The 57,671-nt window shown below is 52.1% G+C and carries 51 protein-coding genes and 1 riboswitch (2 of these 52 running past the window's edge); of the genes, 33 read left to right on the top strand and 18 right to left on the bottom strand.

Going from position 1 to position 57,671, the window contains the following annotated elements:
* The 7 genes from CRO57_RS21855 to CRO57_RS21820 all read left to right on the top strand — a co-directional run.
* A protein-coding gene (locus CRO57_RS21855) for a biotin transporter BioY (protein WP_097155647.1) crosses the window boundary here: on the top strand, window positions 1-365 show its 3' portion. Its footprint begins 226 nt before the window's first position; only the last 365 of its 591 coding nucleotides appear in the window; its start codon lies beyond the left edge, outside the window; it ends in the stop codon at window positions 363-365.
* Between the two features lie 136 nt (window positions 366-501).
* A riboswitch (cobalamin riboswitch) is annotated at window positions 502-765 on the top strand.
* 346 nt (window positions 766-1,111) lie between these two features.
* Window positions 1,112-2,686 (top strand): ABC transporter substrate-binding protein, encoded by a 1,575-nt coding sequence (locus CRO57_RS21845; protein WP_210200970.1) that lies wholly within the window; start codon window positions 1,112-1,114, stop codon window positions 2,684-2,686.
* Window positions 2,673-3,473 (top strand): ATP-binding cassette domain-containing protein, encoded by an 801-nt coding sequence (locus CRO57_RS21840; RefSeq protein ID WP_210200969.1) that lies wholly within the window; start codon window positions 2,673-2,675, stop codon window positions 3,471-3,473. The genes CRO57_RS21845 and CRO57_RS21840 overlap by 14 nt, the downstream gene beginning before the upstream one ends.
* Window positions 3,467-4,276, top strand: a complete 810-nt coding sequence (locus CRO57_RS21835; RefSeq protein WP_097155645.1) for an ABC transporter ATP-binding protein — start codon at window positions 3,467-3,469, stop codon at window positions 4,274-4,276. Before CRO57_RS21840 ends, CRO57_RS21835 begins: the two co-directional genes overlap by 7 nt.
* Window positions 4,273-5,247 carry an ABC transporter permease gene (locus CRO57_RS21830; protein WP_097155644.1) on the top strand — a complete coding sequence of 325 codons (975 nt, stop codon included), beginning with the start codon at window positions 4,273-4,275 and terminating at the stop codon, window positions 5,245-5,247. The genes CRO57_RS21835 and CRO57_RS21830 overlap by 4 nt, the downstream gene beginning before the upstream one ends.
* Entirely contained in the window at window positions 5,244-6,104 is an 861-nt protein-coding gene (locus CRO57_RS21825; protein WP_097155643.1) for an ABC transporter permease, read from the top strand. Before CRO57_RS21830 ends, CRO57_RS21825 begins: the two co-directional genes overlap by 4 nt.
* Before the next feature lie 92 nt (window positions 6,105-6,196).
* Entirely contained in the window at window positions 6,197-7,186 is a 990-nt protein-coding gene (locus tag CRO57_RS21820; RefSeq protein ID WP_210200968.1) for a DMT family transporter, read from the top strand.
* 13 nt (window positions 7,187-7,199) lie between these two features.
* Here CRO57_RS21820 and CRO57_RS21815 read toward each other — a convergent pair whose 3' ends face one another.
* A complete protein-coding gene (locus CRO57_RS21815) occupies window positions 7,200-7,820 on the bottom strand; it encodes a TetR/AcrR family transcriptional regulator (RefSeq protein ID WP_097155641.1) in 621 nt (206 codons plus the stop codon).
* 170 nt (window positions 7,821-7,990) lie between these two features.
* On the opposite strand from CRO57_RS21815, the gene CRO57_RS21810 reads away from it, so the two are divergent.
* On the top strand, window positions 7,991-8,752 hold the full coding sequence (locus tag CRO57_RS21810) for a siderophore-interacting protein (protein WP_097155640.1): 762 nt from the start codon (window positions 7,991-7,993) through the stop codon (window positions 8,750-8,752).
* Window positions 8,753-8,758: 6 nt separating this feature from the next.
* A complete protein-coding gene (locus CRO57_RS21805) occupies window positions 8,759-9,748 on the top strand; it encodes an NAD-dependent epimerase/dehydratase family protein (protein WP_097155639.1) in 990 nt (329 codons plus the stop codon).
* A gap of 47 nt (window positions 9,749-9,795) precedes the next feature.
* On the opposite strand, the gene CRO57_RS21800 is transcribed toward CRO57_RS21805, so the two are convergent.
* Window positions 9,796-10,713, bottom strand: a complete 918-nt coding sequence (locus CRO57_RS21800; protein WP_097155638.1) for a LysR substrate-binding domain-containing protein — start codon at window positions 10,711-10,713, stop codon at window positions 9,796-9,798.
* Window positions 10,714-10,856: 143 nt separating this feature from the next.
* On the opposite strand from CRO57_RS21800, the gene CRO57_RS21795 reads away from it, so the two are divergent.
* The 6 genes from CRO57_RS21795 to CRO57_RS21770 all read left to right on the top strand — a co-directional run bounded on the left by CRO57_RS21795 (window position 10,857) and on the right by CRO57_RS21770 (window position 17,713).
* The gene (locus CRO57_RS21795) at window positions 10,857-11,933 is read left to right on the top strand and encodes an arginase family protein (RefSeq protein ID WP_170956211.1); all 1,077 of its coding nucleotides are present in this window, start codon (window positions 10,857-10,859) and stop codon (window positions 11,931-11,933) included.
* A 36-nt stretch (window positions 11,934-11,969) separates the two neighbouring features.
* The gene (locus CRO57_RS21790) at window positions 11,970-13,718 is read left to right on the top strand and encodes an amidohydrolase (RefSeq protein ID WP_097155636.1); all 1,749 of its coding nucleotides are present in this window, start codon (window positions 11,970-11,972) and stop codon (window positions 13,716-13,718) included.
* Entirely contained in the window at window positions 13,715-14,638 is a 924-nt protein-coding gene (locus tag CRO57_RS21785; protein WP_097155635.1) for a CobW family GTP-binding protein, read from the top strand. The genes CRO57_RS21790 and CRO57_RS21785 overlap by 4 nt, the downstream gene beginning before the upstream one ends.
* Before the next feature lie 125 nt (window positions 14,639-14,763).
* The gene (dctP, locus tag CRO57_RS21780) at window positions 14,764-15,780 is read left to right on the top strand and encodes a TRAP transporter substrate-binding protein DctP (RefSeq protein ID WP_097155634.1); all 1,017 of its coding nucleotides are present in this window, start codon (window positions 14,764-14,766) and stop codon (window positions 15,778-15,780) included.
* Complete coding sequence (locus tag CRO57_RS21775) at window positions 15,781-16,407, top strand: TRAP transporter small permease subunit (protein ID WP_097155633.1); 627 nt, start codon at window positions 15,781-15,783, stop codon at window positions 16,405-16,407.
* A complete protein-coding gene (locus tag CRO57_RS21770) occupies window positions 16,400-17,713 on the top strand; it encodes a TRAP transporter large permease (RefSeq protein WP_097155632.1) in 1,314 nt (437 codons plus the stop codon). Before CRO57_RS21775 ends, CRO57_RS21770 begins: the two co-directional genes overlap by 8 nt.
* A 200-nt stretch (window positions 17,714-17,913) precedes the next feature.
* Here CRO57_RS21770 and CRO57_RS21765 read toward each other — a convergent pair whose 3' ends face one another.
* Together CRO57_RS21765 and CRO57_RS21760 are read right to left on the bottom strand one after the other, a co-directional pair.
* Window positions 17,914-21,663 (bottom strand): peptidoglycan-binding protein, encoded by a 3,750-nt coding sequence (locus tag CRO57_RS21765; protein WP_097155631.1) that lies wholly within the window; start codon window positions 21,661-21,663, stop codon window positions 17,914-17,916.
* A 401-nt stretch (window positions 21,664-22,064) separates the two neighbouring features.
* Window positions 22,065-22,982 (bottom strand): LysR family transcriptional regulator, encoded by a 918-nt coding sequence (locus CRO57_RS21760; protein WP_097155630.1) that lies wholly within the window; start codon window positions 22,980-22,982, stop codon window positions 22,065-22,067.
* 274 nt (window positions 22,983-23,256) lie between these two features.
* Here CRO57_RS21760 and CRO57_RS21755 point away from each other — a divergent pair, with 274 nt between their 5' ends.
* The 8 genes from CRO57_RS21755 (at window position 23,257) to CRO57_RS21720 (ending at window position 31,340) form a co-directional block, all read left to right on the top strand.
* Window positions 23,257-24,033, top strand: a complete 777-nt coding sequence (locus CRO57_RS21755) for a 5-oxoprolinase subunit PxpA (protein WP_097155713.1) — start codon at window positions 23,257-23,259, stop codon at window positions 24,031-24,033.
* 21 nt (window positions 24,034-24,054) lie between these two features.
* Window positions 24,055-24,291: an acetyl-CoA carboxylase gene (locus CRO57_RS21750; protein ID WP_097155629.1), complete on the top strand. Its 237-nt coding sequence runs from the start codon at window positions 24,055-24,057 to the stop codon at window positions 24,289-24,291.
* Window positions 24,292-25,662, top strand: coding sequence for an acetyl-CoA carboxylase biotin carboxylase subunit (locus CRO57_RS21745; protein WP_097155628.1), 1,371 nt, complete (start codon window positions 24,292-24,294; stop codon window positions 25,660-25,662).
* A 10-nt stretch (window positions 25,663-25,672) separates the two neighbouring features.
* Window positions 25,673-26,548, top strand: a complete 876-nt coding sequence (locus CRO57_RS21740; protein ID WP_097155627.1) for a 5-oxoprolinase subunit B family protein — start codon at window positions 25,673-25,675, stop codon at window positions 26,546-26,548.
* Window positions 26,538-27,509, top strand: a complete 972-nt coding sequence (locus CRO57_RS21735; RefSeq protein WP_097155626.1) for a 5-oxoprolinase subunit C family protein — start codon at window positions 26,538-26,540, stop codon at window positions 27,507-27,509. The genes CRO57_RS21740 and CRO57_RS21735 overlap by 11 nt, the downstream gene beginning before the upstream one ends.
* 166 nt (window positions 27,510-27,675) lie before the next feature.
* Entirely contained in the window at window positions 27,676-28,752 is a 1,077-nt protein-coding gene (torT, locus tag CRO57_RS21730; protein WP_097155625.1) for a TMAO reductase system periplasmic protein TorT, read from the top strand.
* A 72-nt stretch (window positions 28,753-28,824) separates the two neighbouring features.
* A complete protein-coding gene (locus CRO57_RS21725) occupies window positions 28,825-30,333 on the top strand; it encodes a sugar ABC transporter ATP-binding protein (protein WP_097155624.1) in 1,509 nt (502 codons plus the stop codon).
* Window positions 30,330-31,340, top strand: a complete 1,011-nt coding sequence (locus CRO57_RS21720) for an ABC transporter permease (protein ID WP_097155623.1) — start codon at window positions 30,330-30,332, stop codon at window positions 31,338-31,340. Before CRO57_RS21725 ends, CRO57_RS21720 begins: the two co-directional genes overlap by 4 nt.
* A gap of 155 nt (window positions 31,341-31,495) precedes the next feature.
* Here CRO57_RS21720 and CRO57_RS21715 read toward each other — a convergent pair whose 3' ends face one another.
* Window positions 31,496-34,288, bottom strand: coding sequence for a bifunctional aconitate hydratase 2/2-methylisocitrate dehydratase (locus CRO57_RS21715; RefSeq protein WP_097155622.1), 2,793 nt, complete (start codon window positions 34,286-34,288; stop codon window positions 31,496-31,498).
* Window positions 34,289-34,740: 452 nt separating this feature from the next.
* On the opposite strand from CRO57_RS21715, the gene CRO57_RS21710 reads away from it, so the two are divergent.
* The gene (locus tag CRO57_RS21710; RefSeq protein ID WP_170956209.1) at window positions 34,741-35,223 is read left to right on the top strand and encodes a GNAT family N-acetyltransferase; all 483 of its coding nucleotides are present in this window, start codon (window positions 34,741-34,743) and stop codon (window positions 35,221-35,223) included.
* 146 nt (window positions 35,224-35,369) lie between these two features.
* On the opposite strand, the gene CRO57_RS21705 is transcribed toward CRO57_RS21710, so the two are convergent.
* The 4 genes from CRO57_RS21705 to CRO57_RS21690 all read right to left on the bottom strand — a co-directional run bounded on the left by CRO57_RS21705 (window position 35,370) and on the right by CRO57_RS21690 (window position 40,175).
* Window positions 35,370-36,842, bottom strand: a complete 1,473-nt coding sequence (locus CRO57_RS21705) for a DEAD/DEAH box helicase (RefSeq protein WP_097155620.1) — start codon at window positions 36,840-36,842, stop codon at window positions 35,370-35,372.
* A gap of 312 nt (window positions 36,843-37,154) precedes the next feature.
* The gene (locus CRO57_RS21700; RefSeq protein WP_097155619.1) at window positions 37,155-37,364 is read right to left on the bottom strand and encodes a hypothetical protein; all 210 of its coding nucleotides are present in this window, start codon (window positions 37,362-37,364) and stop codon (window positions 37,155-37,157) included.
* A gap of 56 nt (window positions 37,365-37,420) precedes the next feature.
* Window positions 37,421-37,630 (bottom strand): cold-shock protein, encoded by a 210-nt coding sequence (locus CRO57_RS21695; RefSeq protein ID WP_097155618.1) that lies wholly within the window; start codon window positions 37,628-37,630, stop codon window positions 37,421-37,423.
* Window positions 37,631-37,982: 352 nt separating this feature from the next.
* On the bottom strand, window positions 37,983-40,175 hold the full coding sequence (locus CRO57_RS21690) for a methyl-accepting chemotaxis protein (protein ID WP_170956208.1): 2,193 nt from the start codon (window positions 40,173-40,175) through the stop codon (window positions 37,983-37,985).
* 273 nt (window positions 40,176-40,448) lie between these two features.
* Between CRO57_RS21690 and CRO57_RS21685 the strand changes: the two genes are divergently transcribed.
* Window positions 40,449-41,042 (top strand): transcription elongation protein SprT, encoded by a 594-nt coding sequence (locus CRO57_RS21685; protein ID WP_141401312.1) that lies wholly within the window; start codon window positions 40,449-40,451, stop codon window positions 41,040-41,042.
* 15 nt (window positions 41,043-41,057) lie between these two features.
* On the opposite strand, the gene CRO57_RS21680 is transcribed toward CRO57_RS21685, so the two are convergent.
* The 4 genes from CRO57_RS21680 to CRO57_RS21665 form a co-directional block, all read right to left on the bottom strand.
* Window positions 41,058-41,456, bottom strand: coding sequence for a response regulator (locus tag CRO57_RS21680; RefSeq protein ID WP_097155615.1), 399 nt, complete (start codon window positions 41,454-41,456; stop codon window positions 41,058-41,060).
* 42 nt (window positions 41,457-41,498) lie between these two features.
* Window positions 41,499-43,688: an ATP-binding protein gene (locus CRO57_RS21675; protein ID WP_097155614.1), complete on the bottom strand. Its 2,190-nt coding sequence runs from the start codon at window positions 43,686-43,688 to the stop codon at window positions 41,499-41,501.
* Between the two features lie 23 nt (window positions 43,689-43,711).
* Window positions 43,712-45,673: a putative bifunctional diguanylate cyclase/phosphodiesterase gene (locus CRO57_RS21670; protein WP_170956207.1), complete on the bottom strand. Its 1,962-nt coding sequence runs from the start codon at window positions 45,671-45,673 to the stop codon at window positions 43,712-43,714.
* A gap of 409 nt (window positions 45,674-46,082) precedes the next feature.
* Window positions 46,083-46,460: a VOC family protein gene (locus CRO57_RS21665; RefSeq protein WP_097155612.1), complete on the bottom strand. Its 378-nt coding sequence runs from the start codon at window positions 46,458-46,460 to the stop codon at window positions 46,083-46,085.
* A 40-nt stretch (window positions 46,461-46,500) separates the two neighbouring features.
* Here CRO57_RS21665 and CRO57_RS21660 point away from each other — a divergent pair, with 40 nt between their 5' ends.
* The gene (locus CRO57_RS21660; RefSeq protein WP_097155611.1) at window positions 46,501-47,037 is read left to right on the top strand and encodes a winged helix-turn-helix transcriptional regulator; all 537 of its coding nucleotides are present in this window, start codon (window positions 46,501-46,503) and stop codon (window positions 47,035-47,037) included.
* Window positions 47,038-47,230: 193 nt separating this feature from the next.
* Here the strand turns inward: CRO57_RS21660 and CRO57_RS21655 are convergent, their stop codons facing one another.
* Window positions 47,231-48,070, bottom strand: a complete 840-nt coding sequence (locus CRO57_RS21655; RefSeq protein WP_097155610.1) for a PhzF family phenazine biosynthesis protein — start codon at window positions 48,068-48,070, stop codon at window positions 47,231-47,233.
* Window positions 48,071-48,256: 186 nt separating this feature from the next.
* Here CRO57_RS21655 and CRO57_RS21650 point away from each other — a divergent pair, with 186 nt between their 5' ends.
* On the top strand, window positions 48,257-48,706 hold the full coding sequence (locus CRO57_RS21650) for an Lrp/AsnC family transcriptional regulator (RefSeq protein ID WP_097155609.1): 450 nt from the start codon (window positions 48,257-48,259) through the stop codon (window positions 48,704-48,706).
* Window positions 48,707-48,718: 12 nt separating this feature from the next.
* Here CRO57_RS21650 and CRO57_RS21645 read toward each other — a convergent pair whose 3' ends face one another.
* Window positions 48,719-50,695 carry a metallophosphoesterase family protein gene (locus CRO57_RS21645; RefSeq protein WP_097155712.1) on the bottom strand — a complete coding sequence of 659 codons (1,977 nt, stop codon included), beginning with the start codon at window positions 50,693-50,695 and terminating at the stop codon, window positions 48,719-48,721.
* Window positions 50,696-50,955: 260 nt separating this feature from the next.
* Between CRO57_RS21645 and CRO57_RS21640 the strand changes: the two genes are divergently transcribed.
* A complete protein-coding gene (locus tag CRO57_RS21640) occupies window positions 50,956-51,513 on the top strand; it encodes a hypothetical protein (RefSeq protein ID WP_141401311.1) in 558 nt (185 codons plus the stop codon).
* 59 nt (window positions 51,514-51,572) lie between these two features.
* Here the strand turns inward: CRO57_RS21640 and CRO57_RS21635 are convergent, their stop codons facing one another.
* The gene (locus CRO57_RS21635) at window positions 51,573-52,637 is read right to left on the bottom strand and encodes a COG3904 family protein (RefSeq protein ID WP_141401310.1); all 1,065 of its coding nucleotides are present in this window, start codon (window positions 52,635-52,637) and stop codon (window positions 51,573-51,575) included.
* Window positions 52,638-53,068: 431 nt separating this feature from the next.
* On the opposite strand from CRO57_RS21635, the gene CRO57_RS21630 reads away from it, so the two are divergent.
* Window positions 53,069-53,689: a glutathione S-transferase family protein gene (locus CRO57_RS21630; protein WP_097155711.1), complete on the top strand. Its 621-nt coding sequence runs from the start codon at window positions 53,069-53,071 to the stop codon at window positions 53,687-53,689.
* A gap of 189 nt (window positions 53,690-53,878) precedes the next feature.
* The gene (locus CRO57_RS21625) at window positions 53,879-54,733 is read left to right on the top strand and encodes a succinylglutamate desuccinylase/aspartoacylase family protein (RefSeq protein WP_170956206.1); all 855 of its coding nucleotides are present in this window, start codon (window positions 53,879-53,881) and stop codon (window positions 54,731-54,733) included.
* A gap of 214 nt (window positions 54,734-54,947) precedes the next feature.
* Here CRO57_RS21625 and CRO57_RS21620 read toward each other — a convergent pair whose 3' ends face one another.
* Window positions 54,948-55,403: a YHS domain-containing (seleno)protein gene (locus CRO57_RS21620; RefSeq protein WP_097155605.1), complete on the bottom strand. Its 456-nt coding sequence runs from the start codon at window positions 55,401-55,403 to the stop codon at window positions 54,948-54,950.
* Window positions 55,404-55,646: 243 nt separating this feature from the next.
* On the opposite strand from CRO57_RS21620, the gene CRO57_RS21615 reads away from it, so the two are divergent.
* The 3 genes from CRO57_RS21615 (at window position 55,647) to CRO57_RS21605 (ending at window position 57,300) form a co-directional block, all read left to right on the top strand.
* Window positions 55,647-56,258 carry a glutathione S-transferase family protein gene (locus CRO57_RS21615; RefSeq protein WP_097155604.1) on the top strand — a complete coding sequence of 204 codons (612 nt, stop codon included), beginning with the start codon at window positions 55,647-55,649 and terminating at the stop codon, window positions 56,256-56,258.
* A gap of 12 nt (window positions 56,259-56,270) precedes the next feature.
* On the top strand, window positions 56,271-56,825 hold the full coding sequence (locus CRO57_RS21610; RefSeq protein ID WP_097155603.1) for a HEAT repeat domain-containing protein: 555 nt from the start codon (window positions 56,271-56,273) through the stop codon (window positions 56,823-56,825).
* Between the two features lie 196 nt (window positions 56,826-57,021).
* Complete coding sequence (locus CRO57_RS21605) at window positions 57,022-57,300, top strand: hypothetical protein (RefSeq protein WP_210200967.1); 279 nt, start codon at window positions 57,022-57,024, stop codon at window positions 57,298-57,300.
* 58 nt (window positions 57,301-57,358) lie between these two features.
* Here CRO57_RS21605 and CRO57_RS21600 read toward each other — a convergent pair whose 3' ends face one another.
* Window positions 57,359-57,671, bottom strand: partial view of an IclR family transcriptional regulator gene (locus tag CRO57_RS21600; RefSeq protein ID WP_097155602.1) — the 3' portion only. Its footprint extends 371 nt past the window's final position; only the last 313 of its 684 coding nucleotides appear in the window; its start codon lies off the right edge, out of view — the gene reads right to left on this strand; its stop codon occupies window positions 57,359-57,361.

The following is a 57,671-nucleotide window of genomic DNA, read 5'->3' as shown; positions in this document are numbered from 1 at the left end:
TTGCCTGGCTCATGGAAGGCGCAGCCGGGTTGCCTGTCTTGGCTGGAGGTGCGGGGAGTCTTGCCCATTTCGCCGGACCAACTGCAGGATATCTTTTTGCATTTCCTATCTGCGGAATGCTTGTTGGCTGGCTTGTTCAGCGTGGCTGGAATGGTCGGAATGTGATTTTGGCCTTCATTGCCATGCTTATCGGTACGGTGCTGTGTCTGACTTTGGGTGCGTTTTGGCTTTCGCTTTCCATTGGTGTTGAAAAGGCCATGGCTGTTGGTGTCACACCTTTCCTTGTGGGCGGTGTGCTGAAGTCTGCGCTGGGCGCAGCAACTTTGCGTGCGATACCCCATAAGTCAGAGAGAAAATCTGACTGATTGCAAATATCCAAATCTAGATCTGAAATGAACAAGCTCTGCATGCTTGCGGTGGAACAAGCGGGCGTGCGGAGCCTTCGGTTTTGTGGCAATCTGACCATAAGCGAAAATGACCATTGATTTCCCGTGATGATGGAGCCATCATCGCCTTGATGGTTGCTGAACGTCTATCGGACAATCAGCATGAAAAGGGAACACGGTGCGGTGTAGCCATTAGGCGCCAATTCCGTGACTGCCCCCGCAACTGTAAGCGGCAAGAACGCACACTCAAAATGTGTTTGGTCTACACATTTTGAGTGTGCGTTCAGGTATCCTCCAAGGACCACTGAGCTTCTAGCTTGGGAAGGTGAGGATGCATTAATCCGCAAGTCAGGAGACCTGCCATCGAGGGCCCAGATACTATCGGACGGGGTTGTCCGTAGAAGGAGCAATTTGATGGTTTATCCCCTTTTGCAAACAAAGGGATGCGAGCGTGTCGCTTGTGGTTTTGTTTGCCTTCTCAAAAGATCTTTTCCCGGCTTCATGGCTGTCGATCTGAGGTTTAAATCTCTGATTTAACAGAGGTTGTTCTTCCGTCATGTCTTGCCTTTGGCTGTGCGTGGCTGCATCAGATCCTGTATGCCTTTCCTTGTTTGCTGGCATTGAACCGGGAAAAGGAAAAGAAGTACTGGCTCCTCATATTTGTTATGTTATAACGTAACGTTTCTAATTTTCGTCTTCTTCCAACCAATTTACGGAGTAATGCGTTGAAACACATCGTTTCCGGCCGCTCGCTTCTTGCGCTTGCCACTTGTGGTTTCCTCTCACTCACTGCCTCTTCCACTTTGCTGACGGATGCTGCCCAAGCGGGCGAGAAAATCCTGCGCATTGGCTACCCCTTTGGCCCTACCAGTTCGGTTCCAGATCCACGTGCGCGCCAGAACGGTTGGCTGAGCAACCGGGCTGGTGTGTCTGAAACCCTGATTGGCCTGTCTTATGACATGCAGCAATATCCACGTCTGGCGCAGTCTTATGAAAATGTTTCGCCTACCGAATGGAAAGTGGTGCTGCGTGACAATGTGAAATTCCATGACGGTAGCGTCATGACTGCCAAGGATGTGAAGGCATCCTTCGACAAGCTCAATGAAAAGGATCATTCCGCTCATAACGCGCGTCTTTGGAAGTTGCTTGGCATCAAGGAAATCAAGGTTATCGATGACAAGACCGTGCATTTCGTGACCGAGAAGCCAAATGCTGCTTTCCTTTGGTCCCTGACAGAGCCATCTGCGGCGGTTTTGAAAGAAGGCACCAAGGACATGCCAATCATTGGTACGGGTCCTTTTGTCTTTGTCTCAGCCGAGGCCAACAAGCAATATGTGACCCGTGCCTTTGCTGACTATTGGGGTGGCAAGCCGAAGCTGGATGGCATCAAGCTGGACAAGATCAGCGACGCTTCCGTCGCTGCGCTAGCCTTGAAAGCGGGTGATATCGATCTGGTGACCAACTATTCCGAGCCGGAATTTGCCGAGCTGACGAAAAAGGATGAGGGTCAGAGATTCTCCGGCGAGACCCTGCGCCTCTTCTTCTTCATGCCACGGGTTGCCGACGGTGTGTTATCAAACAAGGCTCTACGTCAGGCCATTTCTCTTGGTTTGGATCGTAACGTGATTGCCGAAGCTGCCCTTGCTGGCGTCGGTGGCAGTGCCTCCAATTCCATTTTCCCGGCCAATATGAAGTCTTGGGTTAATGGCGATGTCAAACTGCCTTATGATGTTGCGAAAGCGAAAAAGCTTCTGGATGACGCTGGCATCAAGGACAGTGATGGTAATGGCATTCGTGAGCTGGATGGCAAGGATATCACCATCAAGATGCGCACCTACGAAGGCCGCGCAGCCTTGCGTCCAACCCTGGAAATCAGCCAGCATATGCTGTCACAGTTGGGCCTCAACGTTGAAATCGCCATCGGCGAATTCGGTGCCAATAATGATGCACTGAAAGCTGGCGAGATCCAGATGAACCTTCAGGCTTGGGGTACCGCGCCTCAGGGCCATCCAGATTATTTCCCAAGCACTCTGGTTCAGACCGGTGCTGGCTATAACTATTCCGGCTATTCCAACGCCAAGATGGATGAATTGCTGGCAAAGGCTCGGGCCGAGTTCGATCCGGTGAAAGCCAAGCCTTATTATGATGAGGCTCAGGCCATCATCAATGATGATCTGCCGATCATTCCACTGTTCCACAAAACCCAGGTTTCTGTCGGCAACGGCAAGGTGAAAGGTTATCGCATTCATCCAGCCGAGACCTATCTCGCATCTCCGGAGCTGGATCTTGTCAAAGACTAACTCAAGTCTTCTGAGCGTAAGCAATCTGTCCGCCAATATTGGCGGACAGATTGTCCTATCAGACATCTCGCTGGATGTGCAGCATGGCGAATGTGTTGCCATCGTCGGGGGATCAGGGGCAGGGAAGTCATGCCTTCTTCGTTGCATCATGGGGCTTTATAAGCCAGCCAAACCAACGAGCGGGCAGATGATCTTTGCTGATCAAATGATCCAACTTGTCAATGATCGCTCGGTTCGTTCGGCTGATCGGGGCTTTGCCTTCGTGCCGCAAAATCCGCAAGCCGGTCTTGATCCACTCAAGCGTCTGACCGTGCAATGGAAGCAGGCGGTGCGTTGTGCCAATCGTGGCGATATGAGCAAGGAAGAACAGTCTGAACTTCTCGGCTCCCTTGGCCTGCCAGACTTTGGTAAATGCTATCCCCATGAATGGAGCCAGGGCATGCAACAGCGTTTGCTGATTGCCTTTGCCTTGCTGGCCCGACCGAAATTGCTGATCCTGGATGAGCCAACCTCGGCTCTGGATCCGTTGATCGCAGCGCAGACCATAACCCGTGTCATGGCCCATGCCAAAGAGCATGACATAGCCACGCTGATCGTGACCCATGATCTGGCCTTGGCAGCTCGCTTTGCCAATCGCCTGGCGATCCTGAGTGCTGGAAAGATTGAAGAATTCGGCTCGACTGCAAAGCTAATGGAAGCGCCAAGCTCGGACTATGGCAAGCTGCTGGTTTCCAATCGTTATTGGTCGCATGAGGGCCAATCTCTGGAGGGGGCAGAAGTATGCTGACAGTAAAATCTCTCTGCGTCGACGCCCATGAGACGCGGTTGCTGGATGATATCAATTTCAACCTTGGCTCTGGTGAGTGCCTTTGCATCATTGGTGAAAGTGGTTCCGGCAAAACCACCTTGCTGAAAAGCCTGCAAGGCATGATGCCGATGGCCGAGGGCAGCATTCATCATGGTCTGTCTGATGATGGCGTGGAGCATATCTATCAGCCGGGGCAGAACTATCTTGGCCTGCCGGGAGTAAGCTGGGTGATGCAAAACCCGACTGCAGCACTGAACCCGCATCAAAGGGTGGGCGATGCCATTCTGGAAGGGCTTTATAGCGCCAGATTGAGTAAGTCCGAGCAGCAGACAAGATTGCGCTCTGCCTTGCAGGAGGTGGAATTATCGGAAGAGCTGATCACGCGCAAGCCACCGCAATTGTCTTTGGGGCAGGCGCAACGGGTCTGTATTGCGCGTGCTCTGATTTCCCGTCCCAACATGATCATTTTCGATGAGCCATTAAGCGCTCTTGATGCAGTAGTGCAAAAGCAGATCGCCCGGGTGATTGACGATATCCGTCAGGCCCATGGCCTCAGCTATTTGTTCGTGACCCATGATCTGGGTTTTGCCCGTGCTTATGCCGATCAAATTCTTCTCTTGCGTAACGGCAAGATGGAAGCCTGTCAAAGAGCCGATGACTTCTTCGCCAATCCCGCGTCGGCTTATGGCGCAGAGTTGATCGATGCAGCTGCCATTCTTGGTGCGTTAGAGCAGCCTGCTGAGTTGTCCGAAGAAATACCAAGATTAGAGGCAGGCCAATGACACAGAGTTTCAAACATATTTCGCTGATCCTGCTCAACCGCTTGGCAAGCTTGCTGGCGGTGATGTTTGGTGTCAGCTTCCTGACCTTTCTGCTCTATTATTTCTCACCGGGTGATAAGGCCCTTGCCATCGGGCAAGCGCGCTATGGTGGAGAGGGGGATATCCAGCCTGAAATTGCGGCCATGATCCGCGAGGAATTTGGCCTCGACAAACCGCTCCTCAGCCAGTTCCTGCATTGGCTTGGGCCCTTGCTGCAAGGGGATTTTGGCAAATCTTTTGTCTCGCAGGAAGAGGTTTGGGTGATCTTTGTTCCCAATGTTCTCGAGACTTTGTCTTTGGCATTGACGGCCCTGATCATCGGGCTTTGCCTTGCTTTTGTGTTGGCGACGCTCAGTGTCTGGAAGCCGGGCAGCCTGATTGATCGCTTTGCTGTTGCCTTTGCCTCTATTGGCGCTGCCATGCCGTCTTTCTGGCTAGGGCTTTTGCTCATTTTATTCTTCTCCGCCACTCTGCAATGGCTGCCCGCTTATGGCAGCGAAGGGCTGGAGCATCTGATCTTGCCTGCGACAACGCTTGGGCTTTGGGTGACCACATCGCAAACCCGATTGTTTCGCTCTTTCCTTTTGGAGGCTAAAGCTGCGCCACATTTGGAAGCCTTGCGCCTACGGGGCGTGTCCGAGTCCGAGTTATTTTGGAAGCATATCTTGCGCCACGCCATGATCCCGGCTGTCACAATGATCGGGGTGGATCTGGCGGGTCTTTTGGAAGGGGCTGTTATTGTGGAGGTGATCTTCTCGCGCAATGGCATCGGTGCGCTCTTCGTGCATTCCGTGCTGAGCCGTGATTATCCGTTGATCATGTTCCTCGTGCTGTTTTCTGCCTTCAGCTATGTCCTCATCAACACTCTGGTTGAAATTGTTCAGGACTGGCTCGTGCCCATCAAACGCGTGAACAGGGGAGCTGAGTCATGATATCCAGTAATTCTGATGCTCTGACCACTGGTGCTGATGTCTCTGTTCCGCAGAGTGATCTGTCTCGTTTCTTGAAGCGTCTTGGTATTGCGATTGTTGTCGTGGGGCTGGCTTTTGCTGCAGCCTTCTTGCTCACGCCTTATCAGCCGAATGAAGCCAACTTTCTGATGCGCTTGAAGCCGCCTTCTGCAACGCATTGGTTTGGCACGGATAACCTCGGGCGGGATGTTGCGACGCGTATTCTTTATGGGGCTGGTTGGTCACTTGGCCTTGCTTTTCTCATTTCCGGCCTTGGCGCTGTGGTGGGGGTACTGGTCGGACTGTCAGCGGGTTCCGCACCGCGATGGTTCGACCAGTTCTTGATGCGTATCACGGATTCGTTCTTTGCTTTCCCGGAGCTGATTGCCGCTATTGCCATTGCCGGGATCCTTGGTCCAAGCACCAGCAATATGGTGATTGCCCTGGTCATGGTCAGTTGGATGCGTTATGCGCGTTTGACCCGGTCTCTGACACTGGAGTTGAGCAAGAAGGATTTCATCACCCAGGCGCATCTCAATCATCTGCCCTTCCGTCTGATCTTGTGGCGGCATTATCTGCCCAATCTTAAGCTCGGACTTTTGGTTCTCTGGACGAACATGTGGGCACGCACAATCTTGTCCATATCCGGTCTGAGTTTCCTTGGCTTTGGCGTTCAGCCGCCGGAAGCCGAATGGGGTGCTATGCTGCTGGACGGCAAAGCTTATATGCAAACTGCTCCGCATTTGATGATCTTTCCGGGGCTTGCCGTGCTCATTGCCGTTCTGTCTCTTAATCTCATTGGTGATCAGTTGCGTGATCATGTCGAAAAAACATCCTAGGTGTCTTCATGCCCGATTTAAAAGTCTCTAACCTAGCCTTTTAGGCTGCATCACCAGCCCTCTCCCCCTCCCAAACCGCCCACGAGGGTACCATGACGGGTGGTTTGGGAGGAGGAGAGGGCCGGCTCTGGACTTCTAATCAGGCAATAACCTTTCTCAAACTGAAACCTGTTCCTATGTCTTCTGATTTTACCGGCATTGCTCTTCGAATTGGTGCCACGCTCTTCTTCACCATCATGGTGCTGTTCATCAAATTTGTTACTGATGATATTCCCACCGGCCAGATTGTTTTCTATCGCAGTGCTTTTGCGCTGATCCCGCTGGTTCTGTTTCTCTATTGGACCAAGGATTTCCCCTCGGGGCTGAAAACCAAACGGCCTTTGGGTCATGTTGCGCGCTGTCTGATGGGTTGCATGGCGATGTTCGCCTCATTTGCTTCGCTTAAATATCTGCCTATAGCTCATGCCACGGTAATCGGCTATATCGCGCCCATTTTGGCGGTGATCCTGGCTCGGTTGATCCTGAAGGAAGAAGTAACCGGCGCGCGTTGGCTGGGCATCTTCTTTGGTTTTGCTGGTATGCTGGTGCTGATCTTGCCAAAGATATCTGGCGTTGCTGCTGATCGGGACTATTTCATTGGGGCATCCTTGGGTGTTTTGATGGCGGTTCTGACGTCGGGCGCCAAGATCCAGATCCGCAGCCTTGCAAAAACCGAGAATGCCGGGGCCATTGCATTTTACTTTGCGCTGACTTGTGCCGTTGCCGGTTTGGCGACCTTGCCCTTTGGCTGGGTGACGCCCAATGCCGAGCAATTATTCTGGCTGATTGGCTGTGGCTTTGCCGGTGGCTTCGCCCATATCATGATGACGCTCAGCTATCAGTATAGCGAAGTCTCCAAACTGGCGACGTTTGAATATCTCTCGCTAGTCTTTGCGGTTCTGTCCGATCTGATCTTCTTTGCCATCATCCCGGATGCCAATTTCTATCTCTCCAGTGCTCTCATTATCATGGCCACTCTCATCGTTGCCTTCAGTGATCGTGTGGGACGGCTTTTCCGGCCACGCGGGTCTTCAAGCACCTGATTTTGATATCCGTTCAAGGCGTGCTGTTTTCGATATATCCGAAGACAGCACGTTGCATGCGCCGTGATAGTTCTTCGAAATTGCTCTCACCAGATTGAGGGATGCTGAGCGAAAGCGCATGACAGATTGCGATGATGTCGTTGGCGACTATATTGGCATTTTCAATGCCGTGCCTTTGCAAAAGGGCGATGACGATCTCCAGCATCTTTTGCTTCATCTCTTGAATGTCGTCATCCATTGGCAAATCATCTTCCGCCCGTTCCAGAAGTGTGATCACGTCAGCATATTTGACGTGATGCTGCAGGGTGGCCTCAATCAAGGCACGGGTTTCGCTGCGAAAATCCCCCAGATCCTTCCGTTCCGTGGAAGCAATCATGTCTGCGAGCATTTCTTCACGGATCTGTCGGATCAGAGTTGCAAGGATCGCATCCTTTGACGGGAAATATTGATAGAGCGATCCAACGGATACGCCTGCTTTTTCCGCAATGGCATTGGTGTTGAAGTTGCCCATGCCATGCTTTTTCAAGATGATCATGGCTGCTTCGAGAATGGTAGCAACCATCAGATTGCTGCGCGGCTGTCTTGGAATTTTGCGAGGCTTGGTAACGCGCTTTCTGGTCCGGACCTTTGTCATGTCGCTCTCCAAGGTCAAAATATGAGTATCTGATCAGGGGCTTCGGCTAGCCATCTTCAAGGCATTGAAATCACGAACTTTCTCGGAATGAGAAAGTGCGAATGAATGCGAGTATGATATGCAAGCTTTTACTCGTATAACTTACCTAACATATTGTTAGGAAATATAAAATGCAACAATCTATGCAGAGTTCGGCGCGCTCGAAATCCCGACTGGTGTCTCTTCGCCCGGTCGTGAATATGCTGGAGCGTGTGATTACCGAGGAAGCTCGGATTTTGAATGCCAGCATCAAAGCAGAGAAATTTGTCTCACTTTCTTTGGTATCTGATGCCTTCACCGCTCCCAGCTGGGAGCCTGGTGATAAGGTGGATTTTCAGATCGATGCGCTTTCATACCGCTCCTACACGCCGGTTCGCATGGATGTTCAAAAGGGGCAAATGGATTTGCTGATCTATTTGCATGGGGACAGTCCCGCAACCAGATGCGTTTCAAGACTGAAAAGGGGCGAGATGGTTCGGATCTATGGACCTCGGCGGTCTACCCGGTTAGGCGCACTCCCGTCCTGCTTGAGCATTTTTGGAGATGAAACATCGCTTGCCTTGATGGCTGCAAGAAAGGCGCAGAACCTTGATTTTTGCGGTGCTGAATGTCTGGTTGAGACGGACGATGTGCCATCGAGCACTCAGATGCTCGACATGCTGGGGCTGAAGGATGCCAAGCTGTTCCAACGCAGCAAAGATAGCGAGCATTTGAAGGAGATGGCCCTTCAAGCGCATCGCTGGCTGTCAGAGAAGACTGAGAGACAAATTTTGCTGACAGGGCGGGCGCATTCCATCCAGTTTTTGCGAAAGGCGCTCATTGCGTCGGGGATCGATAAGAGCCGGATAGAGAGCCATGCCTTTTGGGCAGATGGCAAAACAGCACTGGGATAGAGCGATATGAGCAAGCGTGTTTTTGTCACCGGTGCGAGCGGGTTGCTTGGCCGTGCCCTGATGGATTGCCTCTTGGAAAATGGGCATGAGGTTGTAGCCATGGTGCGGCGGCCAGACAGTCTTGATTGTTATCCCAATCGGGAATGGGTGGATTGTGTGATTGGCGATATGGAGACTGTTTCCAGCTTTGCGGATCGTCTCAAGTCCTGTGATGTCGTCATGCATCTGGCGGCTTTTCATCGCGAATATCTGGAAGGACAGGGCGATGCCTCCAAGCTTGAGAGCGTGAATGTTTCCGGAACCATGGAGCTGATAAAGGCGGCGGATGCTGCAGGGATTGAACGTTTTGTCTTTGTGAGCTCTGCCGGTGTGATGCGGCGAATGGGCAAACCGGTGAATGAGAATGCGGCATTCGATCTTGATACGCAAAATGCCTATTTTGCCAGCAAGGTGAAGGCTGAGAAGGCGATTGACGCCTATCTTGCAAGCCATAAAAGCATGCCAATCCTTATCGCACGGCCGACCATGATGCTGGGGCCGCAAGATCCCGGTCCGACAGTTGCCGGGCAATTCATCCGCAACTTCATGTATGAGAAAAATGCTGTCGTTCTGCCGGGTTATGCCGTCATCATCGATTCACGCGATGTTGCTAAGGCTCTGGTGGCGATGATTGAGAGAGGAAGCACGGGCGAGCGCTTCATATTGGGTGGGCCGCGTTATTCCTTTTTGGAATTGAATGAGAGGCTTGAGAAAATCTGCGGAGTTTCAATGCCATCTCCGCGCCCACCCTATTTGATTGCCTGGCTTGTCATGGCGATACGCGGTTTGCTTGGAATGGAAGTACCGCTCCGGCATACAGAAATCCGCTATATGCAAAGGCTGATCGCCCCGGACAATACCAAGATGATCATGAAGTTGGACGTCACACCACGGCCCATTCAGGAGACACTGACAGATACAGTGGATTGGTTCCGATCAAAGTCAGTGTCCTCTTAGTTGTTTCCGTCCCGACATGTGTGCTCTCCGCTTCCTGGGGCGGAGGGCTAGCTCGTGCCGTATTCATCAAAATGATGGATCAGCCAGTCCATGGCAATGCGGGTGATCTTGCGCTCCATGCGCTCTTTTTCGACGACGAGATAATAGGAATTCTGAGCCTGGACTTCGGTGTCGAACAGGCGCACCAGTTTGCCTTCCTCCAGTGCCTGTTTGGCAAGGAGCGAGTCGCTGATGGCGACGCCGTTGCCGGCAATAGCGGCAGAGACCACATGGGTCATATCCGAGAATGTTGTGCCGCGCTCCACCTCAATGATTTCTCTTGTGCGAGAGGCCATCCAGACCACCCAATCACTTGAATTGACGTGATGCAGAAGCGGGAATTTTTCCAGATCTTCCGGCTTTTGCACATTGCCCAGCCGCTCGATCAGTTTGGGGCTGCAAACAGGGAAGGTGCGTGGGGTGGAGAGATGGCGCACCGTCAGGCTGGGCCAGGAGCCATCGCCGTAAAGAATTGAAATATCGGCATGTTTTACCACCGTTTCCAGCTGTGCCAGATTGCTCGTGACATCCACAGTGACATTGGGATAGAGCTCGGTGAACTCGCGCAATTCCGGCACCAGCCAATAATTACCAAAGCCTGAGGGGCAATTGATGCGTAGCTTGCCGTTGGGTTCCTCATCCATGGGGTGGGAGGCCGCTTCGATCAGCTCCAAAGCTTTGCGGACCTGATTCAGATAGCGGTTGCCAGCCGAGGTTAGTTCCGTGCGACGTCCGGCCCGGCGGACCAGCTTGATATTGAGCATCTCTTCCAGATTTCGCAGCTGATGGGACACCGCACTAGGGGTGACATTCATCGCGTCCGATGCCGCCTGCATGTTGCCCAGTTTCGAGATCGCGTCGAGCGTGCGCAGAGCGGTGATGGAAGGATAGCGGTTCCATGTCGTGTCCGATGCATTGCGTCCCATTCTAAACCTCCTGTCACCGTCAATTTTATATAACTTGAATTTTTTTTGTCAAATAAACGTAATTTCTTTCATTTGACTGAAGTTATATTCTTCATCTTTATAAAAGGCAACGTGAAGACCTCCTAACAAGAATGGGAAATCCGATGCCTCCTATGCCGCAAGATCGATTGGAAAAATACAAAGCCCTGGCCGATCGAGATCTGTTTGATCTCAAGGATCCGGACTTCGGACCCTTTCTTCGTCGTGCGAATGAAGAAGGCGTTGAGATGGTTTCCAATAACTTCAATACGCTTGGCATGTTCCGCGCGCCTCATAGCAAGGATCTGAGCGCATTGGATGTTGCCATGATCGGCTTGCCGCTGGATCTGGGTGTTCCCAATCCTCGCCCCGGCACTCGCAAAGGGCCGGAAGCCGTGCGTTACTGGTCGCTGGATCGCAACATGGCCAATCACTTCACCCGTACATGCCCGTTTGATCTGTGTCGCATTGCCGATTGGGGTGATCTGGAATTTCATACAAATCCATACAGCCTTGATGCCTGTCTGGATGATATTACCGAGCTTTATACGCAGCTGGTGAGCGCAAATGTCTCCCCGCTATCCATTGGCGGGGAGCATACCTGCACCTATGGCGTGCTGCGGGCCCTCAGTAAAAATGGCGAAGAGCCTTTGGCGCTGATCCATATCGATGCCCATGCCGACACCGCCACCAATTTCCAGGGTGTTCGGGTGTCCGACGCTACCCTGTTTCAAGTTGCAACCGTTGAAGGCTTCATTGATCCGGAGAAAACCATCCAGATTGGTCTGCGTGGCCGCGGCATTCCCCGTGCTGAATTTGGCGAACAAGCAGGCATGCGGGTGATGCTGGCTGAAGAGCTGCAGTCCAAGGGCGTAGAATACGCACTGGAAGAGGCGCGCCGCGTGGTGGGATCTGACCGGGTTTATCTGTCCATTGATACCGATGCCTTTGATTGCTCCATCATGCCTGGCACCACTTTGCCGGAGCCCTTCGGCCTGACCGGTGAGCAGATGCGCGACATCATTCGTGGCCTCTATGATGTGGATGTGGTTGGTGCTGATCTGGTGGAACTGAGCCCGCCTTACGATCCGACCGGCATGTCCGCCTGTCTCGCGGCTGGTACCGCATTTGAGATGCTTTGCTTGCTGGCAGAAGCGCGCGCGCGCCGACAGGGCGAAAAGCGCCCGACCCATTGGTCCTGATCCCTCATTGGTATTGAGATAAGAGAAGAAGAGACAATGCAGAAGTCTGCCAATTATCGGTCCACCAATTCTCCCGCAGAGATGGAGACGGCTGAGATGGTCTTCCTCAATGGTCGGATCTATACCGTCGATGAGGACCAGCCCTGGGCTGAGGCTGTTGCGATCAAGCATGGGACATTTCTGGCGGTTGGCTCCAATGATGAGATTGAGGCGCTGATTGGCCACAATACCTATGTCAAAGATCTGGATGGTGCCTTTGTGATGCCTGGCCTCTATGACATGCACACCCATCCCGATCTGGCGCTTGGCCCGAAATATTCCGACTATCTGGATGTTGGCTTGGAGACACCGGATCCGGATCAGGTCAAGGATGCAATCCTGCGTTATGCGGAAGAGCATCCGGGTGATGGCTGGATCTTTGGCAAGCATTTCGTACATTACAATTTCCGCAAGGAAGGTGTTGAGACCAGCAAGGATTGGCTGGACAACTTCATCCCGGATCGCCCCGTTGCGATCATGGATCGCATGTGGGGTAGCTGCATGGCCAATTCCAAGGCTCTGGAGCTGGCCGGTGTCAATGCAGAGACGCCAGATCCCAATAATGGCTATATCGTTCGCGAAGGTTTGACTGGCGAGCCAACCGGCATTTTGGTGGATGGGGCTTATGCTCTGATCATGGCAGCGATGCCACCGCCACCGCAATCTGCGCTTATCCGGGCCTATGGCGAGGGTGCTCGGTTCCAGTCCAGCCGTGGTGTGGTCGCCACCAAATATCTGCATGTTTGCGAAAACCGTCTCAACGCTCTTCGCACCATTGATGTCAGCGGCCAGCTGCCGTTGCGGGTGGAAGCGGCGATCTCCTGGCAGGATGATATCTTCCCCGTGCGCCGCCGTTGGGAATTGCTCTCAGGTGAGCGGCATTTCTATCGCTCCAAGCGTTTGAATGCCAATGCGGTGAAGTTCCATTTTGATGGAACGGCCGAGGCGCGGACGTCTTATTTCCTCTCATCTTGGTCAGGTAATGAGGATTGGCGCGGATCGCTCAATCTCACACCGGAACACATCTATGACATGGTCGCCGAGATGGACCGCAAGCGCATTCGCGTTGTGGCCCATTGTACCGGTGATGGAGCGTCGGACATCTTTCTGGATGCCGTGGAAGAATGCCGCCGCCGCAACGGTCCGGGTGGCATGCGCCATCAATGTGCCCATAGCACCATCTTGCATGAGGACAATCTGGCCCGCTTCAAGGAGCTGGATGTGATTGCGGAATTCTCTCCCGTTGGCTGGTATCCGTCTGACTTTACCATTGGTGCGCGCTCGGCTTATGGCGAGAAGCTTTACAAGGCTTACAATGTACGCGGCGCGTTGGACCATGGGGCTGTCGCCGTCATGGGAACCGATTGGCCGGTCAGCTCCATCGATCCATGGATCGGTTTTGAAGCACTGGTCACCCGTCAAAATCCATGGGGTGAGATGGAAGGCCAATTGGGCGAGCCCGTCACGATTGAAGAAGCCATCCGCATGCTCACCATCAATGGTGCCTATTCCATGGGCATGGAAGAGACCGCGGGTTCCGTCAGCACTGGTAAAGCCGCTGACATGATCGTGCTGGATCAGAACCTTCTGGAGATTGACCCCAAAGGCAGGCTGCACAAGACCGAAGTGCAGTTGACCATGCTGGACGGCGCTGTGGTGCATGATCCCAACGGTTGGACCAAGGACAGTATCCATGCCTGTCAGATCACCTCTGATGTTCCTGACTTTTACCCGAAGGTGATATGATGGATCAGCGCATTCCAGTGACGATCATTTCGGGCTTTTTGGGGGCGGGCAAGACCACGCTCATCAATCAGCTGCTGCGCACCGATCAGGCGCGCAATCTGACCATTCTGGTCAATGATTTTGGTGCGGTGAATATCGACACCGATCTGATCATCAAGCGTGAGCGCGAAGTGATGGAGCTTTCCAATGGCTGCGTTTGCTGCTCGATCCAGAGCGACATGGTGGCCCAACTTCATGACATTTTCAGCTCGGACAATCCGCCAGAATATCTGCTGATCGAGACCAGTGGCGTTGCCCAGCCGGGGCGCATTGCCTCTGTTTTTGGCTATCCGCAATTGCAGCGCCATGCGCGTCTCGATGGCGTCATCACCTTGCTGGATGTCTCGCAGGTGGATGAGCTGTCCGAAGATGCTCATGCGCTGGTACGCAGCCAGATCGAGGCGGCCAATCTGATTGTCGCCACCAAGATTGATCTGGTGGCGGAAGAGCAGCGCAAGGAGATCTATAGACGTTGGCTGTTTGAAGATTTACCGGTCATTGAAGCCAGAAATGGTGATATCCCGGCAGAGCTGTTGCTGGATACACGCCGCTATGAGGAAGTTACGGGCTGGGATGAGCCAGCGCTTCCCAGCAGATTTGTCTCGGCCCATTGGTCGAGCGAGACCCCCATTTCCTACAAGCGTTTGCAGATGTGCCTGAAGCGCATGTCCGGGGCGCTGTATCGCGCCAAGGGGATTGTCTGCTGCGAGGAATTTCCGCAGGAGCGGATCATTTTTCACAAGGTTGGCAGCCGGGTGGATTTTGCCAAATCCGGCAAATGGGAGGATGCGCCACGCACAGACATTGTGGGCATCGGATACCGACAGAAGATCTCGGCAGACGAGATCAGGCGAGAGCTGGATATCGCACAAATTGCCTGAGGCGAACCGCGAACTGGGACAGCCAGCAGAGCTGCAATTTGATAGGATGGTATGGTGAGAGAGGTTCACCCTCCATCCGATGGGCACAAGCCAAGAAAGAGACAAGTTCAAACCAGGAGGAAGAGATGAACTTCAAGACGATCACACGCCGGGCACTGCTTGGCGCACTTGCGGGTGCGACTGCGCTAACTGCTTTTACGAGCCTAGCATCAGCCGACAAAATGCGCCTGCGCTTTCACACCTATTATGGCACCGAGATTGATCAGCTGGCCAAAGACTTCCGCACTGCTGTGAAGGACCGCACCGATGGTCAGGTTCGCATTCAATATTTCCGCGGTGGTGAGTTGGTGCCGTCCGATCAGTTCGTGGATGCGGTTTCCAACGGCACCGTCGACATCGTCCATGGTGTTGGTTCCTATTGGTCCGGCAAGGTTGATGTGGGCAATATCGAGACCGGTCTGCCGGGCGCTTGGACAACCATTGCTGAAGCCAAGGAAGTTCTGGAATCCCCTGAAGTGAAAAAGCTGCTGGTGGAAGCCTATGATGAGGCTGGCGCTCTTTTCCTCGGCAAGACCTATGGCTCTGACTATGATCTTCTGACCAAGGAAAGGGTTGGCGGTCTGGATGATCTGAAGAATTACAAGATCCGTGCGACCTCCAATGTTGCCAAGGTTCTGAAAGAGTTCAATATTCCAACCGTTGCCCTGCCAGCGCAGGAGCTGTATGTGGGCCTTTCCACTGGCGTTATTGATGGTGTGATCTATGGCAGCGCCGTGGATTATCAGAACCTGAAACTGAATGAGAGCGCCAAATATTATACCCGCCTCAATATGCTGACCCCTGGTTGGACTGAGACCTTCCTTGCCAATCCTGATACCTGGGCGAAACTCTCCGACGAGCAACGCAAGATCGTTGAGGAAGAGATTGCCAATTTCGGCGCAAAGGTCGAAAATTTCCTCAATGAAGGCAACAAGCATATCCCAGAAGGCGTGTTCGAATTCAGCACCCTTCCAGCCGAAGATACAAAAGCTTTGACCACTGCTGCGCAAGTTGTCTGGAAAGAAGAAGCGGACCGCTCCGAGCGTAACAAGAAGCTGATCGATCTTCTGGCTGCCAATGCGAAGGCAAAAGGCAGACTCTAGATGCAATGGGTATCCAAATACCTGGCCATGCAGGATGGCTTGTCCGAGTTTGTCGGGCGAGCCATCTCCTGGCTCACGCTGGGTATGATAGCGGTGCTGATGTACGAGATCATCATGCGCTATTTCCTGAACAGTCCGACGATCTGGGCGCATGAAACCAGCACCATGCTCTATGGCGGTTTTTGTATTCTGGCAGGCACTTACACGCTGCGCCACAAGGGCCATGTGCGCAGTGAGGTCATTTGGGGGCTGATGTCCGAGCGGATGAAAGCCGCGATGGATGCCATCACCTTTGGTCTCGCGCTGATTGTTCTGACGATTTTCCTGAAGCTTGCCATCGACTTTGCGGCTGAAAGCTGGGCTGCAAAAGAATTCTCGAACAAGAGCATCTGGCAACCAGCCCTGTATCCGATCAAGACTGTCATCCCCATTGCCGTCGGGTTGTTGCTGTTGCAGGCCCTGGCTGAATTCGTGCGATCAATTCTGACAGCGCTCGGCGTTTCCTATGTCGACCCTCGCGCTGGCGAAATCGATGAAGATGACATCGTGCATCTGGTGGAAGCCGAGGAAAAGGCCGTTCAGGAAAAAGCTGCCTTCAATAAGAAAAAGGAAGCAGATCATGGCTGATCTTGATCCCCTGGTGATCACACTGATCATGTTCTCCTCCATGCTGGTGCTGATGGCGATTGGCTCCCCGCTGGCCTTTGCTCTGGTCACATGCGGTGCGGCGCTGGCCTTTATGGTCTATGGTGATGGCGGGCTGGATCTGCTTATCACCTCCACCTTCAGCTCCATGGACAATTTCCTGCTGGTCTCGCTGCCCATGTTCATCTTCATGGGGCTGGTGCTGCAAAAATCCGGCATCACCGATGATCTGTTCGAGATGATCCATAAGCTGATGGGTCGCTGGCCCGGTGGCTTGGGCATCGGCACCGTTATCATTTGTGCGCTGATTGCCGCCATGGCCGGTGTGTCTGGCGCGGCGACCGTCTCCCTTGGCATCATTGCGTTGCCTGCCATGCTGAAGCGCGGCTATGACAAGCGCCTTGTGACGGGCACCATCATGGCCGGAGGCGCGCTTGGATTTCTCATTCCGCCATCGGTCCTGATGATCATCTATGCCTTTCTGTCCCGTGACAGTGTGGGCAAGCTGTTCGCCGCCGGGCTTGTTCCGGGCCTGATGCTGGCGGGCATCTATATCGCCTATATCCTGATCCGTTGCCGCTTCAATCCCAAGATGGGTCCACCGGCCGAAGAGCAATTCACCGTGGCCGAGAAGATCGGATCACTGCGTTTTCTCATCGCGCCGGGTGCGCTGATTGTGACGGTTCTTGGCTGCATCATCGGTGGCGTGACGTCACCGTCCGAGGCCTCCGCCATTGGTGCCTTTGGCTCGCTGGTCATAGCCGCCTTGCAAAAACGCCTGAATTGGGAAGTTCTGCGCTATGTGATGCTCTCGACCACCAAGATCATGGGTATGCTGATGTGGATCGCGTTGGCGGCGGTCTTCTTCTCCAAGATCTATGTGGGACTGGGGGCAGGGCAGATCGTGACCGAGCTGGTGGAAGACAGCAATCTGTCACCGATCTGGGTGATCGTGACCATGCTGGCGACCTATTTCATCCTTGGCATGTTTCTGGATGATTTTGCCATCCTCTTCATCACCATTCCGCTCTTTGTGCCCATCGTCAAAGAGCTGGGTTTTGATACCACATGGTTTGCGGTTCTGTTCGTCTTGTCCATGCAGTCGGCCTATCTGACGCCGCCCTTTGGCTACAATCTCTTCTATATGCGATCCGTCGCGCCAAAGGAGATTTCGATCATCGATATCTATTGGTCGGCCATTCCGTTCGTCATTCTGCAAATCATCGGATTGGCGCTGGTGGTGTCGTTCCCCAAAATCGCCCTGTGGCTGCCAGAGCTTTTGTTCTAGTGCGCGTCTCGTTGGATTGACTTCACAATCCAACGCAAAAGATTCGCACCAGCAAAGAGCTGCCAGCGCGATTTGCACTCCTGCATAAGAAACCCCCGGCGGTTCTCCGTCGGGGGTTTTTGTTTGTTTGGTTTTATGTGACACCAGCCAGTGTGGGCTCTGGAACGGGTGAATGTCGGCTGACATAATGGGGCCCGAATCTAGAATTTGACGATATTCTCTGTTTCCTTCGCCTTCTCGGCTTTTTCCTTGGCTTGTTGCTTCTGGGTGCGGTTTTGCAAATAGGCCAGTGAGCGGTCGGTATCCATCATAAGGATGCTGAGCTCCTGATCCTCGATATCGGCTGTGACGATCACACCGCAAGGTCTCTTGATGCCCCAGATATTGACCCGCCAGCTGCTGCCCTCAACCGCCATCTTGCGTTTGCGGATGGCTTCGAGGCCGTCATGGCCCTGAATGCCCTTCAGATCGATCAGACTCAGATCGCCGCTTTCCAAGGGGCGGGCGAAGCAACCGGCTTTTTCCATATTGCCGTTGATCCGCTTTTTATGTTGCTTGCTCACAACCCAGCCCAGACGAGGGCCGCTTTGATGGTCTGGCTGGCCATATTTCTTGATCAGCAGGTTACGAATGACATTCGGATCGACCTTCTTGTCAAGGAACCGTTGGCTGAAGGTGACGGCCAGAAGAGTGTTTGTGTCGGAGCCTTCGGTGAAGAAGCCCAGATGGGTTCCTATTCTTTCCTTGCCGCTTAGCTGATAGAGGAAGCGACCCTGCGTCAGCCATGGCTTGTTCAGGTTCATTTCCTGCTGGCTTTCTTCCTCCAGCGTTTCGTCGCTATTGGCGCGGGCGGTCTCTGCGGCTTTTGCATAAGGCATGCCCAGTTGCACGCCGCGAATATCGACTAGCTCATAGTCTCCGGATGTGTTTGATTGTTTTGATGCCATTGCATCGAAGCGATGTTCGATCAGGCTGTCATCGGAATTACGCATGGCCACCAGAGCTGGCTTGGCGTTGGCGACAATCACTGTTTTGCCGCGCTTGTCCCGGGCCAGTTGCAGGTCTTCAATCTTGAGATCGACATAGCCGTCAAAGAAGCCATAGTCATTTTGGTTCTTGTCCGGCCGTTGCATATCAAAACCAAACAGGCCGGATTGATCATTCACGGCGATGACAAATCCCAGTCGATTGTTGCTTTCCAAAATCTGATAGACGCCAAAGGCATTGGGATAGAGTTGTTTGGCGACATTGGTGATGTCTGAATCTTGCTGCAGACGATTGCGGAAATATTGATCGAGATTGATGGTGATCGGGTCTCCGGAAGCCGATGGCATATGAAGGCCGCCGGGGATACGGATCTTGCCAAATTCGGTCTGGTGCGAAAGGTCGCTATAGAGCTTGGCAAAGGCCTTTTTATCGTTGGCATCCATATTCTTGGTGGATTTGATCACCAGCGGTGGCAGATATTTCGGGACATACAAGCTGTCCTTCTTGGCCTTGCGCTCGATCTGGCGACGATGCTCGGCTGCCCGTTGTAAGAAGCCTTCTTTCTTCAAAAGATCTGGCTGCAGTTGGGCGACCAGAAGATAGGCTGTATCCAGTGTGATCGGTACGGCATCCCCCTTCTTGTGATTGGCCAGCAGGGTTTCGGCTGATTTCCAACCTGAATCAACCTCGAAATCCATGAGCTTTTCGGTCAGTTCAAAGTCGGTAAAGAGCGTTGCTTTGGTGATGTCAAAGTCATAGGTAATGCCCTTGCCTGCCTTGGTAGGCGCGGGAATGTCCGTTTCCAGCGCAATATAGACAAACCGTTTTCCACGGTTGAATGGAATGGCTTCCAGGCGTGCAGAGAATGCACGGGCTTCTTGCGGGTCCATTGGCAGAAATTGCGGGAATGTCTTGAAGTTCGAGGATACTCGCTGCCCCGGCATTTTCGCATTGCGCGCCCTGTGATAGCCACTGTCGAAACGGATATTGAATTCGCGCATGACGCCATTGTCCATTCGGGAGCCGGATTGATCGACCCAGCGAATTGGGAAGCCCTTGCGTTCGAAGTCATATTTGCCCAGCTGAAGCTGGATGACTTCGATGGCCGGAATCGGGAAAGGCGGTGTTCGGGCGAGGATCTTATCCGAATAGTTTGTGCGCAGGTCGTTGATCACATCCTGGGCCTCAAACTCGGAATAGGCCTGCTTGCCCCATTGGAAACTGCCAACCTTGTAGAAGAGATCCTTGCCACGGGAAACCGTGCGCTTGTCGACGTGCGACAAGGTTCTGTCAGCATAGTCGATCAGCAATTCGTCATTTTTCAGGAGATCGGGATTGGCCTGAAGCTGGCCAAGATATTGCAGCAAATGCCAGTGGGAGCGATGCTGCTTGATCGGGAACCTCTTTGAACGCTCGAAGGTGAAATACAGATTGCGGTAATTCATCAGGCGGCCTTCGCGAACCGGAATGCCAAGCCAGTCTGCATAGGCGCGGATTTCTCCGGCACGATCAGCCTCATCTGCATTGCCTTGCGCGACGAGATTCCAGAGGAAAATACGTTCCTTACTGGCAATTTTGGACCGTTTGCGTGGTTCAATGGTGATTTCCACGGCATCCAGTTTGGCGCTGGTGCTGTATCCATCCAGCCTTTTGTCGCGCATGATCACATCATTGATGGAAGCAAGATTGATATAGGCTGTCAGCTTCACATGATTATAGGGGTTGTCATTGAGGAGCGTGGCAATCTCGCGGGCACGTTTCTCATCAACCGGGAGCATGCCGACACTCGGTGCATCATCAAAGAAGAATTTTACGCTCTCACGCAGATGATCGACCCGCACGGATACCTGTTTGATCGAGGCATTGGCCTTTTGATAATTGCCTTCCCCGCGGAAATGAACCGGAATGCCTTTGCCTTCCTTGAATTGTCCGGGGAACAGGGCAACACGCCAGGATATGGAGAACTTCAAAGGTTTGTCCGTGGAGGAATTCAGGAATTCGTGGCGATAATGGTCAATGGCATCGCGGCGGTCAAAGTCGGTGCCATCATAGAATTTGACCGACATCTCGGTCGCGTTCTGTTTGCCTTTTCCATAATAGAGGCGTTGATATTCTTCCTTGATCCAGGTGGAGACCACCTTGTCGCGATCGATGGCAGTGGGAAGATTCTGAACCGTGCGTTTGGCCAGTTCCAATTGCAGGTTGAAGTCGCTCTGACCCTTGAAAGGGTGATAATTGCTGCGATCAAAGCCGTTGCTTACCGGGTTTGAATTTGAATTCAGCGAAGCATTTGTAACTCCACCCGCTACTTTGCGTCCGGAGACTGCACCTTTGAATGGGACCGGGTTTACTGCGCCACTCTTCAGCAAGCACCATTGAACGCGGGCGTTATAGGTGAATGCCCCACAGCGTTGCTCCTGAGCACAAATTTGCTGACATTGCGCCATGCTGAGATTTTGCAGGCGGCGATCATTGCCGCTATTGGCATAATCGAGGCCTGGCAGATCGTGATCCATCAGGATTTCGAAATTGGCATTATTGGTTGGTTCCGCCGCGCTGCCACCGTCGGGGCGCTTCAAAAGAGTATCGATCTGATCCGGGGTCATTTCGGTGGTTGCTGCCCAGCCCATCGAGAGTTTGAAGGCTTTGATCGCACGATAGGTCCGCTTGCCAAATGCACCGTCAACGGGGCCTGCATCAAAGCCGCGCTGGTTCAGTGATTTCTGGATCAGTCTTCGTGTGGCCCGATCATATTGGGCATAGAAATTCTTGCGTTTCTTCTTCGTTGTTGTCGAGCGATTGGATCTGTTTGTCCGGTTCTGACGTTTGATCTTTCTTTCGACGTCCTTCAGAACCTTGGCCGCTCCCTTGAAGAAGTTCGGTGTGTTTTGGGCGTGGGTGTTTGGAGCTCCCAAAAGGATTGCACAGAACAAGGAAAAGAAAAGGGTTCTTCTTACAAACATGATTTGCCCCCACGCATTTTATTGCGCTCAAAAGAGAAAACTCTCAACAATGGCTATTTCATGTTTTGCGGGATATGTTTCGCAAATGAAAACGCTAAGCAAATCAAAATATTATATTATCGCTCAATGCAGTAGCTCGTATGAAACCAGCTTACATTGCAGTTTGTCCGGGTATGATTTTCATGCGTTGTGAAATAGCCACCATCGATATCAACCTGCATCATACCCTACACTTATAATTTGCAGTATTTCAAGCTGGGCCGAGCGGGCGGTTTTGATTGACCTGGTGTCTTCGGGGCTTTTCTGCTTTGACCTTCTATCCAACTCTTTGCTGCCTGCGCAATAGGTGCAACAGTCTTTGTCATATTGTGCGAAGGGTCCTGGTGCCACAAATGGAAGTTCTATTTGCGGACGCTGAATTGGGCCATCTGTGGAGAGACAAAGCTTGCCTTGAAATAATCAACGAACAGATTCATGGCAGGTGTGAATTCCACCCCTTTGCGCCAGGCGATTCCAACGTCCATTGTCGGAATATCCAAATCTGTCAAAACAGTCTCAAGACGTTTGCCTTCGAGCGACCATGGTCGATAAACCATATCTGAAAGAATGGCCACACCTTGCCCATTGGCTACCATTGATCGACATGCTTCAACAGAGGATGTGCGAAGCTTTGTTTTGGGTTGATAGTTCGTCTTGCTCCAATATTTCATGGTCGTATGTGCCGCTTCATCAACCGTGAGCATGATGTAGTCTTCTTGCGCGATGTCCTGAAATGAAGCTTTCCCGGATTGAAGAAAAGGATGCCCGTTTGGAACCCACAGACGTCTGGTCGATTTGAGGAGTGTCTCAGCTTCCAGATCCGGGTTGCTCAGGTTCGATGTGAGCACGAATGCGAGGTCAAAACGGTTGGACAGCAATCCATCCTCAATACTTTCCCGGTTCAGCTCGTTGATCTGTATATCCAATCCCGGATGGAGTTGAGCCAACTTGTCGACATGGAAGGGCAGAAAATACCCCAGAACAGTATAGGTCGCGGCAAGTGTAATCTGACCATTAACCTTGGACCTTCTTTTGGTCAGCTTTTTTGCCTCGTCGACTTTCTCAAGAATCTCACGTGAGGCAGCAAGAAATTCCCGACCGGAATCCGTGAGTTCCATTCCTTGTGAGGAGCGGTGAAACAGCTCAGAATCCACCGTGGCTTCCAATTCCTTGATGGCGCCGGTAACAGATGACTGAGAAATATTGAGAGCATTGGCGGCTCTGCTGACCTGCCCGGACTCCGCCGTGGCGACAAAATATTTGAGATGACGTAAATTCATGAATATCACATATCACGATATTGCTCCCTTTTCTATCGAATAATTCGCATAAATATATATTTCGATTCTGAGAATTTTTAAATAATATAATAATATCAATATTTTATGTTTTTATTGGTATATATTTAATATCAGAAAAATCAATATTACCTCTTCAAAATAAAGAATTTCCAATCATTGATGAATTTTGCAAGTCTGTTTTTAAAGGAAGCCAGGCTTGGACTTGGTCCGAATAACAGCCTGAGGCTTGGTGATGAAGAATAAGGACTTTGCGATGAAGGAGATTGTCGATCTTAACTGCGATATGGGCGAGGGATTTGGGCAATGGGTTCTCGGTGAGGCTCCTGACGAAGATATTATGGCCCTCATCAGCTCTGCAAACATAGCCGCTGGTTTTCACGCTGGTGATCCAAATTCAATGGACAGGGTGGTGAAACTGGCACAAGCCTATGGGGTCGGCTTGGGTGCTCATCCTGGCTACAATGACCTTCAGGGGTTTGGTCGGCGGTATATCAGGACAAGTCCCGAGGAGTTGGTCAACGACATCATTTACCAGATCGGAGCACTCCGTGAATTTGGTCGTCGTCACGGCATCAGATTGCAACATGTCAAACCGCATGGTGCGCTTTATATGGAGGCCGCAGTGAATGAAGAATTGTCGGAGATGCTCATCGATGCACTCGGCAAAACCTGCGGAACGGCGATCATATTCTGCATGGGCATTTCAAAGACATATGAGGTTGCAAAACGGTTAGGTCATCCGGTTGCCCGCGAGTTCTATGCTGATCGTGATTATGACCAATCCGGTTCAATTGTCTTTGCTCGTCGTGTTTCGCGCCCCAAGCCTGAAGAGGTGGCCGCCAAATGTGTCCGGGCTTGCAAAGAAGGCGTTGTAAGGACGGTTGATGGCGTGGACATCCCCATCGAATTTGAATCGATCTGCTTTCACTCGGACACTCCTGGCGCATTGGACATGGGAAAAGCCATCCGTGCCGGATTGACAGATGCAGGAATAACAATCGCTCCGGCAGCAATCGTGCTGGGGCTTTAAACCAATCTGGGAGGACAAGTTATGGCTCAAGTGCTTTCCCCGCTACCGGGAACTTTCTACATCAAGCCTTCACCTGAAGAGGAAGCATACAAGAAATCGGGCGACGTTGTTGCCGTGGGTGACACCATTGGTTTGATCGAGGTGATGAAGACCTTCATCGAGGTCAAATCCGAGATTGCCGGTACATTCACTGGCTATGTTGCTGAGGATTCACTTCCTGTGACCGCAAGCCAACCTCTCGCGGAAGTGGCCAGTTAGATGGGAATTCAACGACTATTCATTGCCAATAGAGGCGAGATTGCCGTTCGTATCATAAGAGCGGCCAAAGAGCTGGGTATCACGACGATCCAGGCTTATTCAGAAGGTGATACCGATATGTTGGCCGTCAAATTGGCTGATGAAGCGGTTTGTCTTGGACCGGCAAGGGCAACGGAATCCTATCTGAATATCAAAGGGGTTGTCGCTGCAGCCATAGAGAACAGAGCGGATGCCGTTCATCCGGGCTATGGCTTCCTGTCAGAAAGCCCCGAGTTTGCTCGTGCCATTGAGAATGCCGGCATTACGTTTGTCGGGCCTTCAGCCGATACGATTGAGCGTATGGGTGACAAAGTTGCTGCAAGACAGGCTGCTGAAGCAGCAGGCGTGCCTGTTGTCCCCGGATCAAAGGGTCGGATTGAATCCGTTGATGAGGCGGTCGAAGTTGCTGCAACGGTTGGGTATCCGGTGATGGTGAAGGCTGCTGCCGGTGGGGGTGGCAAAGGCATTCGTATTGCAGAAAACGAGGAAGAGCTTCGATCACTTGCACCACAAGCGCAGCAAGAGGCAGCCGCTGCTTTCGGCGATGGCGGGCTCTATATCGAACGCTCGGTAAAATCTCCACGTCATATTGAGGTTCAGATCGTTGGTGATGGCGAAAAGGCGGTTCATTTCTACGAGCGTGAATGCTCCCTGCAACGTCGTCGTCAGAAGGTTTGGGAAGAAGCGGGGGCCGATTGTCTTGACAATGTCACGCGGGAGACGCTTTGCATGGCTGCCGTTGCACTGGCGGAAGCGGTGAATTATCGCGGGGCCGGGACTCTTGAATATCTTTATGACGAGAGCACCAAGGAGTTCTTCTTCATTGAAATGAATACCCGGATACAGGTGGAACATCCTGTCACTGAGATGGTTACAGGGTTTGATCTGGTGCAGGAAATGATCCGTGTCTGCGGAAACGAGCCCCTGAGTGTGAGCCAGGATCAGGTAAAAAAGTCGGGTCATTCCATTGAGGTTCGCCTGAATGCCGAAGACCCATTCATGCAATTCATGCCCTGGCCCGGGAAGGTCGAGAGTCTGAAAATACCTGAAGGTGAGGGCATTCGCTTCGACCATTTCATGTATGAGGGCTACCAAATTCCGCCTTTTTACGACTCCCTGATTGGCAAGTTGATTGTCCATGGCAAGGACCGGGCTGATGCGATTTCCAAAATGGCAGTGGCTTTGGAAGGTCTTGAGATCAATGGCTTGAAAACAACCGTGCCATTGCACAAAGCGCTCGCAGCAGATCCTGGTGTCGCTTCCGGAGACTTTCACACTCAATGGTTGGAGCCCTGGTTGGAAGCCGGAAATCTGAAGCCAGAGAACACGTAAGGAGGTCACTATGAAGACCAGATATACATTCGGAGGCGATGAACACGTTTATATCGAGATGGACGATGAAATGTCCCTTGATGCGTTCTTCAAGTCCCTGTCGATGAGCAATGCCGTGCGTGATGCCAGGATTGAAGGGGTGACGGAGATTTGTCCTGCCAATGCGTCTTTTCAGGTGAGGTTCGATCCCGATGTCATTCATCCTGATGACATCATGACCCGGATCAAGGAGCTGGAGCACAAAGCCGAGTCCGCTGAAAAGCGTCTGACAACTCGAATCGTTGAAATCCCGGTTTATTACCAGGACCCCTGGACACATGAAACGCTCATGCGGTTTAGAGAACGTCATCAGGATCCAAATGGGACGGATCTCGATTATGCCGCCAAGATCAACGGTTTCAGCACTGTAGAAGAGTTCATCGAAGCTCACCATTCCCAGCCGTGGTTTGTATCGATGGTCGGTTTCGTGGCGGGATTGCCGTTCCTTTATCAGCTGGTAGAGCGCGACAAGCAGTTGCAAGTGCCAAAATATCTGCGTCCGCGCACAGATACACCCAAGCTCACGGTTGGCTATGGGGGCTGTTTTTCCTGCATCTATTCCGTGCGGGGGGCAGGTGGTTACCAGATGTTTGGAGTCACTCCAATGCCGATTTATGACCCCGAGCAAAAGGTATCGCATCTGAAAGACTTCATGGTGTTCTTCAAGCCCGGCGACATTGTGAAATGGAAGCCGATCAACCGTGCGGAATATGACGCCATCACCGCGGCGGTCGAAGATGGCTCCTATGTTCCGCGCATTGCAGAAGTCGAATTTGATCTTGATGAATTCAATGCTGACATGCGCGGCACCAATGCCAAGATGTTGGAGGCTCTCAATGACGCTTAAAATCAACAATCCTGGTCTTGCGACCTCAATCCAGGACCTTGGACGCCAGGGATATTTTCATCTGGGTATTCCAATGGGTGGTGCAATGGATCGTTTTGCATTGCGCGCCGCCAATATGCTGGTTGGAAATGATGAAGGGGCAGCCTGTCTTGAAGCTGTATTCATGGGCCCCGAGATCGAATTTACCCGAACTGCCACCGTGGCTGTGACGGGTGCTCAGTTGCCAATCAAGGTTGATGGGGAAATACAGGAGGCCTGGTCGTCCTTTGTTGTCAAAGCCGGGCAAACTCTGAGCTTTGAATTTCTTCAATCGGGTGCGCGCCTTTATATCGCGGTCAGTGGTGGCATCACCACTCCCAAGGCGCTTGGCAGTCGATCCACCTATCCGATCGGGGCGCTTGGTGGGGTTGAAGGGCGTGCGGTTCAGGCCGGTGACGAATTGCCAACGGGTGGTGATGAAGGGCCCGGAGCAGGTCGTTTTGCGCCCGAAAATCTGCGTAGGATGCCCGGTAGTCCAGCAATTCTTCGAGTTTTGCCAGGGCTTTATTGGCACCGTCTCACTGAGGCGGCGGGCAATGGTTTCTTTGAGGATGAATGGATGGTTGCGCCAGAAGCAGACCGTATGGGGTATCGCTTCAAAGGTGGCAGGCCACTTGAGTTCGTAGATCGCGAACAACCCTTTGGTGCCGGTGCGGATCCCTCAAATATTGTCGATGGTTGCTATTCCTACGGCTCCATCCAGGTGCCTGGTGGAACAGAACCCATTGTCTTGCATCGTGATGCTGTTTCCGGCGGTGGTTATTTCACTTTGGGCGCAATCATCTCGGCAGATATGGATTTGATCGGTCAACTTCAGCCTCACACGCCGGTGAAATTTGAACGTGTCGATATGAGGGCGGCAATTGCAGCACGCAATGACCGAAAGCTGTTGTTGCAGAAGATAAGAGAAGAACTCGCCTAGAGCATCTTGGATGAATGCCCGGTCATTCAAAATGGCCAAGTCATTGTTTCCAAAAATACTTAGTCCAAAAGCTGCATATATTTTTCGGGAATATGCTCTGGAAGGCGAGACATCCAAACAGACGAGAACACTCGCAATAAATTCTGACTGACAAGGAGGACAGGACATGAAATTCACATTGAAAGCAACAGCGGCTCTTATGCTTGCTGCATCCATTCCAGCAGCGGCTCTCGCCGAAGAGGCATGGTTTCCTTACGCCGCGGAAGAAGTAACTCCGGCATTCTCTGCCGAGGGTAAAACCAGCGAAGTCATATATGAGGCCCTTGCATCTGCCGAAAAGGCCTGGAATATCTGCGTCTCTTTCCCGCATATGAAAGACGCTTATTGGCTTGGCGTGGATTATGGCGTCACTGATGAAGCAAAACGGCTTGGTGTCAATCTCAATGTTGTCGAAGCAGGTGGCTATACCGAGCTCAACCGTCAGATCAGTCAGATCGAAGATTGTGTATCTGGTGGTGCTGATGCGGTTGTGGTTGGTGCAATCTCCTTTGATGGTTTGAACAATGTCATTGGAGAAGTAGCGGCCAAGGGCGTTCCTGTTATTGATGTCATCAATGGTGTGTCCTCTTCTGACATCAAGGCAAAATCACTGGTTTCCTTCAAAACCATGGGGCGTGAAACGGGTGCGTATCTTGCAGCCAGGCATCCTGCCGGTTCTGATCCTGTCAAGGTTGGTTGGTTTCCGGGGCCTGCAGGTGCGGGTTGGGTCGAAGCTGCCCATTCCGGCTTTCTGGAAGCGGTGAAGGGGTCTGCTGTTGAAGTTCTGGAGCCTCGCTTTGGGGATACCGGCAAGGAAACACAGCTCAAACTCGTTGAAGATGTTCTTCAGGCCAATCCCGATGTTCGTTATCTGGCCGGGACTGCGGTCACCGCGGAAGCTGCGCAAGGCGTCATCCGCGAACGTGGCTTGAAAGGCAAGGTGGATCTTCTGGCGTTTTACATGACACCGGGCGTCTATACCGGCATTCAACGCGGTTTCATTCTGGCCGCACCTGCTGACAGCATGGTGGTTCAAGGTCGCATTGCCATAGATCAGGCTGTTCGCATTCTCGAAGGCAAGGACTTCGTGAAGCATGTGGGACCGAAAATCTTCGTGGTTGACCCGGACAATATTGGCAAAGTCGAACGTACGAACATCCTTCCACCAGATGGTTTTGCGCCAGTCTTCTCTGTGTCCAAGTAAACATTTCTCCCTGGACTGCGGGCCAGTTGGGGTCAGCTCAGCTGACCCGCATTTTTCTCTAGGAAACGACAGATGACTGCGACACCACTCATACAAACAAAGGCTTTGACGAAACAATATCCCGGAATTCTTGCGCTCGATTCCGTTGATTTTGATCTGCAGTCAGGCGAAGTGCATGTTCTCTTCGGAGAGAATGGTGCCGGAAAATCAACCCTCATCTCCATGCTTGCCGGCGCGAACATGCCCTCAAAGGGGAGCGTTGTTCTTGATGGTCAGGAGGTGACGTTCGAAAATGTGGCAGATGCGCAGGCAAAGGGCATTTATACGGTGTTTCAGGAATTTTCCCTGATCCCGACCCTGACCGTTGCCCAGAATATCTTTCTTGGCTGGGAGCCCAGAAACGGGCTTTTCATCGACCACCGTATGATGCGTAAACGGGCACGCGACATGTTGCTTGAGCTTGGCTTTGCCATTGATCCGAACAAGATCGTGGCGCAGCTCTCGCGGGCGCAACAGCAAATGGTCGAGATTACCAAAGCCTTCCATGGTGATCTGAAAGTTCTGATTCTGGACGAGCCGACGGCGTCATTGACCGACAAGGAAGTTGATCACCTCTTTGACTTTGTGAATGCGCTCAAGGCGAAGGGTGTGGGCATTGTCTATATCTCACACCGCATTCAGGAATTTACCCGGATCGCCGACCGGGTCACGGTGTTGCGCGATGGTGGAAAAATCGGAACAATTGATATGGCTGACACCGATGAGGATGCTCTTGTTGAAATGATGACAGGGCGTGCCATTGATGAGATCTATCCCAAAATCGCGCATGGATCCGGTGAGGTGGTCCTGTCGGTCAAGAACTTGCAAACAGTGGGCATTCACAATGCAAGCTTTGACGTTCGCGCTGGCGAGGTTCTTGGCGTTGCGGGTCTGGTTGGCTCCGGCAAGTCGCGTCTGTTTCGCACGGTGATGGGGCTGGCCCTTCGTTTGGGCGGCACGGTCACCATGAAGGGCAAGGATATCAGCCATGCATCCACGCGCGAGATCATTCGGCAGGGCATCTATTATCTGTCACCGGATCGGAAGGCCGAGGGTCTGGATCTCGCCAAATCCTCCAAGGACAATCTCGCGATCAATTTGATCATGGGCGACAAAGTGGGAGGAAACTCTCAATTTGTGAAATGGTCCGAAGTCAATTCGGAGACTGCCACGATTTCCAATCATGTGGAATTGCATGATGGATATCGATCGAAACCGGTCTCCCAGCTCTCAGGTGGCAATCAGCAAAAAGTCCTGTTTGGAAAATGCTTTGGTCAAAATGCTGATCTGATCATTTTTGACGAGCCAACGGTTGGCGTCGATATGGGCACGAGAGCAGCCCTTTATCTTCTGATCAAGGAATTGGCGGAATCGGGCAAGGCCGTTGTTGTCATCTCCTCTGATCTGCCCGAGGTCCTGCATCTCTCACGCCGCATGATTGTTCTGGCTCATGGCCATATCTCCGCAGAGCTATCGGGCGATGACATGACCGAAGAACAAGTCCTCAAATATTTCTTCGATGAAAGCGGAGCAAAACAATGATAACAGAAACACAAAAATCCGGGCCGTTTGATCTCATTCGAAAGATATTCATCAAAGTTGGGGTCCTGCCGTTTTTCCTTGCCACGGCTCTGGTCATCTTCACCATATTGTCCTCGAAATTCCTGACAGGCCAGAATCTGATCAATGTGGCGCGTCAGTCGGTATATCTGGTTCTGGTTTCCATGGGGCAGATGCTGGTTCTGATTTCGGGCGGCTTCGACCTTTCCGTGGGCACCGCCATTGCCCTTACATCGGTTGTTTCGGCTCTCGGGATGGTCTGGTTTGCTGGTATATTTCCCGATGCCATCTGGCTGGTGATACTTCTGGGCGCATTCATGGGATTTGCAGCGGCCATGGCTGTTGGTCTGATCAACGGCATCGGCGTTGCCTATTTTGATGTTTCGCCTTTCATCATGACCCTTGGTGTCTCTTCCGTTGGTGCGGGGCTGGCGCTTTTTCTGACGGGCGGTGTGCCGGTGTCCAACCTGCCTTTTGCCTTTGGTGATACATTCGGGTTTGGCCGTATTCTCGGGGTGCCTGTCCCGGTTATCATCGCTGTGATTTGCATCATCGTGATGTGGATGTTCATGTCACGCACTCGTCTGGGCACGCAGGTCTATGCAGTTGGCGGTAACATCAAGGCGGCACGTCTGTCTGCGATCAATACCAAAAAAACGCTGGTGATGGCCTATGTCATCTGCGCGCTGATTGCCTCACTCACCGGCCTGCTTCTGACAGCACGGGTCGAGTCGGGCGAGGCCAATCTCGGCAGTACAATCGCGCTTGAATCGATTGCCGCCTGTGTGATTGCTGGTGTTTCTCTGCGCGGGGGCATCGGACGGGTCGAGAATGTCGTTCTGGGTGCCTTCTTCATTGTTCTTGTGCAAAATGGAATGAACCTGGCGCAGGTCAGCTCCTACATGCAGATGGTGCTGCTTGGTGCGCTTCTGATCCTGGCCGTGATCTTCGATCAAATGCGCTATCGCATGATCCTGAGTGGCAGCTGAACCACCAATCGTTCTTCAAAATCTTGCACTGAAGTCAGACACAAAAAGGCCGCTGCGAGAGCGGCCTTTTTGTATTCTTTTATTCAAGTAGCTCTTTTTTCTGAAGCGAATTCTTGTCTGAAAAGTCTGCAACTTTTCGTCGAATGCGCTCTTTCTTAGAAATGAACTGACTTGCTGTCTGCAGGCACCTGCAGAGGAGGGGCGAATTTGGTGAGGTCGATGCCTTTCACCGCGTCTTTATATTCGTCCATGGTTGGGGTTCTGCCAAGGATTGCGGACAGAACAACCACAGGCGTGGACGCCAGCAGGGATTCACCTTTTTTCTCTTCAGAATCTTCCACCACACGGCCCTGGAAGAGGCGGGTGGATGTTGCCAGAACGGTGTCGCCTTTTTCGGCTTTTTCCTGGTTGCCCATGCAGAGGTTACAGCCCGGACGCTCCAGATAGAGAATGTTCTCATATTCGGTACGGGCAGCATCTTTGGGGAACAGATCGTCGAATTCAAAGCCTGAATATTTTTGCAGGATATCCCAGTCGCCTTCTTCTTTCAGCTCGTCGATGATGTTGTAGGTTGGAGCGGCAACAACAAGCGGTGCGTTGAACTCGACCTTACCTTTGGTTTCTTCCAGGTTTTTCAGCATCTGAGCCACGATTTTCACATCGCCCTTATGCACCATGCAAGAGCCAACGAAGCCCAGATCCACCTGACGCTCGCCACCATAATAGGAGACAGGGCGGATGGTGTCGTGGGTGTAGCGCTTGGAAACGTCGGCATTGTTCACGTCCGGGTCGGCGATCATCGGCTCGACGATTTCGTCCAGATCCACAACCACTTCAGCGAAGTATTTGGCGTTGTCATCCGGGGTCAGGGCTGGATTTTCGCCAGACTTGATCTCGGCAATACGCTTGTCCGCCTTGTCGATCAGGCCTTGCAAGGTCTTGGCCTCATTTTCCATGCCCTTGTCGATCATGATCTGGATGCGGCTCTTGGCCAGTTCCAGTGATCCGATCAGGGTGTCATCGTTGGAAATACAGATGGAGGCTTTTGCCTTCATTTCTGCGGTCCAGTCGGTGAAGGTGAAGGCCTGATCTGCCAGCAGGGTGCCGATATGCACTTCGATGATGCGGCCCTGGAAGACATTGTCGCCATGCTGCTTGAGCATCTGTGCCTGGGTGGCATGCACCACATCGCGGAAATCCATGTGGTCGGCCATCTTGCCTTTGAAGGTCACCTTCACGGATTCAGGGATCGGCATGGTGGCTTCACCGGTTGCCAGCGCCAGCGCCACGGTGCCGGAGTCAGCGCCAAATGCCACGCCCTTGGACATGCGGGTGTGGCTGTCACCGCCAATGGTGATGTCCCAGTCATCCACGGTGATGTCGTTCAGCACCTTATGGATCACGTCGGTCATGGCATGATATTCGCCTTCGGGATCACGCGCGGTGATCAGGCCGAATTTGTTCATGAATTTCATCAGGCGCGGGATGTTGGCTTGTGCTTTCTTGTCCCAGACGGATGCGGTGTGACAACCGGACTGGTAAGCGCCATCCACGGATGGGGAAATGACGGTTGCCGCCATGGCTTCCAGTTCCTGAGAGGTCATCAGACCGGTGGTGTCCTGGGAGCCAACGATATTGACCTTCACACGCACGTCAGAGCCAGCATGCAGAACAGCGCCTGGTGTGGTGCCGCGTGCGTTTTTGTTGAAGATCTTCTCAACGGCAGTCAGGCCTTGACCTTCGTGAGAGATTTCCTTGGCTGCTGCGAAGACCTGAGCCGGTTCCACGCCGAGGGTCTCGGCCGCAAAGCTTTGCAATTTCTTGCCGAAGACAATGGCGTAAGAGCCGCCAGCCTTCATGAATTCTACCTTTTGCGGGGTGAAAGCAGCGGCCACATTGGCCAGCTCTTCGCCACCATCTTCGCTATAGAGTTTCTTGTCCTTGGAATTGATGGTCAGGACGGTGCCGGTGGCGACAGAATATTTCTGTTCCAGAACCGGGTTGCCATCATTGTTCAGGATCGGGTTGCCGTCATCATCCAGCTTCTTGACCCAGTTCTTGAGGTCAATGCCGATGCCGCCGGTCACGCCAACGGTGGTCAGGAAGATTGGAGAGATGCCGTTGGTACCGGCAACAACCGGTGCAATGTTCACGAAAGGAACATATTCGTTGGCCTGCTTGCCGGTCCAAAGCGCCACATTGTTGATGCCAGACATGCGGGAAGAGCCAACGCCCATGGTGCCTTTTTCAGCAATCAGCATGACGCGCTTGTCGGGATGCTGTTTTTGCAATTCGCGGATGGCGACCTGGTCTTCCGGGGTCATCATGCACTGGCCGTGCAGCTCGCGGTCCGAGCGAGAGTGGGCTTGACCACCTGGTGAGAGAAGATCGGTGGAGATATCGCCTTCGCCAGCGATATAGGTCACAACCTTGATCTCTTCTTCCACGTCAGGAAGCTTGGTGAAGAATTCTGCCTTGGCATAGCTTTCCAGGATGTCCCTGGCGACAGCGCTGCCAGCTTTGAAGGCTTCTTCAAGGCGGTCGGTGTCGGCCTCATACAGGAAGACCTGGGTTTTCAGAACGTCAGCTGCCTGGAAAGCGATGTCAGCATCATCACCCAGTGCCAGATCGAGGAGAACCTCAACGGATGGGCCGCCTTTCATATGGGACAGCAGCTCGAAAGCGTAGGCAATGGAGATTTCAGCAATCTCGGATTCGCCAAGAATGATTTCCTTGAGGAATTTTGCCTTTTCGCCTGCAGCGCTGGTCGTGCCTGGCAGCGTGTTATAGATGAAGAATTTGAGGGAGTCTTCGCGATGCTCGTTACCTGTATCCTTGATCTGCGCGATCAACTCGGCAACGAGTGCACCATCGTCAATAGGCTTTGGATGCAGACCCTGGATTTTTCGAGTTTCAATCTCGTCGAGGTAGTTTGTGTACAAGCTCATGAGTGGTCCCGGTGCTTTAGTATTGCAGATAGCTCGAGTAGCTCGCAGACGGCCCGGAACATGTCGCGCTGAAAGTCTTCACCGCGCAGGTTCTAGTTTTCTGCTGCGAATCTTTTGTGTTTGATTATGATCTCAATCCAACGAGAAGCGCACCAGATGCCGATAAACGAGCTCGAACAAGCCCATTTCGCCCCTTAGTTAAATTAAACGGAGTGCAGTTGCAAGATATTCGCTAGTAGTATGTTGCACTGCCGAAAGGTCTTTTTTGAGCCAGCAATGATGTGTGGATGCTCTATAGAGTGTGTATCGAAAGGGCCTTTTTCAAGGGAAGCTGTTTATTTTTAATAGCTTAGATCCAAAAAGACTAGCATTTGTGCCATTTTATGCTGTCCTTGATGCCTAAAATTTCAGCACTATATCTGGTAGTTGGTGGGAGGAAAGGAACTCGATCTATGTCTATCACGACCCGAAAAGCGCGGCTATCAGACGCGGACGCCTTGAGCGATCTCTCCATGCGTTCCAAGCAGTCCAATGGCTATGATGATGCCTTCATGGAAGCCTGTCGCGATGAGCTGACGGTGCGCGAAGAAGATTTCCGGACCACCGATTATTGGGTGGCAGTCGATGACGGCATTTGCGGCATGGTAGGCTTGATGCCGGATGCAGATGGCAAGGCTGCCGAGGTCTGCGCGCTCTTCATCGATCCCGATCATCAGCGAAAGGGCATCGGCCAAATCCTTTGGGATATTGTGGTGGAGGACGCCAAATCCCGCGATCTGGCATCGCTCTATCTTTATGCAGACCCAGGTGCCACCGCTTTTTATGAAGCACAAGGTCTTGAGACCATCGGGCAGGAACCGTCGGGATCAATTCCCGGTCGGACCCTGCCGCATATGGAATTAAAGCTGGTGCCCGATTTAAAAGTCTCTGATTGAGACTTTTAAGAGCGAGTTCTGCAACTTTTCGGGAACGCGCTGTAGGCCGTATCACCAGCCCTCTCCCCCTCCCAAACGTACCGAGGGTACCTGACGGGTGGTTTGGGAGGGGGAGAGGGCTTGGTTCAGAGCTTCTAGGCAAGCCTTTAAGCCGTCGCTTCTGCTCTCGCCCGTGGTTTCCTTCTACGCGCATTATTCTGATTGCGCGCATCAGGGCGGTTGCGAGACCATGAGCGATTGCCGCCGTCTGCCTTTGCGCCACCATTGCGTTTTCTGTTGTCACGCTTTGGTTGGTCATTGCTGCGCTCAGCGGTGCCGGAATCGTTGGAGGCAGCAGCGCTTGCTTCCATAGGGGACCAGGGCTTGGTGCTGGCCAATTTGGGTTTGCCGGCGGCCTGACCCTTGCGATGGGGCTTGGCCTTTTTGCCTTGTGTTGCTTGGCGCGGATTGCGTCTGGCATTTTTGGCTTTCGCAGCTTCCTTGTCAAAGGGAAGCGGCTCCGTGCCATCGGTTGGCAATCGAGTGCCGATCAGTTTTTCTATATCCCGCAAAAGCTTGGCTTCGGTCGCATCGCATAGTGAGATCGCGGTGCCGGTGCGGCCTGCGCGTGCGGTTCGACCAATGCGGTGGACATAGGCTTCCGGTACTTCCGGCAGCTCGAAGTTGACCACATGCGAGACATCATCGATGTCAATGCCACGCGCGGCGATATCGGTGGCAACCATGATATTGATCTCACCGTTCTTGAAGCTGGCAAGGGCGCGCGTCCGCTGGCCCTGGCTTTTGTTGCCATGGATGGCGGTGGCGGCAAGGCCTGCTTTTTGCAGATGCTGGCTCACCCGATCTGCCCCGCGCTTGGTACGGGTGAAGACGATGGCGCGCTCGACATCCTCAGCGCTCAGAATGCGCGTTACTTCATCGCGCTTGGCAGAGCTGCTGGTATGGCGCACGCTTTGGGTGATGCGCTCGATGGGTTTGGATTCAACAGCCACGGCGACTTCCACCGGATCTGTCTGGAAATCCTTTGCCAAGGCGCGGATTTGCGTTGGCATGGTGGCGGACAACAGAGAGGTCTGACGCTTTTTCGGCAATTGCTTCATGATCCGGCGAATATCGGGAATGAAGCCAAGGTCGAGCATGTGATCAGCTTCATCCAGTACCACATATTTGGTCTGGCTGAGGGAAACATGGCCGTTATTGAGATGGTCGAGCAGACGGCCCGGTGTTGCCACAATGATGTGGCTGCCGCTTGCGAGTTTCTTGGTTTGCGGTCCTATCTTTACACCACCAACGATGATGGTAACGGAAACCCGCATATTCTTGCTGTATTTGCGTATATTCTCGGCAATCTGGGCCACCAATTCTCGGGTTGGTGCCAAAATCAGTGCATTGGTTGCTTTTGGAATTGGGCGCTTGTCGTTGCGGGCAAGGCGATCCAGGATGGGCAATACGAAAGAGGCCGTCTTGCCGGTGCCTGTCTGAGCGATGCCCAGAATGTCGTCACCGGACAAGGCAACAGGAATGGCTTTGGTCTGAATTGGGGTCGGTTGCGCATAGCCTTGGGTTTGCAGGGCACGCAGAATTGGCTCGGCCAGACCGAGCTCAGTAAAATTGGTCAAAGATTTTTTCCATATGCCATCACTTGATCGCGCGGAATCGCTGCGAGCAATGGCGTTTGTTTTATAAGGGGGAAGCTTGCGCAGAAAAGCTGCCTATGGGGTTTGAACCTTACTCGGTTCATCCCGGCTACAATCATTTGGGACCTTATATCCCAGACTGTAAGCAAGAAGTCTTGCGCCGCTGATATCAGGGAAGGTCCCAGGACTATCGTCCACGCACAGGCAAGAATGGGGGAGATACAGCAAAAGCATCACAAATACAAGGCTTTTCGAACATGGCCTCATGTTTGATGAAATATGAGAGGAGGGACGCTATTTGCGTTTTTTGGCGCCTTGGCCGGATTTTGCTTGAGACGCGAGGTCTTGTTCGGCTTTTTCTCTGGCCAGACGTTGGGCTTTGAGGCGTGCTGTATTTTTTCTGACCTCAGATGCCTGTTCTTCCTGTTCGTTCAGGATAGCCTGCTGCGCTTTTTGAATTGCAGCCAAACGTTCTTCGGCTTTTTTCTTCACAATACTGATCATGAGTAAGCCTTTGTGGAGAACCAAGACCACCCATGGGTGGTCTTGGCAAGATTTTTTTAGTCAACCAGCTCAAGGTTGGAAGCAGCAACTTTGCCGTTACGGTCGTTCTGCAGCTCGTAGGAGACCTTCTGGCCTTCGTTGAGGGTGGTAAGACCGGAACGCTCAACAGCAGAAATGTGAACGAATGCGTCTTTGCCGCCATCGTCTGGCTGAATGAAGCCGAAACCTTTGGTGGTGTTGAAGAATTTAACGGTGCCGATAGTCATAGTAGATACCTTATCTAAGTAGTCCCGAGCCTGCGGCGAACGGGAGATAGTGCCCATGGCGCAATGCCAATGGTGTTGAAACGTTCGCAAAAATCAGGAGGAAACCGAAGATGCCGGCAAGCCGGAAAAACTGGTGCCATTGATGGCTCGAAACGTGTTGCCCCCTATTTGGCAGGATTTGATGTCAATTTCAAGGCTATCAGACTCAGGTTCTGGTTATTTTACCTGTAAAAGAGGCCTTTCTCCCTGAAATCTATGTCTCTCGACAAGAAAATCGGCAAAAAAAGGCCCCTTAATCTCTCTATCTTTCACCTTCGACAGACTATTCATCTGTACTTTATTATCGTTCGTGTTATCCGGCGCGGATCTGTGTAAGGAATTTTTTCACCTCGACACTTAATGTTTCCGACTGCTGGGAGAGTTCTGATGCTGCTTCCAGCATTTGATGGCTTGATTGTCCGGTTTCGGAGGCGGCTTCATTGACACCACTGATGCTGGTCGTCATTTCAACGGTTCCACAGGCGGCCTTTTCCAGGCTTTGGGCGATTTCATGGGTCGCGGAGCTTTGCTGTCCGATCGCAGAAGCAATTGCCGAGGAAATTTCCTTGTTGTTGTTGATGGTTTCACCAATCGTTTCGATTGAAGAGACCGTATCGAAGGTGAGTTCCTGAATTTCCTTGATCTGAAGGCCAATTTCATCTGTTGCCTTTGCTGTCTGGCCAGCCAACTCCTTCACTTCGCTGGCAACAACGGCAAACCCTTTGCCAGACTCCCCTGCTCGTGCGGCTTCAATTGTGGCATTGAGCGCCAGCAGATTGGTTTGTTCGGCAATATCGGTGATCAATGCGACCACCGCTCCAATTTTCTCGACACCAGCGGTCAAATGCTGAACTCGCTCATTGGTTTCCTGAACATTTCCAACTGCCGACCCGGCAATTGCTTCTGATTCACTGACAAGGCGACCAATCTCTGTCACAGAACTTGCCAGTTCTTCCGTTGCGCAGGATATGGCTTGTACGTTGGTTGATGTTTCTTCTGCTGCGGCTGTGACCCTTGTCGATTGCCGGGTGGTTTCTTCGGAGGTTGATGACAATGCCTGGGCGGATGCTTGCATCTCGGTGGCAGCGGAAGACACCGTGTTGACGATTCCGCCGACGGTTGCCTGAAATGTATCTGACAATTCGATGCGCATGAGGCGGGCGGCCTCTTCCTGACGTCGTTTCTCGGCTTCTTTTTCAGCTTCGAGTTTATGATTGCGAATGGCGTTCTCTTTGAAAATCTGGACTGCTTTGGCCATTTTTCCAAGCTCATCGAGCCGGTTCTGTGCCGGAACGTCGACCTCGTCATTGCCATTGGCCAGCTTGCTCATGATTGAGGTCATGGAATTGAGCGGCCGAATGATTGTTTTCAAGATCATGATGATCAAGATGGTTGCCAGTACAGCGCTTAGCAACAGCGTTGCGATGATCATGGAATGTGCTTCGTGCACCTTGCCGGCTGCTTCTTCGTCGGCGCCACGGTTGATTGCATCTGCTTTTTCTGCGATGTCATTCAGGACTATTGAAATCTCATCCGCGCTGGTTTCAGCATTTTTCTTCCAGTTTCGTACACTTTGTTTGGCTTGTAGTGTTTTTCGTCTTGTGTCGAAGAGTTGTCCGTCATTGTTTGCGCGTTCCGACCAGGTTGCAAACAGACTTTTGAGGTTTGAAGCGTCGCTCTTGTCTTCTGCTGTCTCGGCAAGCTTTGCGAGAATTTCGAGATGACCAGCAGTCTTCTTATATAGACTTGCGAATTCCTTGTTGATTGCGTCCAGATTCTTATCAGAGCTTTCAGCGAGATATTCACCGGCTGTATCCTGAATTTCCATGGTCAGGCGCTGCAGTTTCAGTGCAGCTTCGACAACCGGATAATCCTGATCGAACAATTGCCCCAAAAGTGCATTAACCGCTGCACCGGATGCGGCTGCAGCTTCAAGTCTGTCGCCTTTTTCCTCGGCTGCGGCCATTTCCGCTTCATTTTCCAGTGCAAATTCATCCAGCGCAACAATCAGTCTGGATCCGATGGAATCGAAGTCTGACAGGAGGGCCGTCGCTTTGGTCTGTTCCTGGATCTGGGTTTTCCGGTGATCGAACATCTTGTCTGATTGCTCGAGGAACAATGAATGGCTTTTCAATGCAGTTTCAAGATTGGTTGCAAGTGTGCGATTGGCCAGCAGTACTTGGAGTTCTGCATGGGATTTGAGAAATGCACTGGCTTGATCTGAAAACTTTGTTTCCAGTTTTTGTACTTCCGAGAGGCTTTCGGCTGCAGCAACCTCCTCGATAATCTCATGTGCGATTTCGATATTGATGATCAGATCATCTGCGGTTTCAACGGTTGGAGCGGCGACATCCGTGAGCTCGTTGAGCGTATCCTCGATTGAATCAATATAGAACAGCCCGACACCACTCATGACACCACATAGCATTGTAATGACGACAAAGCCGGTAATGAGCTTGGTTGCAATGCTATAATTGTTAAGCAGGAACCGATTGGGTCTGCTCATTTCTTCTCCACTCGTCGGTTGCATGAGACACTCCTCGAAACCATATTCAATTAAACGTTCTAATTGTTGTTTAAACGCATATATATTTAGTTAAACATGTTCAATTAATGTTTAGTTACTTTCTTCCATGATTATTCGTTTCGATGGTGGCGTCCGGTTTGGAAATCGGCTAATTTCGAACTGATCTGTTGCAAGGGGTGCGGGATCATGAGGCACTGGTGACGGTGTTATGCGCGAAGATGTGTGATCTGCTTCCGAGGAGATGAAATGCGGGTGAAACAGACAAGCCTGGCGGAAAACAAGGTCACAACGCGCGATGAGTGGTTGCTGGTCGTGGCGTCTGCCATGAAGCCCTGGTTCTCAGATCTTGATTTCCCGATGCCTGAGTTCGAGATCAAAAGTGGTTTTCCCAGCACGGGATCACGGGGAGGCAATACTGCCGAGACCTGGGTTCAGGAAGAGGATGCGTCATTCGTCATTTTTGTCCGGCCTGATCGATCCGATCCGGTAGAGGTGGCTGGTGCGATTGCGCATCAAATGTGCAAGATCGCTTGTGGTGCAAAGGATACGCACGGGCATTTGTTCCGTCATCTTGCTATTTCCATTGGCCTGAAGGGCAGAAAAACGGAAGCAAAGCCCGGTAGATTGTTTCTGGAACTATCGGATCCGATCCTGAAACAGGTTGGCGATTTGCCAAGTGCGGAAATGACCCCGACCAGTTCGCAACCATCGGCCAAACAGACCACACGCCAGATCAAGGTTTCCTGTCAAAAGTGCGGATATGTGGCGCGGGTTTCGAGAAAATGGATAGATCAGGTTGGGCCGCCTCATTGTCCTCTTCATGGTGCCATGAAACCTGACTTGTGAGCATTTGGGTGCTCTTTATCGTAGTTTGATGACGTTTGATCCCTGCATCTGGTTGACGCATTCTTTTATCGCTTTCAGCAATTCTGCATGATCCAGAGGTTTGGAAAATACCTTGATTGCGCCCAACTTGCTGGCCATCTCCAGAAGATTGACATGTCCGATGCGGGAGCCGCCTGATATCGCGATGATCTTTACGTGGGGGTTGCGGTCCTTTATCTCCTGAATGACCTCCAATCCGTCGCCCTCTGGCATGATGATGTCGGTTACCACCACATCGATATGGCGATCCGAGAATTTGGAGACGCCTTCTCTGCCATCCATTGCGGTGACGACATCATATCCTTCGGCTGAAAGAAGCAGGTCAAGCATTTCACAAATCAACGGTTCATCATCAATGATCAGAATATTCGTCATGGTGACTTGCTTTCTTATCTTGGTAGTGGACTTGTCTTTTTATCATCTATTTTGATCGGCTATTGCCAGAGGCTCTGAAGTGATGGTTGGCAGATAGATATCGGCTGTTGTCCCATCGCCCGGAGTGCTTGAAAGAACAATCACACCTCCATGATTGGAGACGATCCCGTGAGCAACGGAAAGTCCCAGTCCTGTTCCTTCTCCGACCGGTTTTGTGGTGAAAAACGGATCAAAAATCCGGGGCAGGTTTTCCGAAGAAATTCCGCACCCGGTATCTGAAATCCGAATACGCGCATAACATCCCGGCGTCAGGCCAATATGTTGCGTACAAAAGTCCTCGTCAACAATTGCAGGTCTTGTCACAACAGATACTGTACCTGCGCGGTTCTCATAAGCGTGAAAGGCATTCGTGACGAAATTCACGATGACCTGATGGATCTGAGTTTCATCTGCCAGAATGAGGCCGCAATCCTGATGCGTATCGACATCAAGTTTGAGGGACGAGGGGAGCCCGGCACGCAGCAACATGATGGAATCTTCGGTCACCTTGGAGATTTCCAACGGTTGACGGTCCGGTTTCTCATGCCTGCTGAAAAACAGGATCTGGCGTACGATCGTCGCGGAACGTCTGGCAGCTTTTTCTATTCGGACCAGTGAATCATAAGCGGCATTCCGTTTGGTGACCTTTTTCAGGGCGATCTCGGAGCAACCCAATATCACATAGAGCATGTTGTTGAAATCATGGGCCACTCCACCTGCCAGAGTGCCCAGGCTATCAAGTTTTTGGGCGCGCACCAATTGATCTTCCAAGGCTTGGCGTCGCGTCAACTCTTCTTCCAATCGCTGGTTGGTTGCATTCAGATCAGCCGTACGAGCCAATACCTGCCCTTCGAGATTTTTGGCTGCCTTGTCCAATTTCAGTGCCATGTCATTGAATGTCGAGGCGAGCTCTCCGATTTCATCCGATCTCTTTCCAAGATCGATGGTCGAGGTATTGTCTCCTTCACCCAGATCGACCATGGCTCTTGCCAGTGCCTTGATTGGTTTGGCAACGGTCCCAAATACCATCAGGGCCAGAAGAAAGGATACCAATACTGCCAGCGTCAGAAACAACGCGATGACTTTTCGTGCGCGATCAACAACAGCTGCTGCTTCCTCATCAGCGCTATCATTGATTGCATCGGCAAAGTCGGCGACGCGGTTGAGCGCAGAAGCCATGTTTTCTGCGTTGATTTCCAGAAGTTCGGCGCGTTCATAGGTATTCTGGGTTGCTGTCAGTTTGTTCAGATGGCTTTTGAATAAACCGTCATCATTTTGAGCGATGGCGATCCAGTTTTTCAGGACAGATCGAAGGTCGACGACATCCTTCTTGTCTTCCTCGCTCTCTGCAAATTGTCGCAAGATTTCGATCTGAGGATTCAATTCATTGTGCAGTCGATTGAAATCGGCCTGTGCCTCGATAAGGCGAGGTGTGGTTTTTGCGGCAAGAAATGCTCTTGCAGTGTCTCTTATTTCGGTTACGAGTCTTTGGAGCTTCAGGGCAGCTTCGACAACAGGATAATCCTGGATGACCGACTGACCCAGAGCGTTGTTTTCTGCTTTGGTCCGGGAGGATTGCTCCGTTGAACTTTCTATCTCGGCATGAAGAAGTTCCGCTTCATTTTCCTCGGCAAACTCGGTCAGGGAAACGATCAATGTCGCACTCATGCGATTGAAGTCGGCCAGCAGCTTGTCGCTTCGTTCCTGTTCAACCAATTCGGTGCGCCGGGAGCCGAACATTTCATGGGCGCGTTTTCTGAATTCGATATTTTTACGTTCAGATGCAAGGAGCTCATCCAACAGGCTTTGATTGGAGAGCAGGGACCGCAGTTCGACATAATTCTTGTCGAACTCGATCCGCAACCCATCGAACTCGTCGATCAGGGATGTCAGGCCTTGTGGTGTTTTTACCAGGATGCTTTCTTCAGCGACCTTGGTTGACTGCCAGATATTTGCGATCAAGTCATCGGCAACCTCGACAGTCGGCGCTGTCACATCTGTAATGCGGTTCAGATTGTCATCAATTTGATGGATGAAATACAGACCGATGATTCCGACTGCAATGCTGATGCCTGCAATGATCGAAAAACCGGCAACAAGGCGTGTTGTGACATTCAAACGGGGAAAGAAGAAAAGCTTGCCGACTATGGAGTTGGAAAGCAAATCTCCCGATTGCCTATCATCTGCTGACATCTCCACTCCTTTGGGTTCTGTGTCTAATTAAAGCCGACAGCCTTGTTCATTCCAGCTTCGATTTTTGATCGCAGTTCCTTGTGAACCGGTTGCTTGGCGATGCGTGAGATGGGATCCAGATCCAATGCGGGTTTTGAAGATGGTTTGCCGAACAAATATCCCTGAATGATGTAGCAGCCTGCTGCATTCAGTCTCAGAAGCTGGTCGGTACTCTCAACGCCTTCTGCTATGATTGATACATCAAGACTATCACCAATTCCGACGATGGCGTGAATAATCGAGTCGATATTCTTGCCGTCATCCAGCCCTCGAATAAAGGATTGGTCGATTTTGATCTTGGTGAAGGGAATGCGCGTCAGATAGCTCAAGCTGGAATATCCGGTGCCGAAGTCGTCCATTGCTATGCCAATACCCAAATTGCGAATGGTGACGAGCTGACTGCTGATATGGTTCGAGTCATCCAACAAGACATTTTCGGTAATTTCGATTTCCAGACGACGGGGGTCCAGTCCGGTCTTGGCGAGCGTATCCTTGATGCGCTCTACCAGATCTCCGTCATTGAACATGATCGGCGACAAATTGACCGCTATTGTATGATTTTCGGGCCAATTTGCCGCCTCCTGGCAAGCTGTCTGCAGGGTCCAGTAGCCAATTTCGCTGATCATGCCATTCTGCTCTGCGATTGGTATGAATTCTGATGGTGGGATGAAACCTTCTTTCTCATGGGGCCAGCGTATCAAGGCTTCAAATCCGGTGAGTGTATTGGAAGCCGTATCCACTTGTGGCTGATAGTGCATTTGGAGCTGGTTGTGCTTTAGTGCTTGGCTTAGTTCTATTTTCAATTTGCGTCTGCGCTGCATTTCCTTATTGAGTTCCTGGGTAAAGAAGTTGAATTGCCCAGGTCCGATCGCCTTGGCACGATCAAGCGCAAATTCCGCATGTTTCAGCAGGTCTTCCGGGGAATCGCAGTCCAATGGATATTCTGCAATTCCGATGCTGAGCGAGGTGCTGATATGCTTGCCTTTGAAGAATATCGGCTGTTGCTGGATTTCCAGAATTGCATTGCAAAGTCTGATGATTTCGTTCTCATGCTCAAGACTTTTGAGAAGGATGGCGAATTCATCTCCTGACAAATGCGCAACAAAGGCCTGTCCGCCTGCATTTGTCTTCAAAGTCTGACCGACGCTTTTCAGGACATGGTCGCCAGCCGAATGGCCAAAGATCTCATTGGTGTCCTTGAAACCATCGATATTGATCCTGAGAATAGCCAATCGCTCTTTATTGGCTTTTGCTTTTTCAAAGCATTGTTTCAATATCGTGTTGAATTGGAGGCGGTTTGGCAGGCCCGTCAAACAGTCATGGAGGGCCAAAAAGGATGCTTCGGTTTCGGCATCTCTCCGCTTGCCGTCCATATTGAGCAACATGAGGATGGTGCCCAGCGAAATCAGCGAGATGACGACTGCCGTAAAGATTGCTGCCTGCTGGATGCCTTCATACAATGCTTGCTCGAACTCTGATCTTACGACGTCAATGATTGCAACAGCTTGCGGTTTGTTGTCCCGCAGCAACGGGACCATGACGGTTACAATGCGCTGGTCATGCTTTGCGGCGCTGGCATTCAGGAAGGCATCTATTTTGGCGAGCGTGAGTGCTTCCCTGAAACTGCGGAATTCTTCAGAGGTCAGATGGCTGTTTTGAACGGGGGAACCACCGGATATGGGGCACTTGGTTGGTGTTGTGCAAATCCTGTAACCCAGAACCGAGTTGAAGGAATTGTTGATACTGAAATCTGATTGTTCAGGGCTCGGTGCTGCCGACGCATCATAATGATGATTTTCGTGTTTTGGCGTAAAGATCTGGTCGATCAGGCCGCTTAGGTCCTCACTATTTTGGCCAGGCTGTCCTGGCAGTTCATTCGTCTTGGAATAGGCATTGAGCCAATGCAATGAAAGTCTTTCGGCTTCCACAATTGTGAGATGGTTCATGAGCGCGGGTGTGCCCGTGTCCACTGTAAAGATGACAAGAACGAAAAATGCGACAAAGCTTATGAAAATCCGTCTGCGGCCCATGCTCCAAGACATTGAATTGTTTCCCCCGGCAGGTGTTTACATGCATTTTGTCCCAACACGCTCATTAAGTCGTAATTTTTCTAACAATTGTTTAATTTCTCGCGATTCGTTTAAACATTAGATTTTAATTGTTTAAACAGCAAGTGCGATAACAAATGTTTTATGGGTCTTGATAGGGTTTTGTGCCCTTGCAAATGCCGAAATGATGTCATCGGCAGGGGGATCACATGTCATCTCCAAGAGTCTGACTTAAAAGAAACAAGCAGGCCCCGGGGGAGACCTGCTTGTTTTATCCTTCAAATGGGGTTCGAAGTTTTTTGTTCCGTCAGGGATGTTTTGACAAATCCTGCGCGAGCATGAGGGCGTTGCCATCGGGGTCATAGAAGGTGGCCAGATGCACCATGCCTTCGATACTGACTGTCGGGCCGTCAAATTTCACGTTGGCCTCTTCCAGTGCTTTTCGCGCCTTTGCCAGATTGGCGACGCCAAAGACCGGGACGCTGTTGCCCGGATTGGGATCATTCTGTTCGCCAAGGCCCAGGGTGACGCCTTCTGTCTTGGTCTGCAATTCGCTCCAGCCTGCATCATCCAGATGATAGATCAGATCAAAGCCCAGCTTTTCCTCATACCAGGCAGCGCTGGCATGGCGATCCTTAACCGAGATGGCAAGGGTGATGGTATTTTCCAGTGAGACGAGCGCCATTGTGCTTCCCTTTTGTCAATAAATAAAGTAACTATACTTTATGGACATTAAAACGCTTGTCAAGCTTACATCCCGCGCCTGGTCTTTGAATATCCTTGCTGTCCTGCATTCCGGTGTCGCCGGGCGGCAGGCTGCCTTGCTGTCTGCGACCGGGGCGAGCCGTAGCTCTTTCTCTCTCAGTCTGGAGCATCTGGTTGGTTTGAAGCTTTTGGAGCGCAATCCCGGCCATGGCCATCCCTTGCGGCCGGAATTTCGCCTGACGCCATTGGGCGTGGAAGCGGCTGAAATTGCCAGTCGTCTGGTAAAAGCTGTGCCGGATGAGGGGGAGTTTTCGCTGCTTCGCAAAAGCTGGACGGTGCCGATTTTGGCGCTGACCAGTGCGCCGCGCCGTTTTTCCGGCATTCGGTGCGACCTTGCGCCTATTACCGACCGGGCTTTGTCGGCTTCGCTCTATAAGCTGGAAGAGTTTGACTGGATCCAGCGTGAGATCGATGTCTCTGCCCGTGTGCCATTCCCCACCTATTGCGCGGCGAATAGAGGCATCGAGATCAACCAGGCGATTGGCCTCAATGCCTGATAATGTTGCTTGGAATTCAACACCAAGCCCTCTCCTCCTTTGCATCCCACCCGTCATGGTACTCTCATGGGCAGTTTGGGAGGGGAGAGGGCTGGCCATACAGCCGGTAGCGCGTTCCCGAAAAGTTGCAGATTTTTCGGATCAGAACTCGTTCCAACCAGTTTCATCCAGAGACTTTTAAATAGGGCCAGATCTATTTGATATTCCGGGCATGGCCGGTGACCTTGACCGGTGCGCCGCGCTCTTCGCTCAACTCGACGGTGATGAGGGACGGACTGCCCATATCCTCGCCCTGACGGATCGTGATCTTGCCGCCATGGGGCCAGGTCTGATCGCGCAGATATCCGGCAAAGGCGGCAGCGGCAGCACCTGTGGCCGGGTCTTCCAGCACGCCGCCTGAAGCAAAGGCATTGCGCACGTCAAAGCTTTGATTGCTCTCTATATACACAAGCATGATGGTGACAAGGCCGAGCTTGCGCATCAGTGTGCGCCCTTCATCCAGGTCATAATGCATGTCTGCCAGTTTGGTGCGGTTCTTCAGCGCCAAAACGGCGTGATCTGCTCCGCCATGAATATGGGCCGGGGCCAATTGCTCATCCAGATCCTTGGCTGATAGATCAAAGAGTGCCAGAATGTCTGCAAGATCAGCTTCTGGCAGGGCCTTGCTTTTGGTCGGTGGCGAGGAGAGGGTGGCCGTCATGCCGCCATCCTTTGGCGCGGCGGACACGCTGATCGCGGCTTCATTCAGCGCGAGATTGAAGCTGCCTTCGCCCACATGTTGGCCCAAGGCCGCGCCAAGGGCGATGGTGGCATGGCCGCAGAAAGGCACTTCAGACTCTGGCGAGAAATACCGCACGCGCCAGTTTTTGCCGCTGTCATCTTCGCGAACGGCAAAGGCAGTCTCCGAATAGCCCACCTCGGCTGCAATGCGTGCCATGTCAGTGTCCAACGCTGGCTGATCCAGCAGCACTACACCAGCCGGGTTGCCGCCTTGCTCACCACGGCTGAAAGCTGCAATTCTTTGAATATCCATGATCGGGCTCCGTCTCTTCCTGCAGCGAATTCTTATCCGAAAAGTCTGCAACTTTTCTCAGAACGCGCTGTCATATTTATATCTACCCTTATGATATTTGGAGTGAGGGGCCTCGTCCCAAGCATTTGGAAGGTGATTTGGCAAAAATGCCTTCACAAAGTGGGTTGATTTCGCCAAACTGCCCTCATGTCAAAAGAGCTGGATCAAACAGACTGTGCCATCATCGAATGTCTCGATGCTGACAGTCGGGCAAGCCTCGCGGCGATTGGAATGGATGTCGGCCTGTCTGGCCCCGCTGTTGGTGAGCGTCTGCGCCGCTTGCGCGATATTGGTGTCATTGAGGGAACTGGTGTGCGGCTGGATCTGCGCGCTCTTGGTTACACATTGCAAGCTCTGGTGCGGATCAAACCCCGCAGTGGTCAATTGCATCGGGTGGAACAGATGATCAATGATCAACCCCGCTTCATGTCCTGTGACCGGGTCACCGGAGAGGATTGCTATGTCGCCCGTCTTGCCTTGCGCGATGTTGCCGAGCTGGATGACATCCTCATGCCCTTCCATGACCGCGCCGAAACCCATACCTCCATCGTGAAGTCGAACATCTTCAAGGACAGATTACCGCCGCTGCTGGGGTGATGAGTCCCCAACCTAATCCAGACGCGCTTCGCCTTCTCTTCGTTCGAAGTCATAGATTGTGCCGTCTGCGGTCAGTTGACTGATGCGTTGCGGGGTTCCATCGTCGCTTAGTTCCACCAGTCCGATGCCGGAGGCGTTGAGGATGCGCCTGCCATGGGGTGTGCCGACCGGCTTTCGCGGGACGATGCGCATGCCTCTGCGCCGCGTCAGCCAATTGAGGGGTGAGCGGGGCGAAAAGGCCCAGCGATTGCTGTGATCGAGAAAGGCCAGGAGCTTGTCCGGCCATTTATTCTTGATACCGCTGGAACAGATTTGCCAGATTTCCGGGTTATGCCCCTTCTGCCCGGTGCGCGAGCGTCGGCCATTGCGCAATTGCACATCATACACAAAGGAATAATGCACATCGCCCGACAGGATGACGAAGTGGCGGGGCGTGTTGCGATGCTGAAAGATGCTGAGAATGGCACTGGCGGTGCCGGGATGGGCCATCCAATATTCTGCATCCACCATCAGTGGCTTGCCGATGAGGGTGAAGAATTTCTGCACCACCTCGATCAGCTTCACGCCAAAGATTGGTGCGGCTGAGACAAGCAGCACTGCATCCTTATCGCGTAAGCGGGCTTGCAGGTCCGTTGCGGCTTCCCAGTCCAAAAGGCCGGACGGATAATGGCTGTTGCGCTCAGATCGCCAGCGGCGCGTGCGCGTATCCAAGGCGATGAGCGGCGGATTGGTCGGCCATTCAAAATCCCATTTCTGATAATTCAAAATGGTGTCGATGGCCTCATCATGGGCATCGGCTCCCGGCTGTTCCAGCGCGTCTTTGAAGATGGGCATCAGATCGCGGCCAATGGCTCCGGGCCTGTTGCCCCAGCCCTGATTGATGCCATAAGCGATGAGGGCATTGCCGATCACCCGGCGCGACAGGGGGTGGTCATAGGCCGCTTCTTCCCAGGCGAGGGACAGGTTCCAATCATCGGTCACATCATGATCATCAAAGATCATGGCCGTTGGCAAATGCGCCAGCAGGCGGCGCGCCTTGGACAGTCCCTCGACGAAGGATGCTATCTCATCCACTTCCGCGTCATACATCTTGCGGGTGGCGTCGGCGATGTCTTTTGGTGCTTTGGGTTTTGACAGCAAGGACCAGCAGGTGGGCGACCAGACCAGCAGATACATGGCCAGCATTTCGGCCAAGGTCAGCAGATGGTTCTTGGCATGGAGCGAGGTAAAGATCGGCTTGCTGGTGCCACCAAAGAGCACATCAAAGACGGACGGGCTTTGGTCGATTTCGGGCAGCAACTGATCGCGCTTATAAAGCTTGCCGCCTGCTTCGCGCAGATCCTTGCCGCTGACAGAAAAACCGCTCTCAGTCCCTGGCAAATGCTCGTCGGGAAGCTTCAGAATATGGGCCAGCTCTGTAATGGATTGCAGCATGGGGCCGGCCACATCATCGACATAGACCTGATCGCCGCTCAGCACCAATAGCTCGGGCAGCGAGGTCCCATCTTCATGTTCGGTTAGGGATTGCGCAACGCGGTTATCCGCTGCCACCAGCCCATCGCTGCAGGCGCTATGGGGCTTTCGGCAAGAGCCATGCATGACCGAGGAAATATTGCGCGGGATGCGAATGAAAGGAAGCTCGGCTCCCGGATAGCAAAGATCCGGTGCCCAATCACTGTGATCAAGCCATTGGTCAGCCGCAGCCGCATCAATTGGACGCAGGCTTAATCGATAGGGGACCATCACTTCTTGCGGCAAGGGCTGGTCCAGCGCCAAATCGATCATCAGATAATGCAGATGCTCGCCCGCTTTCAGCCAAAGCAGGCTGTCAGACCCCGGCTCCAGCTCAAAAGAGCGGCTGTCCATGGATAGGGGGAACAGATCCAGACGAGCTATTGCTGGCTCTTTCACCGCCAGCCAAATCGCCAACCGCTCCGCCTGTACGCGCCGAACAATCGGCCCGGCCAGCACCAGGGGCAGGTCGTTCAATCCATTTCCGTCGTGCTCAAGCACCCCAATCACTCCGAAACTCCGTGGCCAAAAAGGTCTGAGGTTAATCTAGGGCGATTGGGTGCAGATGCAATGGGGGAGGAGGGAGGCGGTGGAATAGAGAATAGCGAGAATGGAGCAGCGTAATTTTTTGTATGGTATATTGATGCTGCAGCGCAGCTTCTTCAAAGTAAATTTCAATGTATGCTCAATTAAATTTACATAGGTGAATCTCTATGTGTGTGGTAAGGGTTAACCCTATGATTGATCTGCGGAAAATTGGTGAAGAATGCGTTTGGCCTAGTCACTTCAAGCCAGTAGGTTACGATGATCTCCATGTTGAAGATTTCGCAAGTTGGTGGGGACGAAATGGAGAGAAGCTTAAGCATCTGCCCGAAGCACTCGCCGAGCAGTGGATTTTCCGCCATTGGCATGACTCCGTTGCTTCTTTTATCCCTATTGAAGACCTCCAATGTCGGGAGGAAAACTGGCCTGCGATTGACTTCGTGTCAAAAGTTGGAACGGTGAGGGGTAACGAACCGCTGGATCCAAAACATGATTTCGATGTGTTCAGTGGGCGGAAAACTGGTGAGAAACTTTTGACTGCAAAGGCCATGGATTCAGGTCGTTGGGACTATCCGGTAGTGGTCTTGGAAACCCCTGAGGGCTTCATCGATTGTATTGGAGTTCACATCCAAGCAAAATATTTCTTGGTCGAGGGGCACAAACGCCGTCGCTATCTGAATGCACTATTGGAGCGAGGGGCTTCAATAGCGGATCAAAGTGTATTTGTTCTATGTTCGCCTAGTTTACTTTGATCCGAGTGGTCCTTATGGGCAATCTCTGAATAGTGCTTCAAGGCTAATAATTGCTGAGGCTACAAGCAGTTTTTTCGCACCAATCTGAAGTTCTTTGTAAAATTTTCGAAATTCACCTCTTCTTGTATGATGTACCAATTTACATGGGGTTCATCGGAATGGTGAATAAACAGTGCTTGCTTTTTGTTTGTACGCATTGCCTCAAGTCTTTTTTCATTTAGAGGGACCGAAATATATATTACATTTCCACTCGTTCTTATCGATATTTCAGACAGGAGAATGGTTTGCCCAAACCATGAAAACTTTTGTATTCGATTCAAAAAACTCAGATACTCTTTTGCATCATCAACTTTCTTGGTTATTAGCAAAGTTCCTTTGTTGAAAGATGAGCACATGAGCGTCATCTGCGATGCCCGATCCTTTGTTCGACTATAGGAAATCAATCCGGTCCCATAGGCTTCAAGGTTCCATTGTTGATATTCATTGGCGATAAATGTAACGGAGAATTCCGTAAGCTGTTGCTCGTTTAGCAATAACATGTCATCTGGGCCTACGCTGCTCGCCTTGATTACAAGGTCTGGCTTCGCTCCCATTTCTGTAACGTATGATAGCAAAAGACCGTTTAATGCTTGTTGGCTCGAAAAATCCTTTGGTGTAAAAACTTTGCCGTCGGGATTTCTAAAGAATTCGTTCGTGTAGAACTGATGAATTCCTATTTCCCCTGCTTCTGCAAACCGTGTTACGCCGCCCAAAAATGCATAGGCACATGCTGATAAGCATTGACCTTTTTCCAAGGCGTGAAAATAGCCTTGCTTGACAGATTTCCCAACTTGTGTGTCCGAACCTTGGCTTCGAATGGCTCTGCCGAGGCGGACACCTCCCAAAAGTGATCCGCCGTTTGAATGAAGTATAACCTGAATTGAGTGTTCTTCCAGACCTTGGGTTCTAACAAATTGCTTGAATAGTTCTCCAGCATTCGGCGGTAGTATTCCTTGAATTGCGATCCATTGACAGCCTAGACAATTTCCCCCATTTCCTTGGGAGTCAATTGTGAATGGACCGGCAGACCCAAGAGCCGTTTTCTTTTTCTCTTCAGAGAAACCAGCGTTGATTGAAAAAAGCATGCACGTAGCTGTTATTAATAACAATCGGATCATGAACACCATTAATCTTTCACCAAATCTGTATAAGGTCTCTTACAACCAGTTGATTGAGATTTTTGTCAATGTTGCGATGAGAACTTGGCCCAATGCGCGGAAGCTGGTATGTGGTGGTGCAGGTGCACCACTTTAAGTTTAGGGTGTAAATTGCATGAAATTCTATTGGTAATTCAAGTTATCTAAAGTGAACTAAACTTAAGAAGTATTTTATCTGGTCTAATCCATACCCCTTATGCCCTCTGGGGATTTTTCATTGCGTCTTTCACCAATCTCTTGAAATTGGATCCCATTACCTGCACTCTTGCCGTCTGCGGGTGGTTTGCCTGCGCCTTTTTGACGGTTCAGATTCCTGAACCGGTTTCCCAATGAGCCATTTTCAAAAGTGAGTGTGTGATTTGCTTGAATTGTATTTTGCCCCAAACACGATTTCTGTTGCTGTTGCCATCGCTTTGGAAGAGGTGGGGGCGGATTATGTAACCCGACGGATCGACTTTTCTGCCTCTGAGCAGACCAGCGAGGCTTATGCGGTGTTGAACCCGAAGGGGCGCGTGCCGACGCTGGTGAGTGATGATGTGCCGTTGACCGAGACCGGGGCGCTTTTGGAATTTGCCCATGGGCTGAACCCGGACAAGGGCCTTGTGCCAGCCGGGGCGGTGGATGCGGCGAAGATGCGCGAGGCCATGTTCTATTTTGCCTCCACCATGCACGTCAATCATGCCCATAAATTGCGCGGGGCCAGATGGGCCGACAAGCAAGAGAGCTGGGATGACATGCAAGCCAAAGTGCCGGAAACCATGACGGCATCTTGCGATTATGTGGAGCACTCTTTGCTCAAAGGGCCTTACCTGCTGGGTGAGCGTTTTTCCCTCGCCGATCCCTATCTCTATATGATCTGTACCTGGGTGGAAGGCGACGGGGTGGATCTGTCGCAATTCCCGAAAATCCGCGCCTTCATGGCAGAAATGGAAAAGCGGCCGTCGGTGCAAGCGGTTCGTGAAGCAGGGATGATTACTTAGAGCTTGATTTAAAGTCCTGAGCCAAGCCCTCTCCCCCTCCCAAACCACCCGTCATGGTACCCTCGTGGGCGGTTTGGGAGGGGGAGAGGGCTGGTGATGCGCCTAAAAGTCTCGTTAGAGACTTTTAAATCGGGCAGCTAGGATAGCCGCTAAGCCAAAAACAATAATTCAATACTGGAGAGGATGACCATGAAGTCTGAAGTGGTAGGCCAAGGCATTGTTCGCCTGACGGCAGAAAAAGAAGGGCCGACCATTGGTGTCGTCTGCAATGTGCATGGCAATGAGCTGTGCGGGCGCAAGGCGGTGCATCGGGTTCTGGCCAAATATGAGATCGAGAGCGGCACCCTTGTGCTGATTGATGGCAACCCGAATGCGGCCTTGCTGGGCAAGCGCTATGTGGCCTCGGACATGAACCGCATGTTCACCAAGGATCAGCTGACCCAGGAAAATCCTGAGCAGGATCTGCAACGGGCACAATATCTGGCGCAGGAGCTGCCAAAGCTTGGCCTTGATCAGGTGATTGATTTTCATTCCACCACCAGCGAAACACCGTTTCCCTTCACCGTGAGCTTTCCCGGTACCGAGGAAATGACATCGCTGTGCCCGGTGCCGCAGATTTTTGGTTGGACCGGCGTTGTTGTCGGCTCGCTGATCGAATGGCTGTGCGAGCAGGGCGTGCCTGCCGTTGTGGTGGAAGCCGGGCAGCATGAGGCGGAAAACTCCATCGATGTGGCAGAGCAGACGCTGCTATCGATCCTGTCGTATTTCGGTTTGATCACGCCAGAAGAGCCGGTGAGTTTCGAGAAGCCACCGCAATATAAGGTGGTTGAGCGCGTGATGATTGGCGATCATGAGAGCTTCAAATTCGAGAAGCAATATTCAAGCTTTGAAGCCTTGAAGCCGGGCGAGCTGATCGCCAAGGACAAGGACGGCGACTATATCGCACCAAGCGAAGATGGCTTCATGATGCTGATGCCAAGCACGCAAGAGCATGTCGATAAACGGATTTCGCGTGGGGCCTACTATCTAATGCAGAGCATCTGAGCTCCTAATGGTCTTTTTGCGCTCTGACTTTGTCAATGCTCGCCTCCGGTTCTCAAATAGGGCTGCTATGTTGCGATCCTCGGCTTCGCATTTTCGCGTCAGATCACAAAAATCCTCATTATGAGGAAGTCTTTCATGATCGCAAATATATGAGCCGCTTCAGGTTTGAGGCGGCTCATTTTTTGAGGACCACTGGATAGATCGTGCGCTGAGATTATTTCAGCACGCTTGGCCAGTTTTTGTTGCCAGACTTGATATTGCCCGGGATGTCTTTCTCCCATTGGCTGCGCACGGATTTGCTGTAGTTGAGATAGAGCTTGCCATCGACGATGGTCCAGGCGTCCGGGTCGGTCGACGCGGTATAGCCCTGGGACACGGCCCATGCGCAATAGCCTCCATATTGAGGGGCATATTTCTTTGGGTTGGCCGCAAAGAGATCGCGGTTTGCTTTGCTCTTGAAGCGCCATGTCGCGCCATTCCATTTGTGTGTGATGCTGGATTTACCTGCAATCGGGCGACCATCGGTGAAGTAGGAAACCGGGTCGGTGCCATCAATCGCGGTGCCAAGGAAGCTCTGATAAACAGGGTCTTTCGCCGCCCAAGCGGAAGTGGAGATCAAGCCCATGGAGGCAAGGGTCAGGGCAATATAGACAATAAATCTGCGCAACATGTCGGGTTCCTCTTGTTTGGTGTGTCTTGGGATCTGAATTCAATCTTGGCGATAGTCATAGACCATAAATAGGCACAGATTTAGCCTCCTTTGGCGCTTTGACGTACATGTGATGCTTTGTTATCCGACTTCACAAAGAGTTTGGATGAAACCGGGAAAGACTTGTTTGCCGATCAGAATCGTAAGAGGCTGCTTATCCCACCTTTTTTGTGACCCACTTCACGTCCCCGGATTAAAAACATCATGATGAAACTGCTGATCAGTTTGACCTCTCCCTATGCCAGAAGTGCAAGGCTTGCCGTCGCCGCGCTGGAGCTTGAAACTCAGGTCGATATGCAGACCGTGAACCATCGCGGGTTTGATGATGCCTTGCTCTCGCAGAACCCCTTGGGAAAGGTGCCGACCCTGACCTTGGAAGATGGCACTGTGCTGTTTGATAGCCGGGTTGTTGTTGACTATCTCTATGCTTTTCAGGGAAAGTCCGAGTATCTGTTTCGTGGGGCTGATCGCTTTCAGGGGCAGACCAATATGGCGCTGGCAACCGGCCTGATGGATTGTACCATCGCGGCGGCGGTTGAAAAGCGCAATCATGAGGACGCATGTCAGAATGTCCAATGGATTGAGCGGCAGGAGGGCAAGGTCATGCGGGCTTTGGCCTATCTGGAACAAACTCCTCTCTCGTCAGATTTCGCACCTCTGCCAAGTGCAGATCAGATTTTCATGGCAAGCGCGCTTGGCTATCTGGATTTCATGATTGGCGACAGCTGGAAAGCGGGCCATCCCGTTCTGGCCAAATGGCTGCAAGACTTCGCCAAGAGTGTTCCTGCATTTGAATTAACGGTTCCACAGCTTTGATGGAGTAGCAGCATGGCCAAGGTTCAGCGCAAAGGGGCGGCGCGTGTGGCGGATATCCCGGCCGATATTCTGGCGCAATTGAATGCCGGCGAGATTGAAGCGGCGACTCTTTCGGAAAATCTTGCGACTGATTTTGCGACACTCATGACAGCGACCATGCCCGAGCTGGCAGAGGACGCGAAAGCAATCGACCCCAAAGCCGGGGTGACCAAACGCATGGCGAAAGCGGCAGAGATTATCTTTGATCGCTTTGGCATGACCAAGCTCGATTGGCTGTCGTCTCACCCTTCCGACCTGCTCCGTGGCTGGGCGGCTTATCTGATCGCAAAAGATCCGGCAATTTCCCTTGCTGACAAGATCAAATTGATGCGTCCACTGGCCGATGATCCGCATTTTGGTGTGCGGGAATGGGCCTGGCTTTCCTTGCGTCCGGGCATTGTGGCGGATCCGAAAACGGCCATTGCCAAATTTACGCCGTTGGCCTCTGATCCGTCCGACTATCTTCGCCGTTTTGCGTCTGAGGCCCTTCGTCCGCGCGGGGTTTGGTTTAGGCTCAGCACCCACTAATTAAGCGCATTCTGCGAGAGCAATTTTGCTCATTGGCAAGGAGGAAAGCCGCGACAATGTGGTCCATTTTCAAGATTTTCCGACGCAGCCAATGGGCAAAAGTGCCTCGCCCTTCGGGTTTGCCATGAAGTACCCATCTATCGAACCAATGACCGCAAAAAGGGAACCATCCTGTTTTTGTCATTGGTTCATCTATATGAATACTTCACGGCAAACAGAATGGGCAGAATTAATGGGTGCTGAGCCTGACCATATCAAGCTTTTGAAAGACACACCTGAAGAGGGGCTGGTCGTGATTGAGCCATTGAAAGCCGATCCGTCCCGCTATGTGCAGGATTCAGTCGCCAATTGGCTGAATGATGCCTATAAATCCCAGCCTGATTGGGTCGAAGCTCTCTGTGCCAACTGGCTGGATCAAAGCGATAGCGATGCCACAGCCTATATCGTCAAACGCGCGTTGCGGAACAAAAAGTAATCCTCACATTTCTTCTCTCAATGCCTTCATGCTTAGGCGTCATCAGTCATCGGTGGCTTTATTCCGAAATCTGGTTCATCAGGCGTTGCTGGCTGGCTTTCAGGGCGGTCAGGATCGGTGCGTGTTTGTCCGGGGTGAAGCGCGTGATGAGGCCGGAGACAGTCAGCGCGCCGAGCAGGTGGCCTGACGGAGTGAGGATGGGCACGGCCATGGCGGCGACGTCTTCGTCCCGCTCGCCCATTGAAAGGGCAAAGCCTTTTTCGCGCACCTCTCGTTGCCCCTCTTCCTCGTTGTTTGAGAATGCCAGCAGCACCCGGCCGGATGCGCCGAGTTCCAGTGGCATGCTGCGTCCTTCATCGATGGAATGACGA

The organism is Cohaesibacter gelatinilyticus (assembly GCF_900215605.1).
GTDB lineage: Bacteria > Pseudomonadota > Alphaproteobacteria > Rhizobiales > Cohaesibacteraceae > Cohaesibacter > Cohaesibacter gelatinilyticus.
Note: the sequence above shows the minus strand (reverse complement) of the source record. Positions and strands in the feature narration are given on the sequence as shown.

What these genes read in the sequence shown, in the direction of transcription:
- CRO57_RS21695 (WP_097155618.1), bottom strand. Translation starts at nt 37,630, where the DNA reads ATGACTATCGGCACCGTTAAATTCTTCAACACCACCAAAGGTTTCGGC.
- CRO57_RS21660 (WP_097155611.1), top strand. Translation starts at nt 46,501, where the DNA reads ATGGACATTAAAACGCTTGTCAAGCTTACATCCCGCGCCTGGTCTTTG.
- CRO57_RS21795 (WP_170956211.1), top strand. Translation starts at nt 10,857, where the DNA reads ATGCCTCCTATGCCGCAAGATCGATTGGAAAAATACAAAGCCCTGGCC.
- CRO57_RS21775 (WP_097155633.1), top strand. Translation starts at nt 15,781, where the DNA reads ATGCAATGGGTATCCAAATACCTGGCCATGCAGGATGGCTTGTCCGAG.
- CRO57_RS21635 (WP_141401310.1), bottom strand. Translation starts at nt 52,637, where the DNA reads ATGCTTTTTTCAATCAACGCTGGTTTCTCTGAAGAGAAAAAGAAAACG.
- CRO57_RS21835 (WP_097155645.1), top strand. Translation starts at nt 3,467, where the DNA reads ATGCTGACAGTAAAATCTCTCTGCGTCGACGCCCATGAGACGCGGTTG.
- CRO57_RS21625 (WP_170956206.1), top strand. Translation starts at nt 53,879, where the DNA reads ATGAAGTCTGAAGTGGTAGGCCAAGGCATTGTTCGCCTGACGGCAGAA.
- CRO57_RS21830 (WP_097155644.1), top strand. Translation starts at nt 4,273, where the DNA reads ATGACACAGAGTTTCAAACATATTTCGCTGATCCTGCTCAACCGCTTG.
- CRO57_RS21750 (WP_097155629.1), top strand. Translation starts at nt 24,055, where the DNA reads ATGGCTCAAGTGCTTTCCCCGCTACCGGGAACTTTCTACATCAAGCCT.
- CRO57_RS21810 (WP_097155640.1), top strand. Translation starts at nt 7,991, where the DNA reads ATGCAACAATCTATGCAGAGTTCGGCGCGCTCGAAATCCCGACTGGTG.
- CRO57_RS21765 (WP_097155631.1), bottom strand. Translation starts at nt 21,663, where the DNA reads ATGTTTGTAAGAAGAACCCTTTTCTTTTCCTTGTTCTGTGCAATCCTT.
- CRO57_RS21690 (WP_170956208.1), bottom strand. Translation starts at nt 40,175, where the DNA reads ATGAGCAGACCCAATCGGTTCCTGCTTAACAATTATAGCATTGCAACC.
- CRO57_RS21815 (WP_097155641.1), bottom strand. Translation starts at nt 7,820, where the DNA reads ATGACAAAGGTCCGGACCAGAAAGCGCGTTACCAAGCCTCGCAAAATT.
- CRO57_RS21785 (WP_097155635.1), top strand. Translation starts at nt 13,715, where the DNA reads ATGATGGATCAGCGCATTCCAGTGACGATCATTTCGGGCTTTTTGGGG.
- CRO57_RS21820 (WP_210200968.1), top strand. Translation starts at nt 6,197, where the DNA reads ATGACGGGTGGTTTGGGAGGAGGAGAGGGCCGGCTCTGGACTTCTAAT.
- CRO57_RS21720 (WP_097155623.1), top strand. Translation starts at nt 30,330, where the DNA reads ATGATAACAGAAACACAAAAATCCGGGCCGTTTGATCTCATTCGAAAG.
- CRO57_RS21615 (WP_097155604.1), top strand. Translation starts at nt 55,647, where the DNA reads ATGATGAAACTGCTGATCAGTTTGACCTCTCCCTATGCCAGAAGTGCA.
- CRO57_RS21740 (WP_097155627.1), top strand. Translation starts at nt 25,673, where the DNA reads ATGAAGACCAGATATACATTCGGAGGCGATGAACACGTTTATATCGAG.
- CRO57_RS21640 (WP_141401311.1), top strand. Translation starts at nt 50,956, where the DNA reads ATGATTGATCTGCGGAAAATTGGTGAAGAATGCGTTTGGCCTAGTCAC.
- CRO57_RS21745 (WP_097155628.1), top strand. Translation starts at nt 24,292, where the DNA reads ATGGGAATTCAACGACTATTCATTGCCAATAGAGGCGAGATTGCCGTT.
- CRO57_RS21710 (WP_170956209.1), top strand. Translation starts at nt 34,741, where the DNA reads ATGTCTATCACGACCCGAAAAGCGCGGCTATCAGACGCGGACGCCTTG.
- CRO57_RS21800 (WP_097155638.1), bottom strand. Translation starts at nt 10,713, where the DNA reads ATGGGACGCAATGCATCGGACACGACATGGAACCGCTATCCTTCCATC.
- CRO57_RS21805 (WP_097155639.1), top strand. Translation starts at nt 8,759, where the DNA reads ATGAGCAAGCGTGTTTTTGTCACCGGTGCGAGCGGGTTGCTTGGCCGT.
- CRO57_RS21675 (WP_097155614.1), bottom strand. Translation starts at nt 43,688, where the DNA reads ATGTCAGCAGATGATAGGCAATCGGGAGATTTGCTTTCCAACTCCATA.
- CRO57_RS21700 (WP_097155619.1), bottom strand. Translation starts at nt 37,364, where the DNA reads ATGATCAGTATTGTGAAGAAAAAAGCCGAAGAACGTTTGGCTGCAATT.
- CRO57_RS21770 (WP_097155632.1), top strand. Translation starts at nt 16,400, where the DNA reads ATGGCTGATCTTGATCCCCTGGTGATCACACTGATCATGTTCTCCTCC.
- CRO57_RS21665 (WP_097155612.1), bottom strand. Translation starts at nt 46,460, where the DNA reads ATGGCGCTCGTCTCACTGGAAAATACCATCACCCTTGCCATCTCGGTT.
- dctP (WP_097155634.1), top strand. Translation starts at nt 14,764, where the DNA reads ATGAACTTCAAGACGATCACACGCCGGGCACTGCTTGGCGCACTTGCG.
- CRO57_RS21735 (WP_097155626.1), top strand. Translation starts at nt 26,538, where the DNA reads ATGACGCTTAAAATCAACAATCCTGGTCTTGCGACCTCAATCCAGGAC.
- CRO57_RS21620 (WP_097155605.1), bottom strand. Translation starts at nt 55,403, where the DNA reads ATGTTGCGCAGATTTATTGTCTATATTGCCCTGACCCTTGCCTCCATG.
- CRO57_RS21680 (WP_097155615.1), bottom strand. Translation starts at nt 41,456, where the DNA reads ATGACGAATATTCTGATCATTGATGATGAACCGTTGATTTGTGAAATG.
- CRO57_RS21760 (WP_097155630.1), bottom strand. Translation starts at nt 22,982, where the DNA reads ATGAATTTACGTCATCTCAAATATTTTGTCGCCACGGCGGAGTCCGGG.
- torT (WP_097155625.1), top strand. Translation starts at nt 27,676, where the DNA reads ATGAAATTCACATTGAAAGCAACAGCGGCTCTTATGCTTGCTGCATCC.
- CRO57_RS21725 (WP_097155624.1), top strand. Translation starts at nt 28,825, where the DNA reads ATGACTGCGACACCACTCATACAAACAAAGGCTTTGACGAAACAATAT.
- CRO57_RS21655 (WP_097155610.1), bottom strand. Translation starts at nt 48,070, where the DNA reads ATGGATATTCAAAGAATTGCAGCTTTCAGCCGTGGTGAGCAAGGCGGC.
- CRO57_RS21790 (WP_097155636.1), top strand. Translation starts at nt 11,970, where the DNA reads ATGCAGAAGTCTGCCAATTATCGGTCCACCAATTCTCCCGCAGAGATG.
- CRO57_RS21755 (WP_097155713.1), top strand. Translation starts at nt 23,257, where the DNA reads ATGAAGGAGATTGTCGATCTTAACTGCGATATGGGCGAGGGATTTGGG.
- CRO57_RS21825 (WP_097155643.1), top strand. Translation starts at nt 5,244, where the DNA reads ATGATATCCAGTAATTCTGATGCTCTGACCACTGGTGCTGATGTCTCT.
- CRO57_RS21605 (WP_210200967.1), top strand. Translation starts at nt 57,022, where the DNA reads ATGAATACTTCACGGCAAACAGAATGGGCAGAATTAATGGGTGCTGAG.
- CRO57_RS21670 (WP_170956207.1), bottom strand. Translation starts at nt 45,673, where the DNA reads ATGAACCATCTCACAATTGTGGAAGCCGAAAGACTTTCATTGCATTGG.
- CRO57_RS21610 (WP_097155603.1), top strand. Translation starts at nt 56,271, where the DNA reads ATGGCCAAGGTTCAGCGCAAAGGGGCGGCGCGTGTGGCGGATATCCCG.
- CRO57_RS21715 (WP_097155622.1), bottom strand. Translation starts at nt 34,288, where the DNA reads ATGAGCTTGTACACAAACTACCTCGACGAGATTGAAACTCGAAAAATC.
- CRO57_RS21650 (WP_097155609.1), top strand. Translation starts at nt 48,257, where the DNA reads ATGTCAAAAGAGCTGGATCAAACAGACTGTGCCATCATCGAATGTCTC.